This window comes from Mesorhizobium sp. (assembly GCF_024509055.1).
Classification (GTDB): Bacteria; Pseudomonadota; Alphaproteobacteria; order Rhizobiales; family Rhizobiaceae; genus Mesorhizobium.
Genome location: NZ_JANINM010000482.1, coordinates 55,420 through 100,043 on the forward strand (window position 1 = coordinate 55,420; position 44,624 = coordinate 100,043).

At 64.5% G+C, this 44,624-nt stretch carries 43 protein-coding genes and 1 riboswitch (1 of these 44 running past the window's edge); of the genes, 21 read left to right on the plus strand and 22 right to left on the minus strand.

All coding sequences use genetic code 11. The annotated features are described in order from the left end of the window. Both metW and Q0L57_RS28235 read right to left on the minus strand, forming a co-directional pair. Window positions 1-592 carry the 5' portion of a methionine biosynthesis protein MetW gene (gene metW / locus Q0L57_RS28230; protein WP_296746365.1) on the minus strand. 26 nt of this gene lie to the left of the window's left edge, so only the first 592 of its 618 coding nucleotides appear in the window; the start codon lies at window positions 590-592; its stop codon lies off the left edge, out of view. 34 nt (window positions 593-626) lie between these two features. Then, window positions 627-1,796 (minus strand): homoserine O-acetyltransferase, encoded by a 1,170-nt coding sequence (locus Q0L57_RS28235; protein WP_296746366.1) that lies wholly within the window; start codon window positions 1,794-1,796, stop codon window positions 627-629. Window positions 1,797-1,891: 95 nt separating this feature from the next. Next, a riboswitch (SAM riboswitch) is annotated at window positions 1,892-1,969 on the minus strand. Between the two features lie 138 nt (window positions 1,970-2,107). Here Q0L57_RS28235 and hisC point away from each other — a divergent pair. Further along, complete coding sequence (gene hisC / locus Q0L57_RS28240) at window positions 2,108-3,211, plus strand: histidinol-phosphate transaminase (RefSeq protein WP_296746367.1); 1,104 nt, start codon at window positions 2,108-2,110, stop codon at window positions 3,209-3,211. Between the two features lie 6 nt (window positions 3,212-3,217). Continuing rightward, window positions 3,218-4,153 carry a prephenate/arogenate dehydrogenase family protein gene (locus Q0L57_RS28245; protein WP_296746368.1) on the plus strand — a complete coding sequence of 312 codons (936 nt, stop codon included), beginning with the start codon at window positions 3,218-3,220 and terminating at the stop codon, window positions 4,151-4,153. A gap of 351 nt (window positions 4,154-4,504) precedes the next feature. Here Q0L57_RS28245 and Q0L57_RS28250 read toward each other — a convergent pair whose 3' ends face one another. Both Q0L57_RS28250 and Q0L57_RS28255 read right to left on the minus strand, forming a co-directional pair. Further along, window positions 4,505-5,440, minus strand: coding sequence for a sugar kinase (locus Q0L57_RS28250; protein WP_296746407.1), 936 nt, complete (start codon window positions 5,438-5,440; stop codon window positions 4,505-4,507). Window positions 5,441-5,447: 7 nt separating this feature from the next. After that, window positions 5,448-6,446, minus strand: coding sequence for a DUF2125 domain-containing protein (locus Q0L57_RS28255; RefSeq protein WP_296746369.1), 999 nt, complete (start codon window positions 6,444-6,446; stop codon window positions 5,448-5,450). Between the two features lie 107 nt (window positions 6,447-6,553). Here Q0L57_RS28255 and Q0L57_RS28260 point away from each other — a divergent pair, with 107 nt between their 5' ends. From Q0L57_RS28260 to Q0L57_RS28270, 3 genes are all read left to right on the plus strand, one after another. Then, on the plus strand, window positions 6,554-7,090 hold the full coding sequence (locus Q0L57_RS28260; protein WP_296746370.1) for a gamma-glutamylcyclotransferase: 537 nt from the start codon (window positions 6,554-6,556) through the stop codon (window positions 7,088-7,090). Window positions 7,091-7,211: 121 nt separating this feature from the next. Further along, window positions 7,212-8,159: an aldo/keto reductase gene (locus Q0L57_RS28265; protein ID WP_296746371.1), complete on the plus strand. Its 948-nt coding sequence runs from the start codon at window positions 7,212-7,214 to the stop codon at window positions 8,157-8,159. Window positions 8,160-8,345: 186 nt separating this feature from the next. Further along, the gene (locus Q0L57_RS28270) at window positions 8,346-8,966 is read left to right on the plus strand and encodes a LysE family translocator (RefSeq protein ID WP_296746372.1); all 621 of its coding nucleotides are present in this window, start codon (window positions 8,346-8,348) and stop codon (window positions 8,964-8,966) included. A gap of 27 nt (window positions 8,967-8,993) precedes the next feature. Here the strand turns inward: Q0L57_RS28270 and Q0L57_RS28275 are convergent, their stop codons facing one another. Further along, window positions 8,994-9,788: a 1-acyl-sn-glycerol-3-phosphate acyltransferase gene (locus Q0L57_RS28275; RefSeq protein ID WP_296746373.1), complete on the minus strand. Its 795-nt coding sequence runs from the start codon at window positions 9,786-9,788 to the stop codon at window positions 8,994-8,996. Between the two features lie 85 nt (window positions 9,789-9,873). After that, window positions 9,874-10,776: a LysR family transcriptional regulator gene (locus tag Q0L57_RS28280; protein ID WP_296746374.1), complete on the minus strand. Its 903-nt coding sequence runs from the start codon at window positions 10,774-10,776 to the stop codon at window positions 9,874-9,876. 103 nt (window positions 10,777-10,879) lie between these two features. Between Q0L57_RS28280 and Q0L57_RS28285 the strand changes: the two genes are divergently transcribed. From Q0L57_RS28285 to Q0L57_RS28295, 3 genes are read left to right on the plus strand one after another with little or no spacing between them, the layout of a single operon-like run. Beyond that, window positions 10,880-11,431, plus strand: coding sequence for a carboxymuconolactone decarboxylase family protein (locus Q0L57_RS28285; RefSeq protein WP_296746375.1), 552 nt, complete (start codon window positions 10,880-10,882; stop codon window positions 11,429-11,431). A 20-nt stretch (window positions 11,432-11,451) separates the two neighbouring features. Then, on the plus strand, window positions 11,452-11,922 hold the full coding sequence (locus tag Q0L57_RS28290) for a DUF1348 family protein (protein WP_296746376.1): 471 nt from the start codon (window positions 11,452-11,454) through the stop codon (window positions 11,920-11,922). Window positions 11,923-11,933: 11 nt separating this feature from the next. Beyond that, window positions 11,934-12,569, plus strand: coding sequence for a pyridoxamine 5'-phosphate oxidase family protein (locus Q0L57_RS28295; RefSeq protein ID WP_296746377.1), 636 nt, complete (start codon window positions 11,934-11,936; stop codon window positions 12,567-12,569). Here Q0L57_RS28295 and Q0L57_RS28300 read toward each other — a convergent pair. The 3 genes from Q0L57_RS28300 to ftsE all read right to left on the minus strand — a co-directional run bounded on the left by Q0L57_RS28300 (window position 12,566) and on the right by ftsE (window position 15,087). Beyond that, entirely contained in the window at window positions 12,566-13,252 is a 687-nt protein-coding gene (locus Q0L57_RS28300) for a YdcF family protein (protein ID WP_296746408.1), read from the minus strand. The two genes, Q0L57_RS28295 and Q0L57_RS28300, sit on opposite strands and share 4 nt — an antisense overlap. Before the next feature lie 193 nt (window positions 13,253-13,445). Continuing rightward, window positions 13,446-14,435, minus strand: coding sequence for an ABC transporter permease (locus Q0L57_RS28305; protein ID WP_296746378.1), 990 nt, complete (start codon window positions 14,433-14,435; stop codon window positions 13,446-13,448). After that, a complete protein-coding gene (gene ftsE / locus Q0L57_RS28310) occupies window positions 14,428-15,087 on the minus strand; it encodes a cell division ATP-binding protein FtsE (protein ID WP_296746379.1) in 660 nt (219 codons plus the stop codon). The genes Q0L57_RS28305 and ftsE overlap by 8 nt, the downstream gene beginning before the upstream one ends. 181 nt (window positions 15,088-15,268) lie before the next feature. Here ftsE and Q0L57_RS28315 point away from each other — a divergent pair, with 181 nt between their 5' ends. The 3 genes from Q0L57_RS28315 (at window position 15,269) to Q0L57_RS28325 (ending at window position 17,018) form a co-directional block, all read left to right on the plus strand. Then, window positions 15,269-15,916, plus strand: coding sequence for a hypothetical protein (locus Q0L57_RS28315; RefSeq protein WP_296746380.1), 648 nt, complete (start codon window positions 15,269-15,271; stop codon window positions 15,914-15,916). A 114-nt stretch (window positions 15,917-16,030) separates the two neighbouring features. After that, complete coding sequence (gene hpt, locus Q0L57_RS28320; RefSeq protein ID WP_296746381.1) at window positions 16,031-16,573, plus strand: hypoxanthine phosphoribosyltransferase; 543 nt, start codon at window positions 16,031-16,033, stop codon at window positions 16,571-16,573. Between the two features lie 73 nt (window positions 16,574-16,646). Continuing rightward, on the plus strand, window positions 16,647-17,018 hold the full coding sequence (locus tag Q0L57_RS28325; protein ID WP_296746382.1) for a response regulator: 372 nt from the start codon (window positions 16,647-16,649) through the stop codon (window positions 17,016-17,018). A 6-nt stretch (window positions 17,019-17,024) separates the two neighbouring features. Here the strand turns inward: Q0L57_RS28325 and Q0L57_RS28330 are convergent, their stop codons facing one another. After that, entirely contained in the window at window positions 17,025-17,975 is a 951-nt protein-coding gene (locus tag Q0L57_RS28330) for a DMT family transporter (RefSeq protein ID WP_296746383.1), read from the minus strand. A 189-nt stretch (window positions 17,976-18,164) separates the two neighbouring features. Between Q0L57_RS28330 and Q0L57_RS28335 the strand changes: the two genes are divergently transcribed. Further along, window positions 18,165-19,049 carry a LysR substrate-binding domain-containing protein gene (locus Q0L57_RS28335; protein ID WP_296746384.1) on the plus strand — a complete coding sequence of 295 codons (885 nt, stop codon included), beginning with the start codon at window positions 18,165-18,167 and terminating at the stop codon, window positions 19,047-19,049. 37 nt (window positions 19,050-19,086) lie between these two features. Here Q0L57_RS28335 and Q0L57_RS28340 read toward each other — a convergent pair whose 3' ends face one another. From Q0L57_RS28340 to argH, 6 genes are all read right to left on the minus strand, one after another. After that, window positions 19,087-19,452, minus strand: a complete 366-nt coding sequence (locus tag Q0L57_RS28340) for a glyoxalase superfamily protein (RefSeq protein ID WP_296746385.1) — start codon at window positions 19,450-19,452, stop codon at window positions 19,087-19,089. 29 nt (window positions 19,453-19,481) lie between these two features. After that, a complete protein-coding gene (locus Q0L57_RS28345; RefSeq protein ID WP_296746386.1) occupies window positions 19,482-22,073 on the minus strand; it encodes a TIGR02302 family protein in 2,592 nt (863 codons plus the stop codon). Window positions 22,074-22,185: 112 nt separating this feature from the next. Beyond that, on the minus strand, window positions 22,186-23,127 hold the full coding sequence (locus Q0L57_RS28350; protein ID WP_296746388.1) for a threonine/serine dehydratase: 942 nt from the start codon (window positions 23,125-23,127) through the stop codon (window positions 22,186-22,188). Between the two features lie 26 nt (window positions 23,128-23,153). Next, a complete protein-coding gene (gene lysA, locus Q0L57_RS28355; RefSeq protein WP_296746389.1) occupies window positions 23,154-24,422 on the minus strand; it encodes a diaminopimelate decarboxylase in 1,269 nt (422 codons plus the stop codon). Window positions 24,423-24,476: 54 nt separating this feature from the next. Then, the gene (locus tag Q0L57_RS28360; RefSeq protein ID WP_296746390.1) at window positions 24,477-24,683 is read right to left on the minus strand and encodes a hypothetical protein; all 207 of its coding nucleotides are present in this window, start codon (window positions 24,681-24,683) and stop codon (window positions 24,477-24,479) included. A gap of 127 nt (window positions 24,684-24,810) precedes the next feature. Further along, entirely contained in the window at window positions 24,811-26,211 is a 1,401-nt protein-coding gene (argH, locus tag Q0L57_RS28365) for an argininosuccinate lyase (protein ID WP_296746391.1), read from the minus strand. A 33-nt stretch (window positions 26,212-26,244) separates the two neighbouring features. On the opposite strand from argH, the gene Q0L57_RS28370 reads away from it, so the two are divergent. Then, the gene (locus Q0L57_RS28370) at window positions 26,245-26,928 is read left to right on the plus strand and encodes a TlpA disulfide reductase family protein (RefSeq protein ID WP_296746392.1); all 684 of its coding nucleotides are present in this window, start codon (window positions 26,245-26,247) and stop codon (window positions 26,926-26,928) included. A gap of 13 nt (window positions 26,929-26,941) precedes the next feature. Here Q0L57_RS28370 and Q0L57_RS28375 read toward each other — a convergent pair whose 3' ends face one another. Both Q0L57_RS28375 and Q0L57_RS28380 read right to left on the minus strand, forming a co-directional pair. Beyond that, window positions 26,942-29,386, minus strand: a complete 2,445-nt coding sequence (locus Q0L57_RS28375) for an EAL domain-containing protein (RefSeq protein WP_296746393.1) — start codon at window positions 29,384-29,386, stop codon at window positions 26,942-26,944. Window positions 29,387-29,542: 156 nt separating this feature from the next. Further along, window positions 29,543-30,583 carry an endonuclease/exonuclease/phosphatase family protein gene (locus Q0L57_RS28380; protein ID WP_296746394.1) on the minus strand — a complete coding sequence of 347 codons (1,041 nt, stop codon included), beginning with the start codon at window positions 30,581-30,583 and terminating at the stop codon, window positions 29,543-29,545. A 248-nt stretch (window positions 30,584-30,831) separates the two neighbouring features. Here Q0L57_RS28380 and Q0L57_RS28385 point away from each other — a divergent pair, with 248 nt between their 5' ends. From Q0L57_RS28385 to Q0L57_RS28405, 5 genes are all read left to right on the plus strand, one after another. Beyond that, on the plus strand, window positions 30,832-32,184 hold the full coding sequence (locus Q0L57_RS28385; protein ID WP_296746395.1) for an extracellular solute-binding protein: 1,353 nt from the start codon (window positions 30,832-30,834) through the stop codon (window positions 32,182-32,184). A 96-nt stretch (window positions 32,185-32,280) separates the two neighbouring features. After that, complete coding sequence (locus tag Q0L57_RS28390; RefSeq protein ID WP_296746396.1) at window positions 32,281-33,165, plus strand: carbohydrate ABC transporter permease; 885 nt, start codon at window positions 32,281-32,283, stop codon at window positions 33,163-33,165. Window positions 33,166-33,172: 7 nt separating this feature from the next. Continuing rightward, window positions 33,173-34,087 carry an ABC transporter permease subunit gene (locus tag Q0L57_RS28395; protein ID WP_296746397.1) on the plus strand — a complete coding sequence of 305 codons (915 nt, stop codon included), beginning with the start codon at window positions 33,173-33,175 and terminating at the stop codon, window positions 34,085-34,087. 12 nt (window positions 34,088-34,099) lie between these two features. Continuing rightward, entirely contained in the window at window positions 34,100-35,200 is a 1,101-nt protein-coding gene (gene ugpC, locus Q0L57_RS28400) for a sn-glycerol-3-phosphate ABC transporter ATP-binding protein UgpC (RefSeq protein ID WP_296746398.1), read from the plus strand. 49 nt (window positions 35,201-35,249) lie between these two features. Continuing rightward, window positions 35,250-36,047: a phosphodiesterase gene (locus Q0L57_RS28405; RefSeq protein WP_296746399.1), complete on the plus strand. Its 798-nt coding sequence runs from the start codon at window positions 35,250-35,252 to the stop codon at window positions 36,045-36,047. 9 nt (window positions 36,048-36,056) lie between these two features. Here the strand turns inward: Q0L57_RS28405 and Q0L57_RS28410 are convergent, their stop codons facing one another. From Q0L57_RS28410 to Q0L57_RS28420, 3 genes are all read right to left on the minus strand, one after another. Beyond that, the gene (locus Q0L57_RS28410; protein ID WP_296746400.1) at window positions 36,057-37,139 is read right to left on the minus strand and encodes an ABC transporter ATP-binding protein; all 1,083 of its coding nucleotides are present in this window, start codon (window positions 37,137-37,139) and stop codon (window positions 36,057-36,059) included. After that, a complete protein-coding gene (locus Q0L57_RS28415) occupies window positions 37,136-38,710 on the minus strand; it encodes an iron ABC transporter permease (RefSeq protein WP_296746401.1) in 1,575 nt (524 codons plus the stop codon). The genes Q0L57_RS28410 and Q0L57_RS28415 overlap by 4 nt, the downstream gene beginning before the upstream one ends. 176 nt (window positions 38,711-38,886) lie before the next feature. After that, entirely contained in the window at window positions 38,887-39,894 is a 1,008-nt protein-coding gene (locus Q0L57_RS28420) for an iron ABC transporter substrate-binding protein (RefSeq protein ID WP_296746402.1), read from the minus strand. A 205-nt stretch (window positions 39,895-40,099) separates the two neighbouring features. Here Q0L57_RS28420 and Q0L57_RS28425 point away from each other — a divergent pair, with 205 nt between their 5' ends. The 3 genes from Q0L57_RS28425 (at window position 40,100) to Q0L57_RS28435 (ending at window position 43,378) form a co-directional block, all read left to right on the plus strand. Then, window positions 40,100-40,636 carry a sigma-70 family RNA polymerase sigma factor gene (locus Q0L57_RS28425; RefSeq protein WP_296746403.1) on the plus strand — a complete coding sequence of 179 codons (537 nt, stop codon included), beginning with the start codon at window positions 40,100-40,102 and terminating at the stop codon, window positions 40,634-40,636. A 1-nt stretch (window position 40,637) separates the two neighbouring features. After that, window positions 40,638-41,276 (plus strand): NrsF family protein, encoded by a 639-nt coding sequence (locus Q0L57_RS28430; RefSeq protein WP_296746404.1) that lies wholly within the window; start codon window positions 40,638-40,640, stop codon window positions 41,274-41,276. Between the two features lie 140 nt (window positions 41,277-41,416). Further along, a complete protein-coding gene (locus Q0L57_RS28435) occupies window positions 41,417-43,378 on the plus strand; it encodes a PAS domain S-box protein (RefSeq protein ID WP_296746405.1) in 1,962 nt (653 codons plus the stop codon). A 24-nt stretch (window positions 43,379-43,402) separates the two neighbouring features. Here Q0L57_RS28435 and Q0L57_RS28440 read toward each other — a convergent pair whose 3' ends face one another. Then, complete coding sequence (locus Q0L57_RS28440; RefSeq protein WP_296746406.1) at window positions 43,403-44,281, minus strand: 3-hydroxybutyryl-CoA dehydrogenase; 879 nt, start codon at window positions 44,279-44,281, stop codon at window positions 43,403-43,405. Window positions 44,282-44,624 lie beyond the last annotated feature (343 nt).

Below are 44,624 nucleotides of genomic sequence, written 5' to 3' on the forward strand. Positions count from 1 at the left end.
CCTGCTGGCCGAAGAAATTCCAGAACCACCAGGGCATCGACAGGCCGATCTTCTGGCCATTGGCGTCGAGCGCGGTCGCCTTCTCGACGGTAGCGCCGAGTTCCTCGCACAGGTTGACGAAGTCGCGGATGGTGCAGAAGTGGATGTTGGGTGTGTCGTACCAGGAATAGGGGAGGTCCTTGGTGACCGGCATCCGCCCCTTGATCAGCAGCGAGAAGCGCACGCGCCAGTGGCCGAAATTGGGGAAGGAGACGATGGCGCGGTTGCCGATCCGGAGCAGTTCGTCGAGCACCAGCTTCGGGTTGCGGGTCGCCTGCAGCGTCTGCGAGAGCACGACGAAGTCGAAGCCCCTGTCAGGATAGAATTCGAGGTCCTTGTCGGCATCGCCCTGGATCACGGAGAGGCCGCGCGCCACGCATTCGTTGACGCCGCGCTGCGAGAGTTCCAGGCCGCGGCCGTCGACCTGCTTGGTCTCCTGCAAAAGTTCCAGCAGCAGCCCGTCGCCCGAGCCGACATCGAGCACGCGCGAATGCGCGGGGATGAGATCGGTCACGACCTCCAGGTCGACGCGCTGCGCGCGGTTGACGCTCATCGATGAACCTCCGGCCTGTAATGTTGTGGCCCGCTCATGCGCCCAGCCCCCTTGCCCGCGCCGCCGAGGCGATGAAGCCGTTGATGGCCGCGAACAATTCCGGTTCGTCGAGCAGGAAGGCGTCGTGGCCGCGATCGGTCTCGATCTCGACGAAGGAGACGGAGGCGCCGGCGGCGTTCAGCGCATGGACGATCGAGCGGCTCTCCTCGGTCGGGAACAGCCAGTCGCTGGTGAAGGATACCAGGCAGAAGCGCGTCTTCGTGTTGGCGAAGGCATCGGCCAACCGCCCGCCATGGTCGGCGGCAAGGTCGAAATAGTCCATCGCCCGGGTCAGATAGAGGTAGGAATTGGCGTCGAAGCGGTCGACGAAGGTCATGCCCTGGTGGCGCAGATAGCTCTCGATCTGGAAATCGGCGTCGAAACCGAAGGTCAGCGCCTCCCGATCCTGCAGGTTGCGGCCGAACTTGCGGTGCAGCGCAGCTTCCGAGAGATAGGTGATGTGGGCGGCCATGCGCGCGACGGCGAGGCCCTTTTCCGGCCGCTTGCCGAAATCGAGATACTTCCCGCCGTGCCAGTCCGGATCGGCCATGACGGCCTGGCGTCCGACCTCGTGGAAGGCGATGTTCTGCGAGGAATGGCGGGCGCCGGTGGCGATCGGCAGCACCGAGAAGACGCGGTCCGAGTGGCTGGAGGCCCATTCCAGCACCTGCATGCCGCCCATCGAGCCGCCAAGCACGCAAAACAGTTTCTCGATGCCGAAATGATCGACCAGCATCGATTGCGCGCGCACCATGTCGCGGATGGTGATGATCGGCAGGTCGAGCCCGTAAGGTTTGCCGGTCGCCGGATTGGTGGAGGCCGGGCCGGTGGAGCCGAGGCAGCCGCCGATGACGTTGGAGCAGATGACGAAGAAGCGGTTGGTGTCGATGATCTTGCCGGGGCCGATCAGCACCTCCCACCAGCCGGGCTTGCCCGTCACCGGATTGGTGCTGGCGACATGCTGGTCGCCGGTCAGCGCATGGCAGACGAGGATGGCGTTGGAACGCGCCTCGTTGAGGGCGCCGTAGGTCTGGTAAGCGATCTGGAAGGGCGACAGCAGCGTGCCGGCGTCGAGCTTCAGCGGCTTGTCGGGGCCGAAATGCAGCACAGGGCTCGACGGGTTGTCGGCCTCGTTGTTGGTCCTTGCAGCGCGCTGAGCGGCCATAGCAGTCCTCATCCCTGCCGCATCGTCTTGCCTTCGATGCGGTGTCCGGCCGGCGGCGGACAATAAAAAACCGGCAATGCCATTGCAAAGCCGGTTACAGGATGCAAACGGCCCTTTAGCGAGTTGTTTAACGTGGCTGCAAGCCGACCGGCCAAATCACCACGGGAATTCCATTCTAGTTCTAGGACCAGCGCGGCGCTTCGTCAACGCCTGGCATCCCTGGCGTAACCGCCACCTCTCGACATTCGGGGCCACGGCTTGTATTCCCGCTGCGGCTTCCGCACAGGGGGCCTTTTCGACGGATTTGCGACATGAAGCAGGATCAGGCACGTCCAACGCCACGCGCAGGCATCATGGACATCGAGGCCTATGTGCCCGGCAAGAGCACGGCGCCCGCCGGCGTAACGAAGGTCTACAAGCTGTCGTCCAACGAGAATCCGCTCGGGCCTTCGCCAAAGGCAATCGAGGCCGCGCGCGAGGTGGCGGCGAAGCTGGATGTCTATCCCGACGGCACGGCCCGCCGGCTGCGCGAGGCGATCGCCGAGGTGCATGGCCTCAACCCGGCTAACATCATCTGCTCCAACGGCTCCGACGAGATTCTTGGCCTGTTGGCGCAGACCTATCTGGCGCCTGGCGACGAGGCGGTATTCACCGAACACGCCTTCATGGTCTACAAGATCTACATCCAGGCGGCGGGAGCCAAGCCTGTGGTGGTCAAGGAAACCGACGAGCGCGCCGATGTCGACGCGGTCCTAGCGGCCGTGACGCTAAAGACCCGTATCGTCTTCCTCGCCAACCCTAACAACCCGACCGGCACCTACCTGCCGTTCAGCGAGGTCCGCCGCCTGCATGCCGGCCTGCCGAAGAACGTGCTGCTGGTGCTCGATGCGGCTTACGCCGAATATGTGCGCCGCAACGATTACGAAGCCGGCATCGAGCTCGCCGGAAGCGCGGAGAACGTGGTGATGACGCGCACCTTCTCCAAGCTCGGCCTGGGCGGCGCCCGCGTCGGCTGGATGTACGGTCCGGCCCACATCGTCGATGCCATCAACCGCGTGCGTGGCCCGTTCAACGTCAATGCGACGGCGATCGAAGCCGGCATTGCCTCGATCCGCGATCGCGCCCACCTCGAGCGCAGCGTGCTGCACAACGAAAGGTGGCTGGCCTGGGTTAGCGCCGAACTGACCGTGCTTGGACTGCGCGTGACGCCCAGCGTCGGCAATTTCGTGCTGATCCATTTTCACGACGACAAGAAGCACTCTGCTGCTGCCGCCGACGATTATCTCAGCCAGCGCGGTTATATCCTGCGGCGCGTCACCGGTTACGGCTTCCCCAACGCCCTGCGCATGAGCATCGGCACCGAAGAAGCCAATCGCGGCGTCGTCGAGGCGCTGACTACATTCCTGAAAAGCTAGATCACCATGGCATCACCGATGTTCGAAAAGATCGCGCTGATAGGCATCGGCCTGATCGGCTCGTCGCTTGCCCGCGTCATCCGTCGCGAGGGGCTCGCGCGCCATATCGCCATCGCGACGCGCAGCAAATCTACGCTCGCGCGGGCCGAGGAACTTGGGCTTGGCGATTCCTACACCACGGACGCGCAGGAAGCGGTGCGCGACGCCGACCTGGTTATCGTCTCGGTGCCGGTCGGATCGTCCGGCGAGGTCGCCGCCGAGATCGCGCCGGCGCTGAAAAAGGGCGCCATCCTCACCGATGTCGGCTCGACCAAGGCATCGGTGATCGCGCAGATGCAGCCACATGTGCCGGAGGGCGTGCATTTCATCCCCGGCCATCCGCTGGCCGGCACGGAAAAATCCGGCCCCGATGCCGGCTTCGCCGATCTCTTCGACAACCGCTGGTGCATCTTCACGCCGGTGCCAGGCACCGATCCCGAGGCGCTGGAAAAGCTTTCGGAATTCTGGCGGCGCTGCGGCTCGAACATCGACACGATGGACCCGCAGCATCACGACATGACGCTGGCGATCGTCTCGCACTTGCCGCATATCATCGCCTACAACATCGTCGGCACAGCCGACGACCTGGAAGCGGTGACCAAGACCGAAGTCATCAAATATTCCGCTTCCGGCTTTCGCGACTTCACCCGACTGGCGGCATCGGATCCGACGATGTGGCGGGACGTTTGCCTGCATAACAAAGACGCGATCCTGGAGATGCTGGCACGGTTCTCGGAGGATCTCGCCTCGTTGCAGCGGGCGATCCGCTGGGGCGACGGCGAAAAGCTGTTCGACCTCTTCACCCGCACCCGCGCCATCCGCCGCTCGATCATCGAGGCCGGCCAGGACATCGACGTGCCGGACTTTGGCCGCCAGGCGGTCGAGCATCCGGCCAAGCCTTAGGCTTCCGCACCCGGATTTCGATCGGTCGGCAAATGTCTGCAGCTGAAGGTGGTATATCTTCGAGATTGGCCGAAACGCCCACTCGGTCGTCATTCTCGGGCTTGACCCGAGAATCCATTCCGTGACGTTCGACATAGGGTGCAACGGCGCAAATTCTGTAACCGCTGCAACGGCTTAGCGTCACGGCATGGATCCTAGGGTCTGCGCGCGTCGCTTCGCTCCTTGCTCCGCCCTAGGATGACGAGAGGGGCAGAGTTTCCGCCTCGCAGAGTTGGCACCGATCTCACGGCAAGGATGGTGAAGTCTGCCCGCGGACAAACGGCAATCCTTCAAAATCCGTGTGTCGAGGAACTACGCTTCTTGGGATGACGGCCAGTGAGCCGCCATCATCGCCAGCGTCTCGGCCCGGTCCGGCGCGCCGAGCCGGCCGCCGAAACGCAGGCATTTGAGCGCGGCGGCGGCGCTGGCGAAGCGTATCGCCTGTTCCGGCGGCATCGCCTCTGCAAGGCCGACCGCGAAGGCGCCGTGGAAGACGTCGCCGGCGGCGAGCGTATCCACCGCCTTGATCTTCGGCGCCCCGACATGGCGTACGCGACCTGCTGCCTTGTCGTGCCACCAGGTTCCGGCGGCGCCACCCGTCACCGCGACGAAGGCGTCGGTGCGGGAGGCGAGATCGGCGCAGGCGCTTTCCGGATCCAGCGCATGGCCGCAGACGATGCGCGCGGCCGGTTCCGAAGCGACGATATGCGAAGCCAGGGGCAGCAGCCGTTCCAGAACCTCGATCGGCGCTGTGTCGGCGTCGAGGATTGCATGGCGACCCACGTCCCTGGCGGCGCTCAAGGCGAGCGCCGCCGCGCCCGGCCAGCGCACATCGACCAGTACGGCGTCGAAGGCGGAAAGGTTGGCGAGCGGCAACTCCTCTGGGTCTGCCTGAGCCTTTCTGTCGTAGAACGGCACGATGATGCGCTCGCCATGCTGATCAACGAGGATCGCGGCCAGTGCCGACCGCGCGCCGGCGACGCGACGGATGAGACTGCAGTCGATGCCTTCTGCCTGAATCTCCGCCACCAGCTGGTCGCCGACCTGATCGTCGCCCGCGCTCGCCCAAAGCGACACTTGGGCGCCAAGGCGATGCGCTGCACATGCGGCGCTCGTCGCCATGCCGGAGGCGATCTGGACGCCGTCGCTGGCGATGAACTTGCCTTGATGGGCGGGAAGCGTCTCGACGCGAAGTATCGTATCGAGGGTGAACGCGCCGACGCTGAGCAGTCTGACCGGCTCCCCCATCGTGGCACTACTCAAGCGGCTTGATCTTGCCCAGCGGGATGAAGCCGAGCGAGGCCTTGCTCTTGACGATCTTGAGCGGCAGCGACGGTTCGCTGCCGAGCATGGCAATGCCGGCAAAGCCTTGCTCGATCTCGCTCTTGTGTTCGGGAATAGCCCCGCCAAGGATGGCGGCCACGGCTTTGGGATCCTTGAGCTTGATCGTCAGGCTGGCATCGATCAGGCCGTCTGCATCGATCGAGATCGGTCCCGAGACGGTAATGCGCGCCGTCCCGGACGACACGACGAGACTGGCGATGTCGACGGACTGACCGCGCAGGCTTTTGGGAGGAGCCGCGACCAGGGCGACGCCGTTCTTCAACGTCAGTTCGCCGCTTCCGTCCATTGCTGGCAAAACGCGCCCGCCAATGGCATCCGCGTTGATCTCGAGGTCGCCGAAGCTGCCGGTATAGTTGATATCCGCGCCGATCGGCCGCAACTGTCCAGCCGCCTTGCCGGCACTGAACAATTGTATCGGGTCGGTATCGTCGGCCGGGTCAGTTTGGCCGGAAAGGCCCTCGGCCTGCAGCGAAACGCTTCTTGGCAGCGGCCACGACACTTTGACGTTGGCATGCAACTGGTCCCAGTCGATGAAGAGCGGCGGCATGCCGGGCGCCATCGTCCTCAGCGGGCCGCGCAATTCGGCACTCGGCGACAGAGGCCCGGTGATGTCCGCGACGGCGTTGAGGCTGCCGCTGGAGGCGGCGATTTTCTTGGCGTCGTCCTCGTATGCGATGTTGTCGCAGGAGACGGCGAAGCTCAGCGGATAGCCGCTCACGGTCATGTTGGCGCAGCCGGCCGCGATGCCCTTGGCGCCAAGCGTGGCAACAGCCTGGTCCGCCTCGGTCTTCAGGCGATTGGCCAGATAGAACCAGCCGGCGCTGTATATGGCGAACAGCACGACAAGGAAGGCCGCAAGCCAGAACAGCCGGCGGCGAAAGTTCGGCGATCGCTCGTCACTTGACGTCATGCTGCGGCTCTCGTTAACCCCTCGTGCGGTGACGAATAACAGGCGGGGACAGAAGAAGCACCTTGCCCGTGCGGTATCGTCACTCGAATACGATCAGGCTTGGCGATATGGGCGATTTTTGGGTTTTTGGCTATGGGTCGCTCATCTGGCGTCCGGGATTCGCGCATGTCGAGACGCGGCGCGCGCGTCTTTACGGCTATCGCCGCTCGCTCTGCGTCTATTCATTCGTCCATCGCGGCACGCGCGAGCGCCCGGGGCTGGTGCTTGGTCTCGACCTGGGCGGCTCCTGCATTGGCCTGGCCTTTCGCGTGCCCGGCGAATTGCGCGACGAGGTGCTTTCCTATCTGCGCGAGCGCGAGTTGGTGACCAGTGTCTATCTCGAACGCACGCTCGAAGTCAGGCTCGATAAGAATGGCGCAGGGGAGGGCAGCACCGTCGAGGCGGTCGCCTACATCGTCGACCGAGAGCATGAACAATATGCCGGCGCGCTCGACACCGGCCACGCGGCGGCAGTCGTGCGCGGCGCGGTCGGCCAGTCCGGAAAGAACGAGGATTATGTCGAAAGCACGCTTGAGCACCTGAAGGCGCTGGGCATTCGCGACCATTGGCTGGAAGAGGTGGCGAGGCAGGTAGCGCCCGCGTGACGGCCTGGTCCGATCAAAAAGCAAAACCATGCCTTTGACCTCGGCGGGGCAAGACCTAGCTTAGCGACAGCCCCGACGCTTAGGGCCTCGAGCAACCATCCCAGCCACACGGAGATCAGTCTTGCAGAAACGCCGTCTCGGTCGCACCGACCTTTCCATCGCGCCGCTGGTTCTGGGCGGCAACGTCTTCGGCTGGACCGCCGACGAGAAGACATCGTTCGACCTGCTCGACCGTTTTGTCGGGGCCGGCTTGAACGCCATCGACACGGCCGACGCTTACTCGCGCTGGGTTCCCGGCAACAAGGGCGGCGAATCCGAGACCATCATCGGCAACTGGATGAAAAGCCGCGGCAACCGCGACAAAGTCGTGGTCATCACCAAGGTCGGTTCCGACATGGGGCAGGGCAAGCGGGATCTGTCGGCCCCTTACATCGAAAAGGCGGTCGATCAATCGCTGAAGCGGCTGCAGACCGATGTCATCGACCTCTATTTGTCGCACTGGCCGGATCCGGCTACGCCCTATGAGGAAACGCTTGGCGCTTATCAGCGCCTGCTGGAGAAGGGCAAGATCCGCTATCCGGGCTGCTCGAATCTCGATGTCGGGCAATTGCGCGCGGCGCTCGATGTCGCCAGCCTGCGCAGCCTGCCGCGTTATGAGGTGCTGCAGCCGGAATACAATTTGTACGATCGTTCCTCGCTCGACGGTCCGCTGCTCGACCTTTGCAAGGCGGAGGATCTCGGCGTCATCACCTATTTCAGCCTGGCGAAGGGTTTCCTGAGCGGCAAGTACCGCGCCAAGGCCGATCTGGGTCAGAGCGCGCGCGGCGAAGGCGTGGCCGGCTATCTCAACGAGCGCGGCATGCGCATCCTCTCTGCGCTGGACGCGGTCGCCGAACGCCATTCGGCCAAGCAGGCGGAGGTGGCGTTGGCCTGGATCATCGCGCGGCCAGGCGTCACCGCGCCGATCGCCAGCGCCACCACGCCGGCCCAGATGGAGAGCCTGATCCGGGCTGCTTCGCTCAAGCTTTCGGCCGACGATATAGGAGCGCTCGACCGCGCCAGCGCCTGAGGCGAGTTCATCTTCGGGTGGGGCCGGCTTGCAAAGGCCTGCTTCCTGCGCGTCCGGTGCTTACGTACTTTATGTACGCTCCGCTCCGGTTCTCGGAAGCAGCTCGCGCACAATCGTCCAATACCGCCATCGCGATCTGCCGTAACTCTAACTCCTGCCGCATCAGGCGGGAGATGGAAGTACGAGATGGTTGCAGGCGTTTTGACCGAGGCGCAGCCCTGGCAGCAATTGCTGGCGCTCATCGTGGCGGCAACCGTCGTCATGGGCAGCCCGGGGCCATCGACTGTGAGTGTCACCGCCGTTGGGGCGGCATTCGGGCTGCGTTCCTCGTTGGGTTACGCGTCAGGGCTTGTGGTTGGAACGATCGCCGTGCTCCTGGTCGTGGCGGCCGGTATCGTCGGCATGCTCGCTTCGCTGCCGGGGCTGGCCAAGGTTCTGACGATCCTCTCGGCCGCCTATATCCTCTATCTGGCGTTCAAAATCGCGACCGCGCCGCCGCTGGCCGAAAGCGCAAGGCAGGCGGCGCGTCCGACCTTCACCGGCGGCCTCATGCTCGCGGTCGCGAATCCAAAGGCCTATGTGGCGATCGCCGCAGTCTTTGCCGGCGCTTCTTCGCAAGCGGATGCGTTGGGTGGTTCGGCCAAGCTGCTGGTGCTGACAGGGATGATCGTTGTCATCCATGCGGCGTGGCTGCTTGCCGGAACGGCCTTCGCCCGGTTCCTGCGTCATCCGCGGGCGTCACGGATCATCAACCTTGTGTTTGCCGCAACGCTGGTGCTGACGACTGCCTGGGCGGCGCTGCCGTAGCCTTCTTTCGGGAATTGCGTAAAGCGGTCAGCTCTTGGCTGTAACGCCGAGTTCCGCCAGGCGCTTCACCGCCGTCGGCGGCATGGGCGGCGGGTTCGGTCCCTGCGCGGCTTCGACAAGCATCTGGTCGCAGGCGGCTTCGGTCTCGCCGATCAGGCGCCGCATGAACTCCTCCTTGCCGAGGCCGGGCGGAATCGGCGGCAGGAAGCGAGCCTTGATGGTGCCGGGATAGCGCATGAACTTGCGGCGCGGCCAGTAGAGGCCGGCGACATGAGCGACCGGCACCACGGGGACGCCCAATTGCGCATAGATCTCCACGATGCCGTATTTGTAGGAAGGCTCGGCCCCCGGCGGGCGGCGCGTGCCTTCGGGATAGATGATCAGCTGCCGCGGATTGCGATCCATCTCCTGCCGGGTCGCCGTGACGACCGCCTTGAGCGCCTTTGAACGGCTGCCGCGATCGACCGGGATCATGCGCATCTTCATGATGTACCAGCCGAAGAAGGGGATCCATGTCAGTTCGCGCTTCAGGATGTACAGCGCGTCGTCGAGATAGGGAAAGAAGGCGATCGCGTCCCAGAAGGACTGGTGCTTCGGCGCCAGGATGAAGGAGCCTTCTGGTAGGTTCTCCAGTCCGGTGATCTCGTTCTTCGTGCCGGTAATCTTGTCGTAGAGCCACATCGAGGTGCGCGACCAGAATTTCGGCACGAACCAGGCGCGGTGGCGCGGCGACAGGAAATAATACGGCGTCCAGAAGATCATCTGGACGATCAGGCTGAGATAGAAGGCGAGATTGAACGCCAGCGAACGGACATAGAGCATGCGGGAAGGAGCCCGGTGTGGAAGTGTGCGTTGGTTACACCAAGCGGGGCCAAAATGGAAACGGCCCTGCTGTCGAATCCGGCCGCTACAGCGACCGTGCCAACCGCTCCTTCAGGCGGGGCGCTGCGAAATCGAGGAAGGCCCGCAGCTTCACCGGCAAGCGGCCCTGGCCGGTATGCACGAGGCTCACCGGCCAGGGCGGCGGCTCGAACGCGTCCAGGACCACGCTGAGCTTGCCGTCGCGCACCGCAGCGTCGGCTTGATAGGACAGCACCTTCGTCAAGCCGAGACCGGCCACCGCCGCGTCGATGGCCGCCTCGGCGGTGTTGACCTGCAGCCGTGACCGTACGGGGACCACGGTCTCGCTCTTGCCGATGACGAAACTCCATGCCGCCGGGGCGGCGAGCCCCTCGAAGGTGATGCAGTCGCGGCCGGCAATCTCTTCCGGCCGGGCCGGCGTCCCGTGCCTGGCAAAATAGCCGGGGCTCGCGCAGGTGATGCGGCGGATGGAGCCTACCCGGGTCGCGACCATGGCCGAGTCCGGCAGCTCGCCGATGCGTACAGCAAGATCGATATGCTCATCGACCAACTGGGTGATCCGGTCCGACAGCGTCAAGCGGATGTCGACATCCGGATAGGCGGCGAGGAAGCCGGTGACAATCGGGAGCACATGCAGCCGGCCGAAGACGACCGGCGCCGTGACGGCAAGCTCCCCGGTCGGACTTATGTATTCGCCCGCGGCGGCGCGCTCGGCTTCGCTGACCTCGCTCAGTATGCGTCGGCAGGCGACGAGATAGGCTTCGCCCGCGTCGGTCAGGGTAAGGCGGCGCGTCGAACGGTTGAGCAGGCGGGTCCTGAGATGCTTCTCCAGATCCGATAACCTGCGGCTGACGGTCGCCAGCGGCATGCCCAGACGTCGCGACGCGGCGGAAAGGCTGCCGGCCTCCACCGTGCCGGCGAACAGGGACATGGCGTCGAGGCGATCCATTACTCTTCCGGAAAATGGAAGGATGAATTGCGAATATGCCGTCTACCGATTCGAAATGGAAGGGTGCATTTGTCTCCTGGTCGTCTAACCAAAGGAGTTCGTAATGCCCCGCATCCACACGCCCGAGACCATTGCCGCCGCGCCGGAAGCTTCGCAGCCGTTGCTCAAGGGTGTCGAGAAGCAGCTTGGCGTCGTGCCCAATCTGTTTCGGCTGGTTTCCAACAGCCCTGCGGCCCTGGAAGGGTATCTTGCCATGTCGGCGGCGCTGGCGAAGGGCCGCCTGCCTGCCGCGACAAGAGAGCGTATCGCCTTGGCCGTGGCCGAGATCAATGGCTGCAGCTACTGCCTCTCCGCTCACACCTATCTTGGCAAGGCCCTGGCTCGTCTGGACGACGCCGAGATTGCCGCCGCCCGGGATGGAAGTTCCAATGACGGCAAGGCCGCGGTGGCTGTCCGCTTCGCGGCGAAGGTTGCCCGCGAGCGTGGCCGTGTCGGCGAAGCGGACCTCGAGGCGTTGAGGCGCGCCGGTTATGACGATGCACAGATCATCGAGATCGTGCAGCATGTCGCCCTCAATGTCTGGACCAATTATATCAACGAGATTGCGGGAACGGAGGTAGACTTCCCGGTAGTCCAGGCGCGTCAGGCCGCGTGATTCAACGGAGCAGGATGCCGATGTCCGAAGATCGTCCGCCACTTCCACCATTTACCGCCGAGACCGCGGCCCAGAAGGCACGCTTAGCCGAGGATGCGTGGAATTCGCGCGATCCGGCGCGCGTCGCCCTCGCCTATACGGCGGATAGCCGGTGGCGAAACCGCGCTGAATTTCTGCAGGGCCGGGAGGCGATCCAGGCCTTTCTCACGCGCAAATGGGCGCGTGAAATCGACTATCGGCTCATCAAGGAGTTTTGGTCTTTCCACGGCAATCGGATAGCCGTCCGTTTTGCCTATGAATGGCACGACGACAGCGGTTCCTGGTTTCGCAGCTATGGCAATGAGAACTGGGAGTTCGACGCTCACGGGCTGATGCGCATTCGTATCGCCAGCATCAATGACCTGCCGATCCGAGAAGCGGACCGCAAATATTTCTGGCCACTCGGTCGCAGGCCGGATGACCATCCCTCGCTTTCGGAGCTCGGCCTCTAGAGGACGCTGCCATGAATGTCCGTGCCTTCACCAGCGATGTCGCCTTCACGCCGACCGTCAAGGCGATCCAGGCGCGCAAGGGGTCGCGAGAGGCCTACTCACGCGTGGAGCAGCGCGGCGGCTGGCGGGAGACGATCACGCCGGACGTCGCGGCCTTCATCGAGGCGCAGACCAGCGTGTTCCTGGCAACGGCCAATGGCGAGGGGCAGCCCTATATCCAGCATCGCGGCGGCCCGGCCGGCTTCCTCAAGGTGCTCGACGAGCACACGATCGGTTTCGCCGATTTCTCGGGCAACCGGCAGTTCATCACCCAGGGCAATCTCGAGGACAATGACCAGGCTTTCCTGTTCCTGATCGACTACGTGCTGCGGCAGCGCATCAAGATCTGGGGCAGGGCGCGCGTCGTCGAGGACGATCCGTCGCTGACGGCGCAGCTGATGCCGGCGAACTACAAGGCGCGGTCGGAGCAGGCGATCCTGTTCACCGTCTCGGCCTGGGACGCCAATTGTCCGCAGCACATCCCGCAGCGTTTCGAGGCGGCGGACGTGGCCGCGGCGCTTGCCGAGCGCGACCGCCGCATCGAACGTCTGGAACAGGAGATCGTCCGCCTGCGCGGCGATGCCGGCAAGGCGCCGAGGGAAGGCTAGTTCTTCGCCGGGGAGGCCTCGGCCAGCGTCATGCGTTCGCTGGTCGGCCGAATCGGCAGGATGCCGCGCGCCAGCGCCAGCAGGTATTTGCTGTATTCGGTGAGCAGCACGCGCAGCGCCTCCGGCTTGGTCAGCCAGCTGCCATTGCCGAGGTTGGTGTTGACGACCGGATAGGGCTCGAGCCTTGCGCCATGCAGCAGCCGGCCCATCTCGAGCAGGCTGCGCGGCATGTGATAATTGTTGGTGACGAGGATGATGCTGCCATAGGCGTGGCGTTCCACCCATTTGGCGCTTTCCTCGGCATTGCCGATCGTGTCGAGCGCGGCACGGTCGATATCGACGCAGCAGGAGAACAGCTGTTTGTCGCCGCCCATCGCCACCTGCAGCTGGTGGCGGCTGGCCGACGGATGGACGCCGCTGATCAACAGCCGTTCGCCCTTGCCGGAGGCCAGAAGGTCCATCGCCGCATCGAGCCGCGACTGGCCGCCTGTGAGCACGATGATGGCATCGGCCTTCGCCGGATCGACGGGTGTCGTCATGTGGCTGACCTTGTCGGCAAACCACCCGAAGCCGCCGGCAAAAAGCGCCAGCAGGGCCAGCAAGGCGAAACAGCAGACACGAAGCGCGAACCTGAGACGACCGGACCTGACGGGCGCAGCGGCGCATGCAAGCGCCACTGGCATCCGTCCAGCCGTCCCGGTCGAGTCCCGCGCGTCCATCATCCTATGGTTAATCCTGAAACGCGGCCTTTGATAGATGAAAAGGCGCACATTGCGTTACGGCAGGTGCGCAGCCTGTGATCGCTGCCTTGCATGAGCATTACGCTTTTCAAGACCCGGCTTCCTTTTTGTCGAGCGGTATCCAGCCATTGCATGTTCAGCCTGAATCCGGCTGGCGGACATCGATATCGCTCAGATAGGCGACGACGGTGGCATGCGAGGTTGCCGCCGTCAGCGCGCCGATCACCACCACCATCAGGCCGACGCCGAGGTAGCCGGCCGAGCCGATGGCGAAATTGCCAAACAGCGCCGTCGCCTGGTCGGCTTGAGGCGTCGCCATGTTGCGCGACGACCACCAGGAGAAGACGATGAACACGGCAATTGCGGCGGCACCGCCCGCGGCGGCGCCCTTCATGCCGGTGACCAGGAAATGCCAGCGGAACTCGCGCGCGATGAAACGCGCCTCGGCGCCGACGAAATGCAGGACTTCGATGATGTGGCCATTGCCGGCCATGGCGCCGCGCGTGGCGAACACCACCGTCAGCACGGTCGCCGACAGGATCAGCGCCAGAACGGCGAAGCCGATCGTGACCGTCGTGTGCCCCATGACCACGAGGCGGTCGACCCAGGTACGGTGATCGTCGAGCGCGGCGCTCGGCAGCTTCGGCGTGATCGCGGCGCGCATGGCCGCGAAATCCGGCGGATTGGCCTCGTCTATGGTCACGATGACGAGCCTGGGCACCGGCAGTTCATCGATGTTGAGGCCGGTGCCCAGCCACGGCTCCAGCAGGCGCGCCGTCGCATCGCGGTCGATGATCTTCGTTGCCTTCACGCCGGGGAACTCGCTGGCGATCTGCGAGGCCTGGGCAAGAGCCGCGTCCATGTCGAGGCCCTCCGCCGGCTTGATCTGGATCGTCGCCTCGCGCGAGATCTGGTTCTCCCACACCGAAGCGGTGTCGCGCACCAGCGTCACGGCGCCGAAGGTCAGGCAGGACAGGAAGGTCATGATGGCAATGACCAGCACCATCGCCCGGCCGGCGATGTTCTGCGCCGGGACGATCGGCGCCATGCGGCGTTGGACGCGCCGGACGGGCGCCGTGGTCTCGTCGGCTTCGTCGTGCATTTGATCGGCCGGAATGTCAGTCATAAACGTCCAGCCTTCCGCCGGCCAGAATCATGCGTCGCGCATCCACCTGCTCCATCAGGCCGAGGTCGTGGGTGGCGATCACCACCGCGGTGCCCAGCCGGTTCAGCTCGATGAAGAGCCTGAGCAGCCGCCGCGCGAGCGGCGGGTCGACATTGCCGGTCGGCTCGTCGGCAAGCAGGATCTCCGGCTGCTCGATCAAGGCGCGGGCGATCGCCGCGCGCTGCTTCTCGCCGCCGGACAGCACCGGCGGCAGCACATGCATGCGATCGCCAAGGCCGACCCATTTCAGCAACTCGGTGACGTCGGTGCGGTAGCTTGCTTCCTCGCGCCCGCGCACGCGCAGGGGCAGCGCGACGTTCTCGTAGGTGGTCATGTGGTCGAGCAGGCGGAAATCCTGGAAGACCACGCCGATGCGGCGTCTCAGCAGCGGCAGCTCGCCGCGCGAGATGCGCGAGCGATCCTTGCCGAAGATGGTGATGAGGCCGCGCGTCGGCTTCAACGACATGAACAGCAGGCGCAGCAAGGTCGTCTTGCCGGCGCCCGAGGGGCCGCTCAGGAACTGAAAGGAGCGCTCCGGAATGTCCAGCGAGATGTCGCGGAGGATTTCCGGACCCATGCCATAGCGGAGGCCGACATTTTCGAAGCGGATCACGTTTGGCGACCTGAAGTTTCCGGCGGCGTCCCGCCTGCCTGTTCTCTGTCACGACCATCGGCCGGCATGGTTAACCGTCGGTTAATTTCGGTTCGTTTTCGACGTTTCACAGCGGTTCCGGTGGGGAAGCGTTAACCAATTGCGTTTACGCAAAAGAAACGAAGACTGCACTGGTGCCGTAATGGCTGACAAACAAACCGCGCGCCCCGTTTCCGGCGAAATCATGACCGGCGTGGCGGCAAATGCCGAGGCCGGGCGCATGGCGCCCGAACCGGCGGCCGACATTGTCGACGCCGACTATGTGGTGCTGCCACGTTTCGCCGGCCGCCCGGAACAGGTCATGGCGCCTGTACCGCCGCAAATATCCGCGGCGCCATCCGTCGAAGGCATGGGCATTCTGCGCAAGCCGGAGGCTACGCCCGCGCGGCACGCTTCACGCGGCGGACCCATCTTCTGGATCGCCGGCGTTGGCATGGCCCTGGCCGCGTTCTGGGTATCCGGCGGGCATGTGCTGGTGCGCCAGAGCCCGTTCTGGGCGAGTTCCGAACCGGCCAGCGCGCTCAGCATTTCCAGTGTGACCTCGCGAATCGATGAGACTGGGCTAAAGCCTGTGCTGTTCGTCGACGGCGAGGCCGCGAACGACGGGGAACGGGCAGAGGCACTGCCTCCGCTCGAAATCCGCGTCACCGACAACGCCAGCAACGTCATCCGCTACAGGCTGGGGACATCCAGCCGTTCCCTGGCGCCTGGCGAAAGATTCGGCTTTTCCAGCCGCCTCGATGTGCCTAGAAACGGCGTGAAGACCGTCTCGGTCACCTTCGCCGGCTAAGGCGTAGCGATATTCAGGTGATGCCGGCCTGCAAATGCCGGTTTCCTGCGCTTTCGGCGCGGCCTGACCTGAATTTCACTGCGCCTTTCGCGATTTCTTTTGGAAAGGTAGTTGATGCCAGTTGTTCGCGGCAAGGACATCGAGGTCCTGTTTTCAGCGTCGGCGATCGCCCGGCGCAATCTCGAGCTCGCCAAGGAAATCGCCGGGCGCGACTATCACGACCTGCTGGTGATCTCGATCCTGAAGGGTTCGTTCGTCTTTGCCGCCGACCTCATTCGCGCCATGCACGATGTCGGCCTCTCGCCTGAAGTCGAATTCATCTTCATCTCCAGCTACGGCGCAGGCACCACTAGCGGCGAAGTCAGGGTGTTGCGCGACATCGACAATGAGGTCGCCGGCCGCGACGTGCTTTTGATCGACGACATTCTCGAATCCGGCAAGACGCTTTCTTTCACACGCGAGCTGATGCTGTCGCGCGGCGCCAGAAGCTGCGCCATCGCGGTGCTTCTCGATAAACGCATGCGCCGCCAGACCACCCTCAATGCCGACTATGTCGGCTTCGATTGCCCGGACTACTTCGTCGTCGGCTACGGCATGGATGTCGCCCACGCTTTCCGGGAGCTGCCGTTTGTCGGCGTGGTGAAAGGCGACGCCTAAGGCCAAACCGAAAAGGCCATGGACGTTTCAAATTTTCAGAAAACGTCAATGTTTCGGCGGCATCTATCTCGCCATGGCAAAGCTTCTGATCGTCGAGGACGATGAGTCCGTCCGCACCCTGGCCGCCCGCGCGCTTGAGCGCGATGGGCACGATGTGGCGATAGCCGCCGACGGCGCGCAGGGGTTGACCCTGATCCAGCAGAATGCCGGCCGCTACGATCTGGTGGTGTCCGACATCCGAATGCCGGAGATGGACGGCATCGAGATGGCGACGGCGGCGGCAAAGCAATTCCCGGCGATGAAGATCATGCTGATGACCGGCTACGCCGATCAGCGCGAGCGCGCCGAGGAGCTCAACGGCATCATCCTCGATGTCGTGCAGAAGCCGTTCACGCTTGCCGAGATCCGCTCCCGGGTCGGTCGCGCGCTCAGCTGTTTCGCCTGACCGATTTCAAGCGGCGTCACCGGTCGCGGCCAAGGCCGGCGCAACGCTGCGCCGCCGCTCGCCGTTGAGCGCAAGCAGGCCCGCGCCAATGATCAGCGCCGCGCCTAGCACCGTCGTTTCGCGCGGGACTTCGGCGAAGAACAGGAAGCCCCAGAGCGGCGACCAGAGGATGCCTGTGTATTCGAAGGTGGCGACGCGGTTGGCCGGCGCCATTCTGTAGGCCTGCGACAGCAGGATCATGCCGGCCGAGGCGACGAAGCCGCAGGCGGCCATCTTCAGGAAATCCGGCATGGCCGGCCACACCCATGGTCGCACCAGGAAGTCCAGGCTCGGATGAACCGCGTGGGTGATGCCCGCGAGGTGAAACACGGTGGCGACGGCGACCGCGCCGCTGAGATAGGCGCCGTTCTGGTAGAAGGCCATCACCGTCGACGATTCGGTGTCGCCGATCTTGCGCGCCATCAATTGCGAGAAGCCGTAGAGGAATGCCGAGCCAAGCGACAGCAGGGCCGCCCAATCGAACAACCCGGCGCCCGGCCGCAACATGACGACGACCCCGACCAGGCCGATCAATACGGTCGCCAGCGTGCGCCAGGAAACGCGTTCGCCAAGATAAGGGCCGGCCAATGCCATGATGAATAGCGGCGCCATGAAATAGAGCGCCACAGCATCCGCCAGCGGCAATGCGGCGATAGCCAGATAGTAGACGGTGTAGGAGCTGAACTGGATGAAGGCGCGCAGCGTCAGCATGCCGAAGCGGCGTGACAGGAGTGCTTTCAGACCGACATCGAGATGGACGATCACGATGAGAATCGGCAGCGCGACGATCGCGCGGATCGCCATCACTTCCGTCACCGGATAAGCGCCGGACACGGCCTTAACCAGCGGGTCCTGCAACGAGAAGACCAGCACTCCGAGGCAGAGGCTCAGAATGCCAAGCACCATCCGGTTCTGCATGGTCGATCCAGCGAAAAAGAACCCGCCACCGTTTTTCAGGCAGCGGGCACGAGTGAGGACTTGTTGATTGGTCCGCGGCCGATTTCGCAACCGCATATCCAATGGGTGAAGCAACTATCCTGCGGCGTTTGACATGTTGCAAACGAATTGGAATGATACCAGCGATCAAAAAAGCTTATGGCAAAACCGATGAAGCCCATGCTCGACAGCGACCTCCTGCGGACCTTCGTGGCGGTCGCCGAGACGGGTAATTTCACCAAGGCCGCCGAAAAGGCCGGGCGCACCCAATCGGCCGTCTCCATGCAGATGAAGAAGCTGGAGGACATGGTCGGCGACAGCCTGTTCGAGCGCGGCTCGCGCGGCGTGGCGCTGACGCGTCGCGGCGGCGAGCTGATCGCCAACGCCCGCCGCATCGTCTCGCTGCTCGACGAGACGGCCGCATCTCTGGTGGCGCCGCCGCTCGGCGGCCTGGTGCGCATCGGGATACCCGCCGAATATGGCCGTACGATCCTGTCGCGGGCGCTGGGCGAATTCGCCAAGCGCCATCCGCGCGTCGAGGTCACCGTGCGCTACGCCCATTCCGCTTCGCAGGTGAGGGCGCTGGCGGCGGGCGAGCTCGATCTCGCCGTGGTGTTCGAGTGGGAAGGATTTTCCGGCGGCGAGGTGCTGATGCACGACCCGACCGTTTGGGTAACCTCGATGCTGCACCACATGCATGAGGAGCGCCCGGTGCCCATCGCGCTTTACAGCCGCGATGGCTGGTGCCGCGACTTCGCGATCAAGTCGCTGCAGCAGCGCGGCCTGGGCTACCGCGTCGCCTATACCAGCGATACCAATGGCGGCCTGGCGTTGGCCGTCACATCGGGCCTTGCGATCGCACCGATATCGCGCAGCAACATCCCGCCCGACTGCCGGGAGCTCACATCCGCAGACGGCTTCGGCGACATCGATTCCTCGAACGTGGTACTGCACCGAAATCCGGTGGCGACCGGCGAAGCCGTCGACGGCATGGAGAATGCGATCCGCGAGGCCTTCATGCTCACAAGGCAGGGGCGCGCCACGGCTGATCTTTGAAGACCGCGAGGTCCGGCAGGATCAAATCCGGTGCCGCTCAGTCCTTCTCGAAGAAGGTCAGGCGATTGCCGAACGGATCGATGACCGTGACCTCTTTCGTGTCCCACGGCGTCGTTTCCAGGCCCGGCCGGTTGAAGCGATAGTTCCTGGCGCCGAACTCGCCGTGCAGGGCGACTATGTCGACCACCTCGACGCGGATGTTGGCCCCTGGCGAGCCGTCGCCATGGTGCTCGCTTAGATGCAACTCGCAACCGTCGCGGGCAATGCCCATGTAGAGCGGAGCGTTGTCGTCGAAGCGATGTTCGAAGCGGACCTCGAAGCCAAGGAAGCCGAGATAGAATTCCCGCGCCTTGGCGATGTCGAAGATGCGCAGGATCGGGGTGATGGTTCCGAGCTTAGGCATGGGGTGACTGTCCGGGATCGTGTGGCGGGCTATTTCAGCTCGAGCAGGCGTTCGAGATAGCTGCGTTCGATGTCGGGGCTCAGCGCATTGCCCAGCCGCTTGCGGATGGCGTCGAGGATCTGGCGGGCGCGCTGGACGTCGATCTCGTCCGGCACCTTGACCGAAGTGCCGTCGTCGGGACCCTTGGTGGCGCGGGGCCGACCGAGCGGATCACGGTCGGCATCCTGCTGGCGTCCGCCCTGCTCGCTGCCCCCTTGATCGCCCTGCATGGCCTGCATCTGCTTCATCATGTCCTTGGCGCCCCGGCGCAATGCCTCGAGCGCGCGGCCCTGGTGGCCGACCGCCTGATCGCCATCGCCCTGGCCGAGAGCCTGCTCGGCATTGCCCATGGACTTGCCGGCCTCACCGAAACCTTCATTGGGCTGCATGCCCATGCCTTCGAGGGCCTTCTTCAGCTGCTCGAGGTCATTCTGCAGCTTGCCCTGGCCCTCCTGCAGCTGCTTCAGCGCATCGGCGAATTCCTGCGGCGTCATCGGCTTCGGCCGGGCAAGGGGATCGCGATCGTTCCCAGGCCCAGGCTGCTGGCCGTCTTCCGATTGGCTCTGCTCGCCGTCCTGTCCAGTCTGCTGGTCGCCGTTTTGACCGCGCTCGCCACGCTGCATCTGGTCGAGGCGGAAGGTGTCGTTCATCATTTCCTGCTGGCGGCGCATGATATCGCCCAGCTTGTCCATCTGCTGGCGCATCTCGCTGTCCTGCTCGCCGCCCTGCTGCTGGCGGCCGGCCTGCAGGTTGTTCATCATGTCCTGCAACTGGGACAGCAACTGCTGGGCACGGTCGCGGTCGCCCGATTTCGCGAGATTCTCGATCTCGTTCATCATGCGGTCGATGTCGCTCTGGCGCAGCTCGCGGCCGTTCTGCTGCATCTGCGGCGCGTTGGGGTTCTGCTGGGCGCGCTGGGCGAATTCCTGCAGGAACTGGTTCATCGCCTCGCGCAGTTCCTTCATCGCCTTGTCGAGTTCCTCGTCGCTGGCGCCGTTCTTGATGGCGTCCTGCAAGGCCTGCTGGGCCTGGCGCAGCCGGCGCTCGGCGGCCGACAGATTGCCCTCCTCGATGCCGAGGGCAATCTCCCAGAGATAAGACACCTCGTTGCGTAGCTGGTCGTCGCTCTCGGAAAGCTTCAAGCGGCTTCTCGCGCTCATGATGGCGAGATAATGCGACATGTTGTCGAAAGTGGCCTCGGGGCGAAGCGTGATGGCGTCCATCAGGTCGAGCACACGCGGCTTGGCGTTGGCGTCGAGCGCCAGCAGGCTGCGCTGCTCGATCACGGCGCGCGCCAGCGGGTTGGCGAAGGGCCGCTCCGGCATCACCAGTGTCTTGGTTTCGCTCGTCCCGGTCTGGCCGGCGTCGTCGGTGGCGATCAGCGTGAGCTTGATCCTGCTGCCGGCCCAGACGTGCTCGGTGAGATCCTTGGTCGTCCGGGCGGTGGTCACCTTGCCGCCGCGGCGCGGCAGCGTCAGCGGCAGGTCGGGCGGGCCGTAGAGCGGATGGGCACCGGCAGAGGGCGGGTCGGCCAGCTCGAACACAGCCTTGGCCGAGGCCGCGCCATAATCATCGTCGATCTGGTAGTTGAGCTCGATGGCGCCGTTGGCCGCGCGCTTAGGCTCGCCGACAAAACGGATCGTCGGCGGCTTGTCGGGGACGACCGCGAAAGCCCAATGGCCGAGATCGTTCTCGCCCGATTTCAGCGTCAGCTTCCCGTCAGTGTTCAGCTTGCCGCTGAACTGACGGACCTTGGGCGCGGCCTGCCCGGCGTCCGGCAGAGGGGTTTTGGGCGCCGCCGGCTCAATCGTGCGGTCATTGCCGTTCGGATCGACATAGCTCAGGGTTTCCTCGCCGGTTCCGCCGGTTACGCGCAGCGAAACGTCGCTGCCCTGCGGCACGGTGAAGGTCTGGGCGGCCTGGTTGGCCTCGGCGGTCAGAAACAACGGCGGCTTGCCGGTATAGGCTGGTGGCGTCACCCAGGCATCGATGCGCGGCGGCACAGCGTCGCGCGTGGCGCGGGCGGCGAAACCATCGCCGATGCTGCCGCCAAACGGGCCAAGGGAGAAAGCGAAGCCGGTGACCAGCAGCAATCCCGCGAGGGCTCGCAGCCCCCAACGGTCATAGTCCGGCACCCTGGGGCGTGGCCGGTCGGCGCCGAGGCTGGAGAGCCGCTCCGCCATGCGTTTCTGGTGCTCGCGCCATAGCGCTTGCGAGAAGAGGCTGTCGGCGCCGCTCGGCCGGTCCGTCTGCACCTGGACGGGGCTGTGCAGCAGCTCATTCGCGGCTTCGATGCGCCTGTCGACCTCTGCCGGCGACGGCATGCGGAAGAAGCGCAGCGGATAAAGCGCTGCGACAGCGGATAGGGCAAACAGGATCAAAAGCGCGATGCGCGCAGCGTCCGGCAGGCGGGGGAACAGTCCGAACCAGGCGATGCTGAGAAACAGGCTGGCGACGATCGCCAGCGGCAGGATGAGCGGCCAGCCGCGCTCGATGACGATCGAGGCCCGCGTCGCCAGCCGGCTGAGCGCCAGACGCCCGGCCAGGCCGCGTTCGCCGCTGGAGATGGGTCGTTCCGTCATCGGCCCTTCCTGCCCGGACAATGGCCCGGACCTCATAGGCAAAAGAATACCAGCAAACACGGCAAAGACGAGGCGTGTTCCAAAATCGTGAAGGCGCCGGGCCGGGTTTCGGTCAGAAATTCGCGGGATTAGTGTTGGAACCGCAGACCAGAACGGCCACCCGTTCGCCCGGGGCGGGCTCATAGCGGCCGGAAAGCATCGCGGCAAACGCTGCGGCGCCGCCGGGCTCGGCGATGATTCGCACGCGGTCCCACAACGCCTTCTGCGCCGCGACGATGTCGTCGTCGTCGACCAGGATCGATCGCTCGACGAAGGCTTCGGCGATCGGGAACATCATTTCGCCGACGCGCTTGGGCGCCAGTGAATCGGCGGCAATGCCCTCGGCCGGCGCATCGACCGGCTTGCCGGCCTCGAAAGCGCGGTAAAGCGTCGGCGCGCCTTCAGGCTCGATTGCGACGATGCGGATGCGGCCGGAGAACCAGGCGGCGATGCCGCCGATCAGCCCCCCGCCGCCGACAGCCACCAGCAGCGTGTCGATCTCGGGCAGGTCGGCCTCGATCTCGAGACCAAGCGTGCCCTGGCCGATCAGCGTCTCTTCCTGGTTGAAGGCATGGATCTGCAGGGCGCCGGTCCTGGCGGCGAAATCCTCGCTCGCGGCGAGCGCCTCGGCGTAGCGGGCGCCGCCGACGACCAGTTCGGCACCGTAGCCGCGGATGCGTTCGAGCTTGGCTGGCGGGCTGACCTCGGGCACGAAGATGGTGGCCTTGTGGCCAAGCTTCATCGCCGCATAGGCAACCGCGGCGCCGTGATTGCCGCCGGACGCGGCGACGACGCCGGCTTCGGGAACCTGGCGCTCCAGCAGATTGGTGAAGGCGCCGCGCGCCTTGAAGGAACCGGAATGCTGCAGGCATTCGAGCTTGAGGTCGACGGCGAAGGACGGACGTCCGAAGTCGGCCATGTCGACGCGCATCACCGGCGTGTGCCGAACGTAAGGGCGGATGCGGGGTTCGACTGCCGCGATGCGTTCGCGCGTGATCGTCCTTGTGTCCGACATGATCTGCTCCTGTGGTGATTAGACCCCTACTTCAGCCAGTCGGGCAGCGAATCCAGACCAATCAGCTCGTCATAGGTCTGGCGCGGCCGCACGACATGGTAGCGGTCGCCGTCGACCAGCACTTCCGGTACCAGAAGCCTGGTGTTGTAGGTACCGGCCTGCACGGCGCCATAGGCGCCGGCCGTGGCGACGGCGATGAGATCGCCCGCCTTCAGCCGCGGCAGGTCGCGGTCGAGGCCGAGGAAGTCGCCGGTCTCGCAGACGGGTCCGACGATGTCGACCTTCGTCCGCGGCGTGGACGAGGGCTGCTGCACCACTGGCTTGATGTCATGAAAGGCGTCGTAGAGCGTCGGCCGGATCAGGTCGTTCATGGCGGCGTCGACGACCAGGAAGTTCTTGGCGTCGCCTTCCTTCACATAGATCACCTCGGAGACGAGGATGCCGGCATTGCCGACGATCAGCCGGCCGGGCTCGAACATCACCTTCAGGCCAAGGCGGGTGACGTGCTTCCTGACAATCTCGGCATAGGCATCGGGCAACGGCGGCGGGCTGTTATCGAGGCGATAGGGAATGCCAAGGCCGCCGCCGAGGTCGACATGGTCGATCGAATGCCCGTCGGCGCGCAGCACGCCGACCAGTTCGGCCAGCAGCGCGAAGGCGTCGTCGAAGGGCTGCAGCTCGGTGATCTGGCTGCCGATGTGGGTGTCGATGCCGGTCACCTTGATGCCGGGCAGTTCGGCCGCACGGGCATAGACCTGCCGGGCTCGCTGCCACGGGATGCCGAACTTGTTCTCGGCCTTGCCGGTCGAAATCTTCTTGTGGGTCTTGGCATCCACATCCGGATTGATGCGCAGCGAGACAGGCGCCACCTTGCCGAGCGCCGCCGCGCGTGCCGACAGCAATTCCAGTTCCGGCTCGGATTCGACGTTGAAGCAGAGGATGCCCGCCCCAAGGGCGAAGTCCATTTCCCGGGCAGTCTTGCCGACGCCGGAAAACAGGATCCTGTCGGCCGGAATGCCGGCGGCCAGGGCGCGGCGCATCTCGCCTTCCGACACCACGTCGGCGCCGGCGCCGAGCCGGCCAAGCGTCTTCAGCACAGCCTGGTTGGAATTGGCCTTCATGGCATAGCAGACAAGCGCGTCGAGGCCGGCAAAGGCCTCCTTGAAGACGCGGAAATGCCTGGTCAACGTCGCCGTGGAATAGCAGTAGAACGGCGTGCCGACTTCAGCGGCTATATTGGGGATCGCCACATCCTCGGCGTGGAGCACGCCGTCACGATAGTCGAAATGGTTCACGAGAAAAGCTTCCGGACGTTGGAGCTCGACGAGATCGGGTTGATGCCGTCGGCTTTAGAGCAATGGATCGAGGATGAACTTCCTGTCCTTGACCGGTTTCTCCGGCTCGGGCGGCACCGGCTGCTTGGCTTTCTCGGCATCCTTGCGCGCCTGCTCGGCCGCCTCATAGGGCGTGTCGAGGCCGGTCCTTCGGCCGCAGGCCGTGACGGCGACCATCGCCGCGAGCAGCGCCAGCGTCACCAAAATCCTGCCTCGGGTCATCGGTCCACCGTCTGAACTGTTTTCTGTGCTGCCGCTTTTAGCCGAGTTTTCAGCGCATTGCATCCCGGCAATTGTTTTGATGCATGTCGTTGTCCCAGTACCGCTGCACGCTTCTGGGCGACATGCATTAAGCCTTGGCCAGCCGCTTTTTCCAGTAGCGGATCTGCTTCCTCACTTCCGATGGCGCGGTGCCGCCGAAGCTGACGCGGCTCTTCACCGAATTCTGCACGGCAAGCACCGAGAAGATGTCATCGGTGATGCCTGGATGGATCGACTGAAGGTCCTCCAGCGAAAGCTTTTCCAGCCCGACCTTGTTCTCCTCGGCGAGCGCCACGGCGCGGCCGGTGACGTGATGCGCCTCGCGGAAGGGAAGGCTGAGATTGCGCACCAGCCAGTCGGCCAGGTCGGTGGCTGTGGTGTAGCCGGCGCCGGCCGCCTTCTTCATGGCGACGGCATTCACCGTCATGTCGCGCACCATGCCGGTGGTCGCGGCAATCATCAGGTCCAGCGTCTCGGCTGCGTCGAAGACCGCTTCCTTGTCCTCCTGCATGTCCTTGCCGTAGGTGAGCGGCATGCCCTTCATGACGGTCAGCAGGCCGACGAGGTGGCCGTTGATGCGGCCAGTCTTGCCGCGCACCAACTCGGCAGCGTCGGGGTTCTTTTTCTGCGGCATGATCGAGGAGCCGGTGGAGAAGGAATCCGACAGGCGCACGAAGCCGAACTGCGGCGTCGACCAGATGATGATCTCCTCGGCGAGCCGCGACAGATGCGTGCCGCAGATCGCCGCCATGGAAAGGAATTCGAGCGCGAAGTCGCGATCCGAAACGCTATCGAGCGAATTGCGCGTCGGCTCGCGAAAGCCGAGCGCCTTCGCCGTCATATGGCGGTCGATCCCAAAGCTGGTGCCGGCAAGGGCGGCCGCGCCCAGCGGGCTTTCATCCATGCGCTCGATGGCGTCCTCGACGCGCGAGAGGTCGCGGCCGAACATCTCGACATAGGCCATGCAATGGTGCCCGAAGGTCACCGGCTGCGCGGCCTGCATGTGGGTGAAGCCCGGCATGACCGTTGCCGCATGTTCTTCCGCGCGTTCGAGGAAAGCGGCGATCAGCTCCTTCAGCGCCCGCGCGACGCGCTGGCACTCCTGCTTGACCCAGAGCCTGAGGTCGACGGCCACCTGGTCGTTGCGCGAGCGCGCCGTGTGCAGCCGCCCCGCGGCCGGGCCGATCAGGTCGGCAAGGCGCGCTTCGACATTCATGTGGATGTCTTCCAGCCTCGTCGAGAACTCGAACGTGCCGGCCTCGATCTCTTTCAGGATCGTGTTCAGCCCGTGAGCGATTTTTTCTTGATCGGCCGCCGAAATAATGCCCGTTTGCGCCAGCATCTCGCTATGGGCGATCGATCCGCTTATGTCCTGGGCATAGAGTTTGCTGTCGAACCCGATCGATGCGTTGATCGCTTCCATGATCGCGGCCGGACCCGAGGCAAAACGTCCGCCCCACATCTGGTTGCTGGCCTTCTTGTCGCTCATCGCTATAACCCGTGCTCCGGAGCAGTATTGAAAATGGCAGACGGCAATAGATTTCTTATTCCGGCCCCGCGCCTCGTGTTTGCCGCCCTGGTGGCGGGCGTTCTGGCGGGCGCGGTCGCGGTATATGTCAGCGAGGGCGGTTCTGGCAACAATGCCCCCGTCAAGGTCGCCAAGGCCGACAGCAAGGACAACGTCGCCTGCGAGACCAAGGCCGCACGGGCCAAGGAGGTCGCGGCCAAGGCCGTCGGCCAGGTGGCGGCGCTGCAGCCGGCCGATCCGCCGCAATCGTTGAAGAGCCTTGCCTTCAACGGTCCCGACGGCAAACCGATGACGATCGCAGATCATGCCGGCAAGACGGTGCTGCTCAACCTGTGGGCGACGTGGTGCGCGCCGTGCCGCGCCGAAATGCCGGCGCTCGACGCGCTGCAGAAGGAAAAAGGCGGCAATGCCTTCGAGGTCGTGGCGGTCAATGTCGACACCGGCGACGACGCCAAGCCGAAGAAATTCCTCAAGGATATCGGTATCGAGACGCTTGGCTACTACCGGGATTCGACCATGGGCCTGTTCAACGAGGCGAAGACGCGCGGCCTGGCGCTCGGCCTCCCCGTCACGATGCTGATCGATGGCGAAGGCTGCCTGATCGCGCATATGAACGGTCCCGCCGAATGGTCGAGCCCGGATGCCAAGCGGCTGGTGGAAGCAGCGCTTGCGCCCTGATCCCAGGTGACGGTCAGTTCGAGCGTAGCGCGGCGGCCGGCTGAAGCATCAGGATGCTGCCGCCGCGAGCGCTGACGCTGCGGTCGTTGGCCGCCGGCGTCGGAATCCCCGTCAGGTCGCCGAACGCCTCGATCGGGCCCGGGCGGCCGAGATAGTAGCCCTGGCCGATCTCGCAGTCCTCGGCGTCGAGGAAACGCAATTCGTCCAGGGTCTCAACGCCTTCGGCCAGAACCGGCAGGCCAAGGCCGCGTCCCAATCCGAGCACGGCACGCACGATCGCCGCGATCTGGCCGTTCCTGTCGACCGATTTGATGAAGGATCCGTCGATCTTGATCTTGTCGAACGGGAAGGCGCGCAGGTTGGACAGCGATGAGTAACCGGTGCCGAAGTCGTCCATGGCGACGCGCACGCCAAGCGCCTTGACCTGGCGCAAGGTCGCAAGCGCCCTTGGCATGTCCTTGATGAGCGCCGTCTCGGTCACCTCGAGCTCGAGCCGGCCGGCAGCCAGGCCGGACCGCAGCAGGACCTCATGCACCTTGCCGCTGAAATTCGGATTGTGGAGCTGAACCGCGGACACGTTGACGGCGATCATCAGGGGATTTCTCCAACGTGCGGCCTCTTCGCAGGCCGTCGCCAGAACCCATTCGCCGATCTGGGCGATGGTGCCGCTGTCCTCGGCCACCGGGATGAAGACCGAGGGCGGGATGTCGCCGCGTTCGGGATGGCGCCAGCGGATCAAGGCTTCGAAGCCGATCATCCGGCCGCTGCTGATCTCCTTCTGCGGCTGGTAGACAAGGCGGAACTCGCCGCGCGCGATGGCATGGCGCAAGTCGTGCTCCAGGACGCGGCGGTCGCGCGCCTCGGCGCCCATCGCGGCTTCGAAATAGCGGTAGGTGTCCTTGCCCTCGGCCTTGGCGCGGTAGAGCGCCGTGTCCGCATGGCTGACAAGCGCCGCCTCTTCGTCGGCGTCCTGCGGGCAAAGCGCGATGCCGATGCTGGCCGAGACCAGGCCGCCGGCGGGCGACAGTTGGTTCTCCTCGCGCAGGGCAGCGAGCACGGCCTCGGCGATGCGGCCAGCGGCCCGGGGATCGGGAAGGTTCGGGGCGATAATGGCGAATTCGTCGCCGCCAAGGCGCGCCAGCATCTGTCCATGGCGAAGCACGCGCGAGGCGCACTGCGCGACTTTCTGCAGCATGGCATCGCCGGCGGCATGGCCGAAGAGGTCGTTCACCTCCTTGAACCGGTCGAGATCGAGAAGCATTAGCGCCAGCTGGCCATTCGCGCCGCTGCCGCCCGCCGCGGCTATCTCTGCCTCCAGCCTGGTGGCGAAGTTGCGGCGGTTGGCGAGCCCGGTGAGCGGATCGAAATGCGCCAGGCGAAGGATTTCCTGCTCGGCCTTCCTGCGTTCGCGGATGTCGCGCACGGCGATGACATCGTGGGGCTTGCCGCAATAGTCGATGCTTCGCGAGATCAGTTCGACAGGTATCCGGGCTCCGTCGCGGCTGTATAGCTCGGCTTCCTGGGGTTGGCCGTTGCCGCTCGCGATGCCCGACGCGATGCGTGCTCCAAACAGGTCATCGAGCATCATCCTGTTCAGCGTGGCGCTGGCAATACCGCTCAACGCAGCGATGCTGTCGTTTGCACTGACGATGCGGTTGCCGTCGCAGACGATTAGCCCCTCCACGGCCGCATTGGCCAGGCCATGCATGCGCTCGGCTTCGGCCCGGTGGCGGCGGAAGCGAAGGTCGATCCAGAGCGCTGTTGCCGAGAGCACGAGGATGATCAGGCTCGCCGCCGCGGCGGCCAGGGCCTGCGATGTCGGTTCGATGGTGAATTGAGAGATCTCGATCGACGAGTCCGGGTAGATCGAGACGGCCGCCATGGCGATGAAATGCAGGGTGCAGATCGCTAGCGTCAAAAGGATCGCGGCGGCTACCGTCCCCAGGGTCGACGGGCGTCGCAGCACGACAAGCATCGACAGCGCGGCGAGCGTCAGGCCCGCCACCAGCGAGACGGCGACGAGCAGCGGGTTCCATATGATCCTGCCCTGAACCTCGAACGCGGCCATGCCAGTGTAGTGCATGGTGGCGATGCCGGTGCCGAGCACGACGCCACCGACGAGGGTGTAGTCGATGCCGCGCCGCACCGTCGCGATCCACATTCCCGCCGCCGTCAGGATGACGGAAGCGGCCAGCGAGAGCGCCGAAAGTTCGGCATCGTAGGCGTTGGGTATTCCCGGCGTGAAGGCGATCATGGCGATGAAGTGTGTCGCCCATATGCCGAAGCCGGTCGCGGTGGCCGCGATCAGCAGCCATGCATAACGGTTTCGATTGGTCGACTGATCGACATGTCGAAGAAGATTGACGGCGGAGAAAGACGAGATCCCGCAAATGAGCGCCGCAAGCGCGACCAATCTCAGATCATGCTCGTGCACGATACAATTATAGACGGTCAGCATCTTGCTTCACCCGATCTTCACGCGTCAATCAAGGGCAACGAGAACGATTAGAGCCTGATGGCTGAAGAATCGCTTATTGCACCTGCAACCGACACGTGCTTGTCAGGTTGTGCATTTCTAGGCCGTGTCTGTTTCTTGCGGCACGGAAGGCTATTGTTATTTTAAACCTACTGTGACGACCAATGCATCGTGATCGGAGCTCGGGCTGCCGTCGGGCAAAATCGCCGGCAGAGTGGCCTGGGCGCTTGCCGCAAGGCCTCGGGTGAAGAACCAGTCGACACGGCCGACCGGCGTCGGATCGCCGGCCGCGCGCCGCTGCGTCGGCCGGTCGAGCGTATTGGCATCGCGCCAGTCGTAGCCGCGCTCAGCCATGACCGCGAAGAGGGGCTCGTGGCGGTCGGGGCATATCAGCCGGTCCGGTTCGGCGGCAATGCGCTTTAGCCACGCGGCCGGGTCGTCATTGCGTTCCGGATAGGTGGCGGTCAGCGTGTTGAAATCGCCGCCGATCAGCACCGGCGCGTCCGCGTCATATCTTTCGATGGCGTCGAGCAGGTTGCGCGTCTGATCGACGCGGCCGGCGGGGTCGGTGCGGTTTTCGAGATGCGCCGAGACGACGGTGACCCGGCGGTCGCCGATCATCACCTGGCCGCCAAGCGCCATACGGCCACCGATACGCGGCTGGCCGTGCTCCGGCAGGAACCAGGCGCCGGCAGCGTCCAAGCGAACCAGAAACGGTCGCAGCAGTGGGATAGCGCTGGTTATGGCGTTGCCGTGAAAGCCTTCGGCATTCTCTGCCGTTCCATTCGCCACCTGCTCCGTCTCGTTGCCGTTGCCCAGCTCGAGGAACTCGACGCCGTAGGCAAAGGCGTGGCCGAGGCTTTCGGCAAGCCGGCTCAGCGGATGGCCGTTGCCGGAGCGCGCCATACCCTTGTCGACCTCCGACAGCAGAACGACATCCGCCCTCTGGTCGGCAATCGTTGCAGCAATGGCATCGATATGGCGGAGCCGCTCGACGTTCCAGGCGATCACGGTCAGGCTCTCTCCGGCATTCTCGCGCGACGCCTTGCCGCCGATCTCAATTTCGCCCAGTGCTGGCGTCGCGGCGGCATGGCGCAGATGGGTCGCGCTGTCGCGGGCGCCGTCCCGCATCGCCCGCCGCTCTGCAAGGGGCACATGTGTCAGTTGCGGGACCAGCATGCCGTGCATCCATTTAGCCGGTTAATCACAAGGTCTTTACGCCGTCCTCCGGCACCCTAGCTACCTAGAGCGCCGATGTGACGTTTTCATGCAGGCGAGACCACCGAAAGGGAGGAGCGACCGGCCGTCCATAAGGCCTGGCTAACGAGCCTGGAGCAACAACAGAACTGTCACATACCTTCTCTAAGAGAGCGGGCCAAGGACTTGCGCAAGACCCTTGTCACCAGTCATTTTAAGAGGGAAAAATTATGACGATCATCAAGCGGGGCCTCACTGCCCTTGCCGCCGGCGCGCTCAGCGCAGCTCTCGCGGTGCCTGCCGTCGCGGAGCCGGTCAAGTTCGATTTCTGGTTCGGCCTTTCGGGCGATCTCGCCCGCGTCGTCGACACGCTGTGCAAGAATTTCAATGCCTCGCAGTCCGACTATGAGGTCGTGTGCACCAGCCAGGGCAATTACGACGCCACGCTGCAGAACACGATCGCCGCTTTCCGCGCCGGCAAGCAGCCCACCGTCGTCCAGGTCTACGACGTCGGCACCGCCACAATGATGCTGTCGGGCGCCTACAAGCCCGCCGACAAGCTGATGGAAGAAAACGGCTACAAGATCGATTACGCCGATTATTTCCCGGGCATCGCCCGCTACTATGCGACCTCGAAGGGCGAGATGCTGTCCTTCCCGTTCAACTCGTCGACGGCGCTGATGTACTGGAACAAGGACGCCTTCGCCAAGATCGGCAAGACCGAGGCGCCGAAGACCTGGGAAGATGTCGGCGCCGACCTCAAGGCCATGAAGGACGCCGGCTATGATTGCCCGATGGCCATCAACATCTCGGCCAACGAAAGCTGGCAGCTGATGGAGCAATTCTCGGCGCTGCACAACCAGCCGATTGCGACCAAGAACAACGGCTATGACGGTCTGGACGCCCGTCTCGAGGTCAACAAGACCAAGTTCGTCCAGTACGTCTCCGATCTCAAGAAGTGGTATGACGCGGGCCTCATCAAGATCAAGTCGAAGGATCTCGGTCAGGACATGGTGCAGGCCTTCGCGACAGGTACCTGCCAGGTCATCCTCACCTCTGTCGGCGACCATGGCACGGTGGGCCGTACGCAGAAGGAAGGCATGAAATGGGATGTCGCCGAATTGCCGGTCTATGCCGGCACCGAGCGCAAGAATTCGCTGGTCGGCGGCGCTTCGCTGTGGGTGCTGTCCGGCAAGTCGGACGCCGAATACAAGGGCGCCGCCGCCTTCCTCAACTTCATCCACGACCCCAAGACCGCTTTGTTCTGGTCGACCAACACCGGCTATATCCCGGTGACCAAGTCCGGCTTCGACTTCATGAAGTCCGACGGCTTCTACGACAAGGCGCCCTACAAGGGTCGTGAAGTGGCGATCGAAAGCCTGACCGCTTCCGAGCCGACCGAGATCACCCGCGGCGTGCGCCTCGGCAACTTCACCCAGATCCGCGCCGAGTTCGGCACGCAGATGCAGGCGATCTTCGCCAACAAGGTCACCGTGCAGCAAGGCCTTGATGCGCTGGTGAAGAACGGCGATGCGATCCTGGAGCGCTTCCAGCAGACCTATCCGGGTAAGACCCTGCCCTGATCCCGGATAGCGGAACGGCCGCCCGCCGAGATTCGACGGGCGGCCATTTCATATCTAGGGTCACCAAGAGAGCGGTTCAGCGACATCGGCGGATCGATGGAAAAACGCGTCACTTTCTCAAGATGGACGATCGGTATCCTTTTCGCGGTGCCGCAGCTCCTGCTGATCTTCACCTTCTTCTACTGGCCGGCGGGGCAGGCGGTTTACTGGTCGCTGACCTTGCAACAGCCCTGGGGCGGCGGCAACATCTGGGTTGGCCTCGACAATTTCCGCTCAATCCTGTCCAACGCGGATTATTGGAATTCGATCACCGCCAGTCTTGTCTTCGCCGGGATCAGCACCGGCCTTGCGATGTTCATCGCGCTCGTGCTTGCCGCCCTGACCGATCGACAGCTTGCCGGCTCATGGCTGTATCGCGTGGTGCTTATCTGGCCCTACGGCATCGCCGCGCCGGCGCTGGCGCTGGCGTTCCGCTTCATCCTGGCGCCTGAAGCCGGCTTCATGGCCGTCGTAAACCATTTCTGGCCCGGCCTGTGGGATCCGGGCCTCGATGGTGCGGACGCCATGGCCTCCATCATCATCGCCTTTTCGTGGAAGTATGTCGGTTATAACTTCATATTCTTCCTCGCCGCTTTCCAGGCCATACCGCGCTCGCTGATCGAGGCGGCGGCGATGGACGGTTCGGGCGTCATCAGGCGCTTCTGGGATATCCAGTTCCCGCTGATCACGCCGACGATTTTCTTCCTGCTGGTCATCAATATCACCGAGAGCTTCCAGGACTCGTTCGGCATCGTCGACATCATGACCGCCGGCGGGCCTGCGAACGCGACCAATCTGATGGTCTACAAGATCTATTCCGACGGCTTCAAAGGCCTCGATTACTCCGGCGCCGCCGCGCAGAGCATCATTCTTATGGTGCTGATCATCGCGCTCACCATTGTCCAGTTCCGCTTCATCGAGCGGCGCGTGCACTATCGTTGAGGCGAGCATGGTCGAGCGCACTCCGATCCTCAACTTCTTCACGCATCTGATCCTGTTCGCCGGCTTCGTGTTTTGCGTGGCGCCGTTCGTCATCGTGGCGATCGCCGCCTCGCACAACCTCAAGGACGTCAACGACGTGCCGATGTCGCTGCTGCCCGGCAGCGATTTCTGGGTCAACATCAAGACGGCATGGACGACCGCCGATCTCGGCCCGAAGCTGTTCAACTCCTTCATAATGGCGTTCGGTGTCGCCGCGGGAAAGGTGATCATCTCGGCGCTCACCGCCTTCTCGATCGTCTATTTCCGCTATCCCGGCCGCACGCTGATGTTCTGGCTGATCTTCATCACGCTGATGCTGCCGCTCGAAGTGCGCATCGTGCCGACCTATGCGGTGGTCGCCAACGTGCTTGAGCCCTACCAGGCGATCCTGGATCTGACGGGGCTTTCCTGGCTGATCCAGAAGATATCGGGGGTTCAGGTCCAGCTCAGCCTGGGACTGCTCAATTCCTACAGCGGTCTGATCCTGCCGCTGGTCGCCACTGCGACCGGTACCTTCCTCTACCGCCAGTTCTTCCTGACTGTGCCGGACGAACTGACCGAGGCAGCGCGCATGGACGGCGCCGGCCCTCTGCGGTTCTTCATCGATGTGTTGCTGCCGCTATCACGGAACAATATGGCGGCGCTCGGCACCATCATGTTCCTGTGGGCCTGGAACCAGTATCTTTGGCCGCTCCTTATCACCACGGATCAGTCGCATGCGATGGCGGTAACGGAACTCAAGCAGCTGATCCCGAATGTGGGCGGGGCGCCGGAATGGCACATCGCCATGGCGGGCACGCTCATCATCATGCTGCCGCCGCTGATCGTCGTGGTGCTGATGCAGCGCTGGTTCGTGCGCGGGCTGATCGCCACCGAAAAATAAGGAGACGAAAAAATGGCCTCCATCACCATCCGCGGCGTCAAGAAGAACTACGCCAAGACGCAGGTCGTGCACGGCGTCGACCTCGACTTCGCGTCCGGCGAATTCGTCGTCATTCTGGGACCGTCCGGCTGCGGCAAGTCCACGCTCTTGCGCATGATTGCCGGGCTGGAAGAAATTTCCGAAGGCACGATCGCCATCGACGGCACGGTGGTCAACAAGCTGGAGCCGCGCGAGCGCGGCTGCGCCATGGTGTTCCAGAACTATGCGCTCTATCCGCATATGAGCGTGGCGCAGAACATCGGCTATTCGCTGAAGGTCGCCGGCGTCCCCGCCGCCGAGCGCAACCAGCGAATCCAGGCGGTCGCCCGAGTCCTGGAACTGGAGAATCTGCTCGACCGCAAACCGATGGCTTTGTCCGGCGGACAACGCCAGCGCGTCGCCATGGGCCGCGCCATGATCCGTGAGCCCAAGGTTTTCCTGTTCGACGAGCCGCTCTCCAATCTCGACGCCAAGCTGCGCGTGCAGATGCGCTCCGAAATCCGCAAGCTGCACAGGCGGCTGAGTGCGACCTCCGTCTTCGTCACCCACGACCAGGTCGAGGCGATGACGCTGGCCGACAGGCTGGTGGTGATGAATGGCGGCCGCGTCGAGCAGGTCGGCACGCCGGCGGAAGTCTACAGCAGGCCGGCGAGCCGTTTCGTGGCGACCTTCGTTGGCGCGCCGGCCATGAACATGCTCGAAGGCATGGTCACGCTCGATGGCGTTTCGCTGCTCGGCGGCAGCCGCAAGCTCAATGTCTCGCGCGCCGGCCTGCAGGTCGGTTCCAAGGTCGCGGTTGGCGTCCGGCCGGAGGCCGTGCGCATGGTGGCGCCTGGAACGCCGGGCGCGCTCGAAGCCACCGTCGACCTCGTCGAGGAGCTGGGCGCGGGGCGGGTGATCTATGTCGATCTCGACGGTGCGCCGTTCTCGGTGGTGACCTCGGAGGCCGTCCATCCCGAACCGGGCAGCGCGATCGGCCTGCAGTTCGCGGGCTCCGACCTGCACTTCTTTTCTTCCGAAACCGGCGGGCGACTTGATGTGTTCAAGGCTTCGGTGCCGGAACCGGCGCTGTAAGCCGTTGGCCGGCAGCCGATTTTTACAAGCTTGATTGAGGGTTCAGGGAATGAAGATCATCCAGGTCACCGACGTCCATCTCGGCCGTCGGGGTGAAATCCGCTATGGCGCCAACCTGCATGAACGGCTCGATCGCTGCGTCGACCACATTAATACCCGCCATGGCGATGCGACGCTGTGCGTCTTCACCGGCGACCTGACCGAGGCCGGCGAAGCCGAAAGCTATGCCGACCTGAAATCGGCGCTCGGCCGCCTTACCGTGCCTTACCGGCTGCTGCCCGGAAATCACGACCGGCGCGCCAACCTGATCGCAGCCTTTCCCGACAATCCGATCGACGACAACGGCTTCGTGCAATCGGCCTTCGATACGCCGGAAGAACGGCTGCTTTTCCTAGACAGCCTGGCGGAAGGCCGCGTCACCGGGGAATTGTGCGACAACCGGCTCGCCTGGCTGGACGCGCGCCTTGCCGAGGCAGCGGGCAGGGCGGCCTATATCTTCCTGCACCATCCGCCGGTCGAACTCGGCCTGACGCTTCTCGATCCGCTCGGCCTCGAACGGCCGCGACGCTTCCTTGACCTGCTCGCCCGCCACGGCAATGTCCGGTACATCTTTTTCGGCCATGTCCACCGCGACATCGCCGGCACGGTGGACGGCATCCCGTTTTCCGCGCAACGCGGCCTGCATGCCCGCTTCATGCTCGACCTCGTCGGCGACGAGGTGGTCGAACAGGCGCCGCCCGCCTATTCGATCGTCCTGATCGACGGTGCTCGCGTCGTCATCCACAGCTGCGATTTCCTGGAGAACTGGCCGCTGTGGTCGCCGGCGACCGGCGAGCGCGTGCGGTAGCAGCAACGTTCAGGGGAAGACATGCGCCTTGCCGGAGACGGTGAGGCGCACGATCTCGCCGATCGCCGGCGCGTCCATGCCGGTTCTGCGCAGGATCAGTGGCGTGTTGCCGATCGCCGCGGCGTCCGGCGGATCAGGGTTGTTGAGCAGCCGCACCGCGACCGTGCAGATCGAGCCGGCGAACTCGCAGTCGGTGACTTCGCCGAACAGCATGTCGGGCGTCCCCGACATGCCTTCGCGCGAGGTCCGCTTCAGCATTATCTGCTCCGGCCGCAGCATGATGCGGGCGACGTCGCGCCGCTCGCGCGTGTCGACGCCAATGCGGCCGAGCGGCGAAATGGCGAAACCGTCGGCGATCTTGGCCGGCACGATGATGGCGTCGCCGAGGAACTCGGCAACCATCCGATCCCGCGGCTGGAAGTAGAGCTCGCGTGGCGTGCCAACCTGCGAGAACAGCCCATCGCGCATCACCGCGACCTGGCTGGCGAAGGACAGCGCCTCGGCCTGGTCATGCGTGACCAGGATGGTGGTGATGCCCGCCATTTCCAGGAGCTCGGCGACCGCCTTGCGCATCGAGGCGCGCAAGCCGGTGTCGAGGGCCGAGAACGGTTCGTCGAGCAGCATCAGCCTGGGCTTCATGGCCATGGCGCGGGCAAGCGCGACACGCTGCTGCTGGCCGCCGGAGAGCTGGTGCGGACGCCGTTTCAGGATCGCCTTGTCGAGGCCGACCGTGTAGGCGAGCTCGACAATGCGCTCCATGCGCTTGTCCTCGCCGCGCGGCATGCCGAAGCCGATGTTGTCGGCGATGCTCAGATGCGGGAACAAGGCGCCGTCCTGCGCGACGATGCCGATGCCGCGGCGATGCGCCGGCACCGCGGCGCCGCCATTGGCGAGCACGTTGCCGTCGAGCGCGATGCGGCCGCTGTCTGGCGCCTCGAAGCCGGCGATGAGCCTGAGCAAGGTGGTCTTGCCGCAGCCCGACGGGCCGACGATCGCGGTGCGGCTGCCGCTTTCCACCTTCAGGTCGACGCCGGCGAGGGCCGCCACCCGGCCGTAGTGCTTTGCCACGCCGCTGAGTTCGAGGAAGCTCATCGTCCGGCCATCCGCTTCGACTGGACGTAGAGCAGCCAGGTCATCGGCAGCGACATGGCCACCATGATCAGCGCATAGGGCGCGGCGGAAGCGTAGTCGATCTCGCCGCTGTAGGACCAGAACGCCATCGCCAGCGTGCGGGTGCCGTTGGGCGCCAGCATCTGGGTGGCCGTCAATTCATTGGTGATGCCCAGCGCCACCATCGCCATGCCGGCCGCGGCCCCAGGCGCCGAAAGCCGGATCGTCGTCGACCACAGCGCCCTGAGCGGCGGGCGACCGAGGCTCGACGCGGCGCGCTCGAGCTCCACGGGCGCCTGCGCGATCGAGGCGCGCAGGCTGACAAGCGCGCGCGGCAGGAACATCAACGCATAGCCGAACAGGATGGTGAAGAGCGTCTGGTAGAGGGGCAGGGCGACGCGCACGGTGATGGTGACCAGCGCCAGCGCGATGACGACGCCCGGCAGCGCGCCGACAATGTAGTTGCAGCCTTCGAGCAAGCGCTGCAGGCGTCCCGGCGCGCGGATCGAGACCCATGCCATCGGCATGGCGGCGACGGTGGCGAGCAGCGCGCCGGCGATCGCCAGGAACAATGTCTGGCCGAGCGCCAGGCTTATCTCGTCCCAGCGCCAGACATCGGCGCCGCCGGCGAGCAGCCAGCGGCCGACGGTGACGAAGGGCACGCCGAGCGAAAGCAGCGCGGTGGCGGCGGGCAGGGCCAGGCAAGGCAGCGTGGCGCGGCCGAGCCGGAGGCGCTGCTGCTTGCGCGCGGCGCCTGAGCCGACCCTGGCATAGCGCTCTTCGCCGCGCACGACCACCTCGAGCGCCAGCAGCACGAAACAGCAGGCGACGAGCACGGCGGCAAGCATGTTGGCGGCCGGGCCGTTGAAGGTCGACTGGAACTGATCGACGATCGCGGTGGTGAAGGTATCGAAGCGGATGAAGACGTAAAGACCGTATTCGGCGAGCAGATGCAGGCCGACCAGCAGCGAGCCGCCGCAGATGGCCAGCCGCAACTGCGGCAGCACGACGCGCGCGAAGACCCGCCACGGGCCGAGGCCGAGGGCGGCCGCGGCGTCTTCCAGCGCGGGATCGAGTCGGCGCAGCGCCGCAGAGACAGGCAGGTAGAGGAACGGGAAGTACGCGATGACGGAGACGAGGACGCCTGCCCAGAGCCCATGCAGGCCGGGCACAAGGCTGATCCAGGCGTAGCTGTGTACGAAGGCGGGGATTGCGAGCGGGGCCACCGACAGCCAGGACCAGAGGCGGCTGCCGGGCAGGTCGCTGCGCTCGGTCAGCCAGGCCAGCGCCACCGACAGCGCGATGGCGATCGGGACCGACACCGCCACCAGGAGGATGGTGTTGACCAGGAGGTCGCCGACACGGGGGCGAAAGATCAGCGCTACCACGGTTTCCCAGCCGGTCTGGATCGCGACCCAGACGATGAAGGCGAGCGGCAGCAGCGCAAGCAACGAAACCATAGCCGCGGCAAGCAGGACCCAGGGCATGGGCCGGCGGCCATGCCGTCCGGTGACCGGCAAGCCCGTGGGCGAAAGGTCGATCGCGGATCGCATCAGGCGGACTGCCGCCCCGCAGCCACCGCCCGGCGCGAGCAATTTGATGAGCCGCGGACGCGGCTGGAAGCGCAGCCGATGGTCATCGACGAAGCCATCTCCAAAAACAGAACGCTCCCGCGGAAAGCGAATTCCCGCGGGAGCACGGTCGGTTGCCCTTTTAGGACGAACGCGAACTAAAGCAAGCCGGCTTGCGTCATCAGGTCGATGACCTTCTTGGAGTTCAGCGTCGCCGGGTCGACTTTCGGCGCCTGCAGGTCGGCCAGCGGCACCAGCTTCGGGTTGGACTCGTCGCCCTTGCCGACGGCATATTCATACGAGGTGCCGGTCTTCAGCACCTCCTGGCCGGCCTTGCCCGTCACCCATTTCAGGAAGGCCTGGGCCTCCTTCTGATGCTTGCTCGAGGCCAGCACGCCGCCGCCGGAGACCGAGACGAACGCGCCCGGATCCTGGTTCTTGAAATAGTGCAGGGCGACGTGCTTGCTGTTCTCGCCGGTCTTGGCCTGATCGCCGAAATAGTAATAGTGGTAGATCACGCCGCCCTCGATCTCGCCGGTATTGACCGCCTTCATCACGGTGCTGTTGCCCTTGTAGGCGGTGAAGTTCGCCTTCATGGCCTTCAACCAGTCGGCGGTGGCGGCATCGCCCTTTAGCTGGAGCAAAGCGCTGACGATGGCCTGGAAATCGGCGCCCGACGGCGAGGCGGCCCAGCGGCCCTTCCAACTCGGATCGGCGAGGTCGAGCAGCGACTTGGGCAACTGGTCTTCCTTCAGCTTGTCCTTGTTGTAGGCAAAGACGGTGCTGCGGGCAGCGACGCCCACCCACTTGCCGCTCGACGGCTGGTACTCCTGAGGCACCTGGGCCAGCGTGTCGGCGTCGACTGGCGAAAACAGGCCGGCCGCTTCGACCAGCGCCATGGCCGGCGAGTTCTCGGTGAGGAACACATCGGCCGGCGAAGCGGCGCCCTCGGCGACGATCTGGTTGGAGAAGTCGCTGTCACCGCCATTGCGCAGCGTGACCTTGATGCCAGTTTCCTTCGTGAAACCCTTCGCCCATTCCTTGGCGAGGCTCTCATGCTGGGCGTTGTAGACGACGATGCCACCGTCCTCCGCCATCGCCGCATTGGCGGCTAGGCCGAGCGCGAGCACCGTCGCGCCGGCGAGTGTCGAAAGGGTAAATTTCATGAGTGTCATCCTCATTTCCGGGGACTGGGGTTCAGGCACGGCTCCTCCTACCAATACCTGATTGTCATAGTCAACATTATCGGGTGCTTCAATCCGTCGCCGAGCCGCAAACTTTCGTGACTTCACGGCAATTTCGCTTGGACATTATTTCGCCGGCCACGTAACAAACCAGGGCCGAGATGCGAAACATCGGGGGTAAACTCTTGTGACCGGCAAGGACGAGGCTGAGCTCTCCGGGCTGCTCAGGGCCGCGATCGCGGGAGATGAAAGGGCTTATGCCGACTTTCTGCATCGGATAGCGGCTCTCGTTCGCGGCTTCGTCCGGCGCAAGATCGTCCAGGGCGGGGTCGACCCCGAAGATGTCGTGCAGGAAACCTTGCTGGCCATCCATGTGAAACGTCACACCTGGCGCGTCGACGCGCCGGTCTTGCCGTGGGTCTATGCGATCGCCCGCTTCAAGCTGATCGATGCGTTCCGCAGGCGCGGTCGGCGCATCGAGGTCGAGATCGACCAGATCGCAGATACTTTCGCCGAACCGGAAACGGAGACGGTCAGCGAGCGCGACGTCACCAGGGCCCTGGACGGGCTGCCGCCGGCGCAGCGCTCGGTGGTCTCGTCGATCTCGGTCGACGGCCATTCGATCGGCGAAACAGCGGCCAAGCTCGGCATCAGCGAGACGGCGGTCAGGGTATCGCTGCATCGCGGCCTCGCCGCTATCGCCAAAAGATTTGGACGACAGTGACATGAGAACTGACGATCTCATAAAGGCGCTCGACGCCGATGCCAAAAGCAAGGCGATGCCGCTCGGCAGGGCCTGGTGGCTGGCCGTCGGCGTGGCGGTGGTGATCGCGGCGGCCGTCTTCTTCATGACCATCGGTCCGCGCCCCGACATCATGCCGGCCATGCATACGATGCGCTTCATGTCGAAATTCGTCTTCACGCTCGTGCTCGCCGCCAGCGCCTTTACCTTGATCCGGGCGCTGTCGGTGCCCGGCGCGGCGACCGGACGGGCCATGCGCTGGATGCTCGCTGCGCCTGTGCTGGTGATCGTCGCGGTAATCCTGGAGCTGTTCGTGGTGCCCGAGGCCGACTGGGGCCGACGAATGGTCGGCTCCAACATGATGATCTGCATGAGCTTCATCCCGCTGATCGGCATCGGCCCGCTGGCGATCTTCCTTGGCATGCTGCGCTATGGCGCGCCGACCAGGCCGGTGCTTTCGGGCGCGGTCGCTGGCCTGCTCGCCGGCGGCCTGGCGGCAACCTTCTATGCCGCGCATTGCTTCGACGATTCGCCGCTGTTCGTGGCCACCTGGTACACGATCGCAATCGCCTTCCTGACCCTGCTCGGGGCGATCGGCGGGCGGCTTTTCGTGCGCTGGTAGGTTTGCACACTGATCCTTAATCATGCCGGCAATTGTTTGCCGGTTAGCGGACCAGCGCCCGTCGCCCGAGCAACCTTTCCTTAAAATCGATCCGCCAAGGGTTGTACCAGCGTGCATTGCGGATTGGGGTGGATCGCAGTTTGACGTGGTTCGATTGGAAAGGCCCCCGGGCCGGCAGGCGCGCCGCGCTGGTGCTGACAGCGGTCGGGCTGGTTGCCCTGGCGGCGTCGGTGCTGTTGCCTGCCCTGGAGCTCGGCACGAATGCGCTGAAACTCTGCCTGCAGATATCCGTCGCGGTCACAGCCGTCACCCTGTTCGTCTCGGCACTGTTCATCCACAGGATGATCGAAGACCGCCGGCAGATCGCCGAAAGCGAGCAGCGCTTCCGGCGCGCCATGGAGGATTCTGCGATAGGCGTTGCCATCGTCGGCCTCGACGGCCGGATAATCCAGGCGAATGCCGCTTTCGCTGACATGCTCGGCTACGACCGCGCTGAAATCGAGACATTGACCTTCTTCCAGATCACGCATCCTGAGGACCTACAGATCGGTCGCGAGACGATGATGAGCCTGAAGGAAGGGATGATCCACTCCTTCCATTTCGAGAAACGCTACCTGCGCAAGGACGGCACGCCGGTCTGGGCGCAACTCGCCGGCTCTGTCATCCGCGACGAGGATACCGGCAAGCCGCTCTATCTCGTGTCGCAGATCGAAGACATCGATGCCCGCAAGCAGGCCGAGACGCGTATCGCCGAAGCGGAGACCCGCTGGAACTTTGCGCTTACCAGCGCCGGACAGGGTGTATGGAGCTTCGACCTGCGCAAGGGCGGCACGACCTATTCCGGGACCTGGGTGAAGATGCTCGGCTACGCGGAAGGCGAGCTTGATGGCGATCCGGACCGCTGGCTGACGATGATCCACCCGGACGACCGCGAGCGCGTCGCCGAGGCCGACCGGGCGCATCTTGCAGGCGAGACACCTTTCTTCGAGGCCGAATTCCGGATGCGTCACAAGGACAGCCATTGGATCTGGATCCTCGACCGCGGCAAGGCGATCGAACGCGACGCCGAGGGCCGGCTGATCCGGGCCATCGGCAGTCTGACCGACATCACGCAAAGCAAGGAGGCCGAAGCGCGTCTCATCGTCTCGGCGGCCATGCTGGCCGACGAGAAGGAGCGGCTGAAGGTAACATTGCAGTCGATCGGCGACGCTGTGATCTGCACCGATGCCGCCAACCGCGTCACTTTCATGAACCCGGTCGCCGAAAAGCTGACTGGCGTTGCCGCCGACGGGGCGCTTGGCAAGGTGCTAGGCCATGTCTACTGGGCGGTCGACGAGGAAACCGGGCAACGGATCGGGCTGACGCGTCCTTCGGCCGGTGACCGCCATCACAGCGACCAGAATAGCCGCGCCGTGCTCATCCGGCGCGACGACACCCGCTGCAGCATCCGCCAGATGGTGTCCTCGATCATCAACGACCGCAACGAGTTCTGCGGGCTGGTCATCGTCTTCCAGGATTTCACCGACGCACGCGCCCTGCAGCGCCAGCTTGCATATGCCGCCGCGCATGACGCGCTGACCGGGCTCGCCAACCGCTCGAGCTTCATCCGCGCCATGGAGGAGATGGTCGATCTGTGCCGTCTTAACGGTGGCGAGCACCAGTTCATGTTCGTCGACCTCGATCACTTCAAGGCGGTCAACGACACCGGCGGTCACGCAGCGGGCGATGCGCTGCTGAAGCGCGTCGCGGACGCGATTCGGGACGTGCTAGGGCAGGACGATATCGTGGCGCGCCTCGGCGGTGACGAGTTCGCCGTTATCCTGAAGTCAGCCGCGCCGGCAAGGGGAGCAGACGCGGCGCGCTCGATCATCGACGCGATCCGCAACCTCAACTTCAGCTGGGATGGCCGCCCACATGCGATCGGCGCCAGCATCGGACTTGCGCCGATCCGCTCCGACAGCGGCGAAGCGGACGAAATCATCGCCCGCGCCGACGCCGCCTGCTATGCAGCCAAGGCGGCCGGCCGCGGATGCGTTTCCGCGGCGCCGGAAGGACAAGCCGGCGACCTCATCAAAACTGCGCCTCTCGCCGCGGCGTCCTGAGCACAGGCCACGGCGAAGAGTGGTTCAGCGCGTCGGCACCGGGTGGTCGCCGCGATAGTCGTAGAAGCCGCGGCCCGTCTTGCGGCCGAGCCAGCCGGCCTCGACATATTTCACCAGCAGCGGGCAGGGCCGGTATTTGGAATCCGACAGGCCCTCGTGAAGCACCTGCATGATCGACAGGCAGGTGTCGAGGCCGATGAAGTCGGCGAGCTGCAGCGGACCCATCGGGTGGTTGGCGCCGAGCCGCATGGCGGTATCGATGGCGTCGACGGTGCCGACGCCCTCGTAGAGCGTGTAAATCGCCTCGTTGATCATCGGCAGCAGGATGCGGTTGACGATGAAGGCCGGGAAGTCCTCGGAGACGGTGATCGTCTTTTCGAGATGCTTCACATAGGTCTTGGCGGCCTCGAAGGTCTGGTCCTCGGTGGCGATGCCGCGCACCAACTCGACCAGCTTCATCACCGGCACCGGGTTCATGAAGTGTATGCCGATAAAGCGCTCGGGCCGGTCGGTCTGCGCCGCGAGCCGGGTGATCGAGATCGACGAGGTGTTGGTTGCCAGGATTGCTTCCGGATTGAGCTGCGGGCAGAGCTGCGCATAGATCTTGCGCTTGACCGTCTCGTCCTCGGTCGCCGCCTCGATCACCAGATCGGCGGCGGCGAGATCGGCCATTGTGGATGCTGACGAGATCCGCGCCATGGCATCGTTGCGCGCCTTCTCCTCGAGCTTGCCGGACCCGACCTGGCGGGCCATGTTGCCGCTGATCGTGGCGATGCCCTTCTCGATCCGGTCCGTTGAAACGTCGTGGATCAGAACCTTATAGCCGGCCAATGCGGAGACATGGGCGATACCGCCACCCATCTGACCCGCGCCGACAATGCCGATCGTCTCGATCTTGCTCATTACCCCGATCCCGTCTGGAGCCTTTCCGCTTCTTTCGAAGCACGAAAACGCTCCCTTGTCTTTGTTTTCCGCAATTCCGCGGGAAAACCGCTACGCAGTTTCCTGGAATTGCATTCTTTGTTTGTCGCAACTCCGGACGGAAAACCGCTAGGCACTTTTCCTGGAATTGCTCTGGGCCTTGGCGGCCTGCTTTTTGTGCAGTGCACACTAAAAGGGTGGGGCGACTTCGTCTACCCCACCCTTCACAATTTAGTATGCCAGAGTTGATGGCGTCAAAGCGCCTTTTGCAGTTCCGGCAGGATGACGAAGAGATCGCCGACGAGGCCGTAGTCGGCGACCTGGA

What these genes read in the sequence shown, in the direction of transcription:
- Q0L57_RS28235 (WP_296746366.1), bottom strand. Translation starts at nt 1,796, where the DNA reads ATGGCCGCTCAGCGCGCTGCAAGGACCAACAACGAGGCCGACAACCCG.
- hisC (WP_296746367.1), top strand. Translation starts at nt 2,108, where the DNA reads ATGAAGCAGGATCAGGCACGTCCAACGCCACGCGCAGGCATCATGGAC.
- Q0L57_RS28245 (WP_296746368.1), top strand. Translation starts at nt 3,218, where the DNA reads ATGGCATCACCGATGTTCGAAAAGATCGCGCTGATAGGCATCGGCCTG.
- Q0L57_RS28250 (WP_296746407.1), bottom strand. Translation starts at nt 5,440, where the DNA reads ATGGGGGAGCCGGTCAGACTGCTCAGCGTCGGCGCGTTCACCCTCGAT.
- Q0L57_RS28255 (WP_296746369.1), bottom strand. Translation starts at nt 6,446, where the DNA reads ATGACGTCAAGTGACGAGCGATCGCCGAACTTTCGCCGCCGGCTGTTC.
- Q0L57_RS28260 (WP_296746370.1), top strand. Translation starts at nt 6,554, where the DNA reads ATGGGCGATTTTTGGGTTTTTGGCTATGGGTCGCTCATCTGGCGTCCG.
- Q0L57_RS28270 (WP_296746372.1), top strand. Translation starts at nt 8,346, where the DNA reads ATGGTTGCAGGCGTTTTGACCGAGGCGCAGCCCTGGCAGCAATTGCTG.
- Q0L57_RS28275 (WP_296746373.1), bottom strand. Translation starts at nt 9,788, where the DNA reads ATGCTCTATGTCCGTTCGCTGGCGTTCAATCTCGCCTTCTATCTCAGC.
- Q0L57_RS28280 (WP_296746374.1), bottom strand. Translation starts at nt 10,776, where the DNA reads ATGGATCGCCTCGACGCCATGTCCCTGTTCGCCGGCACGGTGGAGGCC.
- Q0L57_RS28285 (WP_296746375.1), top strand. Translation starts at nt 10,880, where the DNA reads ATGCCCCGCATCCACACGCCCGAGACCATTGCCGCCGCGCCGGAAGCT.
- Q0L57_RS28290 (WP_296746376.1), top strand. Translation starts at nt 11,452, where the DNA reads ATGTCCGAAGATCGTCCGCCACTTCCACCATTTACCGCCGAGACCGCG.
- Q0L57_RS28295 (WP_296746377.1), top strand. Translation starts at nt 11,934, where the DNA reads ATGAATGTCCGTGCCTTCACCAGCGATGTCGCCTTCACGCCGACCGTC.
- Q0L57_RS28300 (WP_296746408.1), bottom strand. Translation starts at nt 13,252, where the DNA reads ATGCCAGTGGCGCTTGCATGCGCCGCTGCGCCCGTCAGGTCCGGTCGT.
- Q0L57_RS28305 (WP_296746378.1), bottom strand. Translation starts at nt 14,435, where the DNA reads ATGACTGACATTCCGGCCGATCAAATGCACGACGAAGCCGACGAGACC.
- Q0L57_RS28315 (WP_296746380.1), top strand. Translation starts at nt 15,269, where the DNA reads ATGGCTGACAAACAAACCGCGCGCCCCGTTTCCGGCGAAATCATGACC.
- hpt (WP_296746381.1), top strand. Translation starts at nt 16,031, where the DNA reads ATGCCAGTTGTTCGCGGCAAGGACATCGAGGTCCTGTTTTCAGCGTCG.
- Q0L57_RS28325 (WP_296746382.1), top strand. Translation starts at nt 16,647, where the DNA reads ATGGCAAAGCTTCTGATCGTCGAGGACGATGAGTCCGTCCGCACCCTG.
- Q0L57_RS28330 (WP_296746383.1), bottom strand. Translation starts at nt 17,975, where the DNA reads ATGCAGAACCGGATGGTGCTTGGCATTCTGAGCCTCTGCCTCGGAGTG.
- Q0L57_RS28335 (WP_296746384.1), top strand. Translation starts at nt 18,165, where the DNA reads ATGAAGCCCATGCTCGACAGCGACCTCCTGCGGACCTTCGTGGCGGTC.
- Q0L57_RS28340 (WP_296746385.1), bottom strand. Translation starts at nt 19,452, where the DNA reads ATGCCTAAGCTCGGAACCATCACCCCGATCCTGCGCATCTTCGACATC.
- Q0L57_RS28345 (WP_296746386.1), bottom strand. Translation starts at nt 22,073, where the DNA reads ATGACGGAACGACCCATCTCCAGCGGCGAACGCGGCCTGGCCGGGCGT.
- Q0L57_RS28350 (WP_296746388.1), bottom strand. Translation starts at nt 23,127, where the DNA reads ATGTCGGACACAAGGACGATCACGCGCGAACGCATCGCGGCAGTCGAA.
- Q0L57_RS28360 (WP_296746390.1), bottom strand. Translation starts at nt 24,683, where the DNA reads ATGACCCGAGGCAGGATTTTGGTGACGCTGGCGCTGCTCGCGGCGATG.
- argH (WP_296746391.1), bottom strand. Translation starts at nt 26,211, where the DNA reads ATGAGCGACAAGAAGGCCAGCAACCAGATGTGGGGCGGACGTTTTGCC.
- Q0L57_RS28370 (WP_296746392.1), top strand. Translation starts at nt 26,245, where the DNA reads ATGGCAGACGGCAATAGATTTCTTATTCCGGCCCCGCGCCTCGTGTTT.
- Q0L57_RS28375 (WP_296746393.1), bottom strand. Translation starts at nt 29,386, where the DNA reads ATGCTGACCGTCTATAATTGTATCGTGCACGAGCATGATCTGAGATTG.
- Q0L57_RS28380 (WP_296746394.1), bottom strand. Translation starts at nt 30,583, where the DNA reads ATGCTGGTCCCGCAACTGACACATGTGCCCCTTGCAGAGCGGCGGGCG.
- Q0L57_RS28385 (WP_296746395.1), top strand. Translation starts at nt 30,832, where the DNA reads ATGACGATCATCAAGCGGGGCCTCACTGCCCTTGCCGCCGGCGCGCTC.
- Q0L57_RS28390 (WP_296746396.1), top strand. Translation starts at nt 32,281, where the DNA reads ATGGAAAAACGCGTCACTTTCTCAAGATGGACGATCGGTATCCTTTTC.
- Q0L57_RS28395 (WP_296746397.1), top strand. Translation starts at nt 33,173, where the DNA reads ATGGTCGAGCGCACTCCGATCCTCAACTTCTTCACGCATCTGATCCTG.
- ugpC (WP_296746398.1), top strand. Translation starts at nt 34,100, where the DNA reads ATGGCCTCCATCACCATCCGCGGCGTCAAGAAGAACTACGCCAAGACG.
- Q0L57_RS28405 (WP_296746399.1), top strand. Translation starts at nt 35,250, where the DNA reads ATGAAGATCATCCAGGTCACCGACGTCCATCTCGGCCGTCGGGGTGAA.
- Q0L57_RS28410 (WP_296746400.1), bottom strand. Translation starts at nt 37,139, where the DNA reads ATGAGCTTCCTCGAACTCAGCGGCGTGGCAAAGCACTACGGCCGGGTG.
- Q0L57_RS28415 (WP_296746401.1), bottom strand. Translation starts at nt 38,710, where the DNA reads ATGCGATCCGCGATCGACCTTTCGCCCACGGGCTTGCCGGTCACCGGA.
- Q0L57_RS28420 (WP_296746402.1), bottom strand. Translation starts at nt 39,894, where the DNA reads ATGAAATTTACCCTTTCGACACTCGCCGGCGCGACGGTGCTCGCGCTC.
- Q0L57_RS28430 (WP_296746404.1), top strand. Translation starts at nt 40,638, where the DNA reads ATGAGAACTGACGATCTCATAAAGGCGCTCGACGCCGATGCCAAAAGC.
- Q0L57_RS28440 (WP_296746406.1), bottom strand. Translation starts at nt 44,281, where the DNA reads ATGAGCAAGATCGAGACGATCGGCATTGTCGGCGCGGGTCAGATGGGT.